The sequence below is a fragment of the Ferruginibacter albus genome (assembly GCF_020042285.1).
In the GTDB taxonomy this organism is placed as follows: Bacteria; Bacteroidota; Bacteroidia; order Chitinophagales; family Chitinophagaceae; genus Ferruginibacter; species Ferruginibacter albus.
Window position 1 is genome coordinate 3,595,904 of the sequence record NZ_CP083388.1, and the last position, 57,671, is coordinate 3,653,574.

The 57,671-nt window shown below is 37.0% G+C and carries 48 protein-coding genes (2 of these 48 running past the window's edge); 29 read left to right on the forward strand and 19 right to left on the reverse strand.

What is annotated here, in order from left to right:
* From K9M53_RS15370 to K9M53_RS15385, 4 genes are all read right to left on the reverse strand, one after another.
* Positions 1–127, reverse strand: the 5' portion of a protein-coding gene (locus tag K9M53_RS15370; protein ID WP_224016569.1) for a murein L,D-transpeptidase catalytic domain family protein. Its footprint begins 605 nt before the window's first position; only the first 127 of its 732 coding nucleotides appear in the window; its start codon is at positions 125–127; its stop codon lies beyond the left edge, outside the window.
* Positions 128–698: 571 nt separating this feature from the next.
* Positions 699–1,232: an exosortase/archaeosortase family protein gene (locus tag K9M53_RS15375; RefSeq protein WP_224016571.1), complete on the reverse strand. Its 534-nt coding sequence runs from the start codon at positions 1,230–1,232 to the stop codon at positions 699–701.
* Positions 1,233–1,368: 136 nt separating this feature from the next.
* Complete coding sequence (locus K9M53_RS15380; protein ID WP_224016573.1) at positions 1,369–1,611, reverse strand: hypothetical protein; 243 nt, start codon at positions 1,609–1,611, stop codon at positions 1,369–1,371.
* A gap of 41 nt (positions 1,612–1,652) precedes the next feature.
* Complete coding sequence (locus tag K9M53_RS15385) at positions 1,653–7,946, reverse strand: beta strand repeat-containing protein (protein WP_224016576.1); 6,294 nt, start codon at positions 7,944–7,946, stop codon at positions 1,653–1,655.
* A 415-nt stretch (positions 7,947–8,361) separates the two neighbouring features.
* Between K9M53_RS15385 and K9M53_RS15390 the strand changes: the two genes are divergently transcribed.
* Positions 8,362–8,928, forward strand: coding sequence for a hypothetical protein (locus K9M53_RS15390; protein WP_224016578.1), 567 nt, complete (start codon positions 8,362–8,364; stop codon positions 8,926–8,928).
* A gap of 50 nt (positions 8,929–8,978) precedes the next feature.
* Here K9M53_RS15390 and thrC read toward each other — a convergent pair whose 3' ends face one another.
* From thrC to K9M53_RS15405, 3 genes are all read right to left on the reverse strand, one after another.
* Positions 8,979–10,277 (reverse strand): threonine synthase, encoded by a 1,299-nt coding sequence (thrC, locus tag K9M53_RS15395; RefSeq protein WP_224016580.1) that lies wholly within the window; start codon positions 10,275–10,277, stop codon positions 8,979–8,981.
* 370 nt (positions 10,278–10,647) lie between these two features.
* On the reverse strand, positions 10,648–14,310 hold the full coding sequence (locus tag K9M53_RS15400; RefSeq protein WP_224016583.1) for a tail fiber domain-containing protein: 3,663 nt from the start codon (positions 14,308–14,310) through the stop codon (positions 10,648–10,650).
* A gap of 63 nt (positions 14,311–14,373) precedes the next feature.
* Entirely contained in the window at positions 14,374–16,581 is a 2,208-nt protein-coding gene (locus tag K9M53_RS15405) for a T9SS type A sorting domain-containing protein (protein ID WP_224016585.1), read from the reverse strand.
* A 355-nt stretch (positions 16,582–16,936) separates the two neighbouring features.
* Between K9M53_RS15405 and K9M53_RS15410 the strand changes: the two genes are divergently transcribed.
* Positions 16,937–17,995, forward strand: a complete 1,059-nt coding sequence (locus K9M53_RS15410) for a YjgN family protein (protein ID WP_224016588.1) — start codon at positions 16,937–16,939, stop codon at positions 17,993–17,995.
* A 4-nt stretch (positions 17,996–17,999) separates the two neighbouring features.
* Positions 18,000–19,106 (forward strand): M48 family metallopeptidase, encoded by a 1,107-nt coding sequence (locus K9M53_RS15415; RefSeq protein WP_224016589.1) that lies wholly within the window; start codon positions 18,000–18,002, stop codon positions 19,104–19,106.
* A gap of 25 nt (positions 19,107–19,131) precedes the next feature.
* On the opposite strand, the gene K9M53_RS15420 is transcribed toward K9M53_RS15415, so the two are convergent.
* On the reverse strand, positions 19,132–20,562 hold the full coding sequence (locus tag K9M53_RS15420; RefSeq protein WP_224016591.1) for a sigma-54-dependent transcriptional regulator: 1,431 nt from the start codon (positions 20,560–20,562) through the stop codon (positions 19,132–19,134).
* A 454-nt stretch (positions 20,563–21,016) separates the two neighbouring features.
* On the opposite strand from K9M53_RS15420, the gene K9M53_RS15425 reads away from it, so the two are divergent.
* Positions 21,017–21,373 carry a response regulator gene (locus K9M53_RS15425; RefSeq protein WP_224016593.1) on the forward strand — a complete coding sequence of 119 codons (357 nt, stop codon included), beginning with the start codon at positions 21,017–21,019 and terminating at the stop codon, positions 21,371–21,373.
* Between the two features lie 164 nt (positions 21,374–21,537).
* Positions 21,538–21,690, forward strand: coding sequence for a lmo0937 family membrane protein (locus K9M53_RS15430; protein ID WP_224016596.1), 153 nt, complete (start codon positions 21,538–21,540; stop codon positions 21,688–21,690).
* Between the two features lie 90 nt (positions 21,691–21,780).
* Here the strand turns inward: K9M53_RS15430 and K9M53_RS15435 are convergent, their stop codons facing one another.
* The 3 genes from K9M53_RS15435 to K9M53_RS15445 form a co-directional block, all read right to left on the reverse strand.
* The gene (locus tag K9M53_RS15435; RefSeq protein ID WP_224016598.1) at positions 21,781–23,172 is read right to left on the reverse strand and encodes a sensor histidine kinase; all 1,392 of its coding nucleotides are present in this window, start codon (positions 23,170–23,172) and stop codon (positions 21,781–21,783) included.
* Positions 23,173–23,333: 161 nt separating this feature from the next.
* Positions 23,334–23,705, reverse strand: a complete 372-nt coding sequence (locus tag K9M53_RS15440; RefSeq protein WP_224016599.1) for a cupredoxin domain-containing protein — start codon at positions 23,703–23,705, stop codon at positions 23,334–23,336.
* A 421-nt stretch (positions 23,706–24,126) separates the two neighbouring features.
* The gene (locus K9M53_RS15445; RefSeq protein WP_224016601.1) at positions 24,127–24,708 is read right to left on the reverse strand and encodes an RNA polymerase sigma factor; all 582 of its coding nucleotides are present in this window, start codon (positions 24,706–24,708) and stop codon (positions 24,127–24,129) included.
* Positions 24,709–24,955: 247 nt separating this feature from the next.
* Between K9M53_RS15445 and K9M53_RS15450 the strand changes: the two genes are divergently transcribed.
* On the forward strand, positions 24,956–27,286 hold the full coding sequence (locus tag K9M53_RS15450; protein ID WP_224016603.1) for an ATP-dependent helicase: 2,331 nt from the start codon (positions 24,956–24,958) through the stop codon (positions 27,284–27,286).
* A gap of 41 nt (positions 27,287–27,327) precedes the next feature.
* Here the strand turns inward: K9M53_RS15450 and K9M53_RS15455 are convergent, their stop codons facing one another.
* A complete protein-coding gene (locus K9M53_RS15455) occupies positions 27,328–28,125 on the reverse strand; it encodes a hypothetical protein (protein ID WP_224016605.1) in 798 nt (265 codons plus the stop codon).
* A 124-nt stretch (positions 28,126–28,249) separates the two neighbouring features.
* Here K9M53_RS15455 and K9M53_RS16145 point away from each other — a divergent pair, with 124 nt between their 5' ends.
* From K9M53_RS16145 to K9M53_RS15505, 10 genes are all read left to right on the forward strand, one after another.
* Positions 28,250–28,849 (forward strand): NifU family protein, encoded by a 600-nt coding sequence (locus K9M53_RS16145; RefSeq protein ID WP_224016607.1) that lies wholly within the window; start codon positions 28,250–28,252, stop codon positions 28,847–28,849.
* A gap of 107 nt (positions 28,850–28,956) precedes the next feature.
* A complete protein-coding gene (pnuC, locus tag K9M53_RS15465; RefSeq protein ID WP_224016609.1) occupies positions 28,957–29,592 on the forward strand; it encodes a nicotinamide riboside transporter PnuC in 636 nt (211 codons plus the stop codon).
* The gene (locus K9M53_RS15470) at positions 29,579–30,115 is read left to right on the forward strand and encodes an AAA family ATPase (RefSeq protein ID WP_224016611.1); all 537 of its coding nucleotides are present in this window, start codon (positions 29,579–29,581) and stop codon (positions 30,113–30,115) included. The genes pnuC and K9M53_RS15470 overlap by 14 nt, the downstream gene beginning before the upstream one ends.
* A gap of 50 nt (positions 30,116–30,165) precedes the next feature.
* Entirely contained in the window at positions 30,166–31,767 is a 1,602-nt protein-coding gene (locus K9M53_RS15475) for a S8 family serine peptidase (RefSeq protein ID WP_224016613.1), read from the forward strand.
* A gap of 153 nt (positions 31,768–31,920) precedes the next feature.
* Positions 31,921–32,193, forward strand: a complete 273-nt coding sequence (locus K9M53_RS15480) for a hypothetical protein (protein WP_224016615.1) — start codon at positions 31,921–31,923, stop codon at positions 32,191–32,193.
* A gap of 84 nt (positions 32,194–32,277) precedes the next feature.
* The gene (locus tag K9M53_RS15485; protein WP_224016617.1) at positions 32,278–33,249 is read left to right on the forward strand and encodes a YitT family protein; all 972 of its coding nucleotides are present in this window, start codon (positions 32,278–32,280) and stop codon (positions 33,247–33,249) included.
* A gap of 8 nt (positions 33,250–33,257) precedes the next feature.
* Entirely contained in the window at positions 33,258–33,614 is a 357-nt protein-coding gene (locus tag K9M53_RS15490; protein WP_224016619.1) for a DoxX-like family protein, read from the forward strand.
* 6 nt (positions 33,615–33,620) lie between these two features.
* Positions 33,621–34,361 (forward strand): DUF2071 domain-containing protein, encoded by a 741-nt coding sequence (locus tag K9M53_RS15495; RefSeq protein ID WP_224016621.1) that lies wholly within the window; start codon positions 33,621–33,623, stop codon positions 34,359–34,361.
* Positions 34,349–35,113, forward strand: a complete 765-nt coding sequence (locus tag K9M53_RS15500) for a class I SAM-dependent methyltransferase (protein WP_224016622.1) — start codon at positions 34,349–34,351, stop codon at positions 35,111–35,113. The genes K9M53_RS15495 and K9M53_RS15500 overlap by 13 nt, the downstream gene beginning before the upstream one ends.
* The gene (locus tag K9M53_RS15505; protein ID WP_224016624.1) at positions 35,097–35,492 is read left to right on the forward strand and encodes a hypothetical protein; all 396 of its coding nucleotides are present in this window, start codon (positions 35,097–35,099) and stop codon (positions 35,490–35,492) included. Before K9M53_RS15500 ends, K9M53_RS15505 begins: the two co-directional genes overlap by 17 nt.
* On the opposite strand, the gene K9M53_RS15510 is transcribed toward K9M53_RS15505, so the two are convergent.
* From K9M53_RS15510 to K9M53_RS15520, 3 genes are all read right to left on the reverse strand, one after another.
* Positions 35,489–36,154, reverse strand: a complete 666-nt coding sequence (locus tag K9M53_RS15510) for a hypothetical protein (RefSeq protein ID WP_224016626.1) — start codon at positions 36,152–36,154, stop codon at positions 35,489–35,491. The genes K9M53_RS15505 and K9M53_RS15510 overlap by 4 nt on opposite strands.
* 72 nt (positions 36,155–36,226) lie before the next feature.
* A complete protein-coding gene (locus K9M53_RS15515; RefSeq protein WP_224016628.1) occupies positions 36,227–38,167 on the reverse strand; it encodes a foldase protein PrsA in 1,941 nt (646 codons plus the stop codon).
* On the reverse strand, positions 38,167–39,597 hold the full coding sequence (locus K9M53_RS15520) for a redoxin domain-containing protein (protein ID WP_224016630.1): 1,431 nt from the start codon (positions 39,595–39,597) through the stop codon (positions 38,167–38,169). Before K9M53_RS15520 ends, K9M53_RS15515 begins: the two co-directional genes overlap by 1 nt.
* A 224-nt stretch (positions 39,598–39,821) precedes the next feature.
* Between K9M53_RS15520 and rlmD the strand changes: the two genes are divergently transcribed.
* From rlmD to K9M53_RS15550, 6 genes are all read left to right on the forward strand, one after another.
* Positions 39,822–41,228 carry a 23S rRNA (uracil(1939)-C(5))-methyltransferase RlmD gene (gene rlmD, locus K9M53_RS15525; RefSeq protein WP_224016631.1) on the forward strand — a complete coding sequence of 469 codons (1,407 nt, stop codon included), beginning with the start codon at positions 39,822–39,824 and terminating at the stop codon, positions 41,226–41,228.
* Between the two features lie 7 nt (positions 41,229–41,235).
* Positions 41,236–41,940 (forward strand): rhomboid family intramembrane serine protease, encoded by a 705-nt coding sequence (locus K9M53_RS15530; protein ID WP_224016633.1) that lies wholly within the window; start codon positions 41,236–41,238, stop codon positions 41,938–41,940.
* A 151-nt stretch (positions 41,941–42,091) separates the two neighbouring features.
* Positions 42,092–43,030 (forward strand): rhomboid family intramembrane serine protease, encoded by a 939-nt coding sequence (locus tag K9M53_RS15535; protein WP_224016634.1) that lies wholly within the window; start codon positions 42,092–42,094, stop codon positions 43,028–43,030.
* Positions 43,031–43,084: 54 nt separating this feature from the next.
* A complete protein-coding gene (locus tag K9M53_RS15540; protein ID WP_224016636.1) occupies positions 43,085–44,212 on the forward strand; it encodes an endonuclease/exonuclease/phosphatase family protein in 1,128 nt (375 codons plus the stop codon).
* 76 nt (positions 44,213–44,288) lie between these two features.
* Complete coding sequence (cysS, locus tag K9M53_RS15545) at positions 44,289–45,773, forward strand: cysteine--tRNA ligase (protein WP_224016637.1); 1,485 nt, start codon at positions 44,289–44,291, stop codon at positions 45,771–45,773.
* Positions 45,774–45,827: 54 nt separating this feature from the next.
* Entirely contained in the window at positions 45,828–46,433 is a 606-nt protein-coding gene (locus tag K9M53_RS15550) for a DNA-3-methyladenine glycosylase family protein (RefSeq protein ID WP_224016639.1), read from the forward strand.
* Here K9M53_RS15550 and K9M53_RS15555 read toward each other — a convergent pair.
* A complete protein-coding gene (locus K9M53_RS15555) occupies positions 46,423–46,896 on the reverse strand; it encodes a GAF domain-containing protein (protein ID WP_224016641.1) in 474 nt (157 codons plus the stop codon). The genes K9M53_RS15550 and K9M53_RS15555 overlap by 11 nt on opposite strands.
* 258 nt (positions 46,897–47,154) lie before the next feature.
* Here K9M53_RS15555 and K9M53_RS15560 point away from each other — a divergent pair, with 258 nt between their 5' ends.
* The 5 genes from K9M53_RS15560 to K9M53_RS15580 all read left to right on the forward strand — a co-directional run bounded on the left by K9M53_RS15560 (position 47,155) and on the right by K9M53_RS15580 (position 53,198).
* Entirely contained in the window at positions 47,155–47,793 is a 639-nt protein-coding gene (locus K9M53_RS15560) for a Crp/Fnr family transcriptional regulator (protein WP_224016642.1), read from the forward strand.
* 116 nt (positions 47,794–47,909) lie between these two features.
* Positions 47,910–49,445 (forward strand): GH3 family domain-containing protein, encoded by a 1,536-nt coding sequence (locus K9M53_RS15565; protein ID WP_224016643.1) that lies wholly within the window; start codon positions 47,910–47,912, stop codon positions 49,443–49,445.
* A gap of 175 nt (positions 49,446–49,620) precedes the next feature.
* Positions 49,621–51,087, forward strand: a complete 1,467-nt coding sequence (locus K9M53_RS15570) for a circularly permuted type 2 ATP-grasp protein (RefSeq protein WP_224016644.1) — start codon at positions 49,621–49,623, stop codon at positions 51,085–51,087.
* Positions 51,088–51,196: 109 nt separating this feature from the next.
* Entirely contained in the window at positions 51,197–52,132 is a 936-nt protein-coding gene (locus tag K9M53_RS15575) for an alpha-E domain-containing protein (protein ID WP_224016645.1), read from the forward strand.
* A 100-nt stretch (positions 52,133–52,232) separates the two neighbouring features.
* Positions 52,233–53,198 (forward strand): transglutaminase family protein, encoded by a 966-nt coding sequence (locus K9M53_RS15580; protein ID WP_224016646.1) that lies wholly within the window; start codon positions 52,233–52,235, stop codon positions 53,196–53,198.
* On the opposite strand, the gene K9M53_RS15585 is transcribed toward K9M53_RS15580, so the two are convergent.
* Together K9M53_RS15585 and dnaN are read right to left on the reverse strand one after the other, a co-directional pair.
* Positions 53,199–53,618 (reverse strand): putative signal transducing protein, encoded by a 420-nt coding sequence (locus K9M53_RS15585; RefSeq protein WP_224016647.1) that lies wholly within the window; start codon positions 53,616–53,618, stop codon positions 53,199–53,201.
* 80 nt (positions 53,619–53,698) lie between these two features.
* A complete protein-coding gene (gene dnaN / locus K9M53_RS15590; RefSeq protein ID WP_224016648.1) occupies positions 53,699–54,814 on the reverse strand; it encodes a DNA polymerase III subunit beta in 1,116 nt (371 codons plus the stop codon).
* Between the two features lie 192 nt (positions 54,815–55,006).
* Here dnaN and K9M53_RS15595 point away from each other — a divergent pair, with 192 nt between their 5' ends.
* Positions 55,007–55,462, forward strand: a complete 456-nt coding sequence (locus K9M53_RS15595; RefSeq protein WP_224016649.1) for a regulatory protein RecX — start codon at positions 55,007–55,009, stop codon at positions 55,460–55,462.
* On the opposite strand, the gene K9M53_RS15600 is transcribed toward K9M53_RS15595, so the two are convergent.
* On the reverse strand, positions 55,459–56,787 hold the full coding sequence (locus K9M53_RS15600) for an APC family permease (protein ID WP_224016650.1): 1,329 nt from the start codon (positions 56,785–56,787) through the stop codon (positions 55,459–55,461). The genes K9M53_RS15595 and K9M53_RS15600 overlap by 4 nt on opposite strands.
* A 158-nt stretch (positions 56,788–56,945) precedes the next feature.
* Between K9M53_RS15600 and K9M53_RS15605 the strand changes: the two genes are divergently transcribed.
* On the forward strand, positions 56,946–57,671 hold the 5' portion of the coding sequence (locus K9M53_RS15605; RefSeq protein WP_224016652.1) for an amidohydrolase. Its footprint extends 60 nt past the window's final position; only the first 726 of its 786 coding nucleotides appear in the window; the start codon lies at positions 56,946–56,948; the stop codon falls past the right edge of the window.

The window sequence follows — 57,671 nt, forward strand, 5'->3', positions numbered from 1 at the left end:
TTACAACAGAAGGATTTGCTATTCCTTTTTCCTGCTGAAAAGCTCCTGCTTTAAAATCAGGGTTTGCAACAGAAAGCGCAAACATGAGATGTATTGCTGCAAAAGGGTAACAAATAAATTTCAACATTTCACAAGGTTTTTCAGATATCAGCCATTGGCTGCGGATACTATATAAATCGGAAAAAACGAAAGATTATTGTGAGTGAATAGAATAAGACACTTGTCCATACGGAAAATGAGTACTTTCACTACAAAGCAATCAACTTTAATAAGTAGAAATACTAAAAACAGAAAATGAGATTAGAATGATTTCTACAAGAAGTTAAGATCGATCTTCTTCCTGCGAAACAAAAACCCTATCCACTATCCAAAAAAGTATAAATGGAAATGGTGTTAGCAACAATAACAGTATCTGATCTTCAAAAAACAAATAAGCATCTTTTATTATAACAATTGATTTAAAATGCTTTTGGGAAAATGCTAACCCGTAATAAATGGCCCACAATCCTATATAAATAAAAAGATAGAATTTAAATATTTCTTTCGTTAAAAATTTGCGCATAAGCCAGGTGCCGGACACTATTACAAAAATAGCTTTTACTTTAATTAGCCAGGTGGTCTCAGTTATATATAAGTTTCTGATCAAGCTAAACGCAAACAAGCAAATGGTAAGCAAAATCATATATATAAAAAAAGATCTAGCCGATTGCATAAGTTTTTCCTTTACGTATAAATAAGAGCCAGCCTAAAAAAATATACAAGTACATTAAAATAGAAAAAACATAATGATGGCTTATATAAAACCAGGAGGGATGTTTAAGAGATATCCAATACAAGCACAAACACCTGACAACATTCGCCAGCATAATTGCGATGATCCCTGCAAAGCTAAAGATCAATTTACGTTTTAATTGAAAAGGCAAAACAATAATAAATCCAAGATATATAACCAATAGATCGAGTGCATTGCATTGATCTGCAATTATAAAAACTGCTTTTCCACCTTTCATAATGTATGCCGAAGAGAGCGAAGCATAATCTGTCCATGTATAGTGAGCAGTATTATTGTGGAGATTCATGCAAAATGTAACGATAGATGTAATAATATCTGTAAGTATTTTGTCGGGAATCCTAGTAGGCTTAAGTACATAATGATAACCTACCAGCCAAATAATGGTTAAAGCTATCAGCTTAATAAAAAAAAACAGTACAGTATGATTTTTATTCTTCATCAAAGCCATGATCAATGCAAATCAGTTACAAATTAATGCACTAAATGCCAATTACGGGTCATATTTATAATACTTAATAAAAAAACAAAGTGTGCCTTTAAATCAATAAAGGCACACTTCAACTTATTATTACAAATTATGCTTTAGATAAGCGTTTTTTCTGAATTTTTTTAAATACAATAAAGGCTAAAACTACACCTGCGGCAAGAAATATTAAATTCATTCCACTACTAAACGGAACCGCTAACGTATGGTTATCAGGGTTTTGCCCGTTGTTTGGCGGTGGTGGTGTTTGTGCCAAACTTAAAAAAGGCATAAGCAAACCACTAAGAGCCACAGTTGCATTAACTAAAAACTTCTTGCTTTTTACTTGATTCATCGCTGTAAGGTTTAATGACAAAATTAATAATTTTTAAAATATTATCTGATTGATATTTTTTGTGAATATATCTTTCCAGGTGCAGCAACTTCCAATTGATAAACACCTTTTGCTAAGCTTGGTACATTGATGCTTTGTGTAACAGTGCCTCCCGCATGACTTAAAGTTGTTTTAAACAATTCCTGTCCTGTTATAGTCATCAGTTTAAAGCCATATTTACCAGCAGGCTGGTTGATCATTTTCAATCCAATTTGACCTCCGGTGGCATAATAAGCCTGGATATCCGGAGTAATGCCACTTACATCTACTTTAACAATATCAGAGTATTTAACTTCTCCCGAAAGCTCTACGCTTTTTATACGATAGAAATTATTACCTGATTGAGGTGCAACATCTGTCCAGTTATAGCTAATTGTTCCGTTACTGTTTGTTTTTGCAGTTACAACGGCAGCTTGTGTAAAGTCAACCCCGTTTACAGAAGTTTCAACTACATATTGTTTTACTCCTGTTTGTGCAGCAACATTCCACATAACCTGTACTGCAGCGTCTTTTTTAGCAGCGCTTACATTTACGAATGTAACAGGAACCGGAGAAGATACATTATCAAATACAATTCTTAAGCGATTGCTTGCAGCTGAAGCAGGATTATTGGTTACAATAAATGACACTGTGCTTTTAGCTGATACACTTATTGCTGTACTTGTTCCCAAATAGATATCCTGCAAAGAAGCTGTTAGCCCTGCCATATTAAATCCGGTTGGATTAAATTCTAACTGATACGTTTGCTGTTTTAAATTGCTTAGTGCAAAGAAGATCGTATCTGTTTGCTCAATTGGCTGACGTCCTTCTATCCACAATTGTTTTCCATTGCTTGTTACACTTAAATTTTCACCATCATTAGGAAATTTAATAACATCATTAACATCTACACTATTTGAGTATGAGCTGTTGAATGTAACCACATTCACATCAGACAGATTAGCTGGAGCTACTGTTTTTGCATATAGGCTTGTTACTAATTGTCCCGTTGCATCTTGACCGGTTGGTCTGAACACAGCATTTACCTGAGCTCCTACTTTACTGCTTTCTTTTAAAGTAACATTTCCTGTTGAACCTGCAGAATGAACAAAGAATGCCTGACCCGATTCAATATAAGTATTGGTAAATGGAGTAATCCCATCTCCATAACTACCGCCACCCGGTACAGCCATCCATGAAGGAGATGTAGTAGAACTAAAGGTTTGATAGTGACCTAATGAACCACCTAACAACAATTTAGGATCCCAGATAATAAATGAATTATCAATAGATGCATCTTTCACAATACCTGAAAAATCGATACTGGATGCATATTTATTCCCCAATAAAGAATATTTGCCCGCCGGAACTATTGTTGTTTGATCGCCTTCAAACAGGTCTCCGGTAGTACGCAACGTAGTTGAACTTACAGTAGATGTACTTGATGAAGGACCAATCGTTCTGTCACCACGAACATATAAGAAATAAGCTTGCTGATCCGAAATTTGACCTAAAGTAGAAGTTAACTGATCCCAGGTATTATTAGCTTGATTATAGCTAACCATTGAGCTATACGTTTGTACTGCATCAAAGCCCTGGGCAGCCCAATCTACACTATTAGCAGGGCCGGCAGTTATAATAGTTCCATAGTTGGCAATAGGGGCTTGCCCTTCCTGCCATGATTCTTTTATGGTTTGTGTTGTTTGCGTAGGTATTGATAACATTCTCCACGCTCTTGTTCCACTACTTGGTATAAACCTTTCAACTGTTACAGCACCGGATACATAAGTATTTCCTGAACTGTTTGCTTTTACAAAAGCAGTTCCGTTATCATCGGATTTTAACGTTAACAAGCCGGCGGTAGTTAATACACCGGTTGTAGTTCCGGTATTTTTAACTTCTACACTTCCGGTAGAAGCAATATCCAATGCTGTACCCAAAGTAGCCGTAGCACTTGTATTCAGCACCAGATTTTGTAATACAGCAGCACCGCTTGTAAAGCTTAGGGTTGGATTAGTGCCGCTATTCGCTAATGTTAAATTAGAGATAGATGAGCCGCTTAAAGTGCCGGAACCAGAAATTGTTCCATTTATTGTTAATGTTTTAGAACCTATTCCGAATGTAGTTCCTGATTGTAAATTTAATGCTCCTACAGTTACGTCAACCGTAAGTACGGGATAGTGTGAAGAGCCTGATGCAATAACAACATCACTTCCGCTTGATGGAGTTGTACCATCAGCCCAGTTACTGCCCGTATTCCAATCTGAGCTGGTATTACCAGTCCATGTTTCCAATGCAATAGTAAATGGAGTAGCTGAAGATGAGGCTGAATTAAAGTTTGCATCCGCAGCTACAGTAGCTGTAACGCTATAAGTTCCCACATTTGTAGGTTTGGTAGCGCTAGGCCCGTAGGTAGTACTGCCCGTTCCTGAATAGCTATAAGTAACGGCACCTGCTGATCCTGTTACGGATGATGTAGATGGTCCTTGCTGAGATCCATTGTAGGTAAAGCTTGTTGTACCTGTAACAGAGATTGTTGAATTTGCTTTAGCTAAAGTAATAACCAGTGTTTTTGATCTGGTACCCCCTGCGTTCGTAGCACTGATGGTTACATTAAAAGTACCTCCCACACTTGGAGTACCAGTAATTTGTCCGTTAGAAGTATTAATACTTAAACCGGTTGGTAATCCTGTTGCATTGTAGCTAGTAGGAAAATTGGTAGCTGTAATAGTATAGGTAGAAAATGCTACCCCATTTGTACCGCTTGCAGTTAAAACACTGTTTGTTACTACAGGAGCAGGAGTTACAGTAACGGTGTAATTATCAAAATCACCTGTACGACCGCTGGTGCTGCTATAATTTAATGCAAATCCGAATGTTGTCATTGCAGAACTTGCATAGGTGCTGTCAAGTGCAGAAGAAACCTGTTGAGTAGTTGCTGCAGTAGGGTCACCAAATGCACTTCCATTATCTGTATCGTATACATTCCATAAACCAGATCCGGGATCATAAGTAACTTTAAAATCCATCCAGTCGGTACCACCGCTTGAGCCAAATGAACTACCAATCGTTGTAACATTGGCAAGTCCACCTGTATAGTGAACCAATTGCCATGTTTTGTTGCTTATACTTATTAAGGCATATCCGTTACCGCTAGCCGTGGCAGGACTAATAGTGAGAGGTGTTGATGTTGTTCCACACAAAACAGTTCCAATAGCAGAGCTCGAGGAGCTAAAGCTTCCTCCTGAAGAACTGCTTGTTCTCATATTAAATGTCCAGGTTATTAATCCCGGGTTAGCAGACAAGGCTGTATTAAATGGTGATCCATATGTTGATAAAGTACCCGAAACCAGGCTTCTTCCCGAAGCTCCTCCACTACCGTTAGTAATTTGAAGATCTCTCACAGAACCGGTTCCTGCCGCAGTAGCAGAGGCTCCCGATGAAAAGCTGCCGGTATATGTCATTGTTGGAGTTCCTCCAGGGCTGTAAGTAGTATTCGCCCTGTTAAAATTATCTGTAAATACGGCTATTGGGCCAAAATTAGTAGTTACTCCCGCACTTACGTTTGATGCATCAGAACTACCGGTTGTATTTACTGCAAACACTCTGAAATAATAGGTGGTAGCTCCTGCTAACCCAGTAATTGCCTGTGATGTATTAGAAGATGAAATACTTGTTATTGATGAAACTCCTGTTTGGAAAGTATTATCTGTGCTGTATTGAACGGTATAAGTAAAACTTGCGGAACCACCTGATGGAGCACTCCAATGTGCTGTAAAGCCGGTAGTGGTTATACCATCCCCTACACCTGCTGTTGGCGCATTCGGTAATGTTGTAAACGTCAGATCACTACCATAAGCGGTTCCTGCCGTATTTGTAGCATATGCTCTTACATGATATGCTGTATTTGCCGTTAAAGAGCTTATAGCGCTTGTAAATGGAGAAGATGTTCCATCACTTGTTTTAGTGCTCAATGCTGTAGTAGGATTTGCACTTGCATCCCATACTACGCCCTCAGCACTAACAGCAGCACCTCCTGTTGCAGTAACAGTTCCACCACTTGATGCTCCTGTTATTGTAATTGAAGAGAGAGCAGTTGTAGTTACAGTGGGTGTTGTTGCTAATGTAAGAACTCCTGCGCTTGTAGACGATGCAGCAGAAGTTCCTGTTGCATTTACAGCAAACACTCTGAAATAATAAGTTGTTGCAGGATTAAGCCCTGATATGCTTTGTGATGTATTAGAAGATGAAATGTTTGTAATGGATGTAACTCCTGTTTGGAAGGTATTATCTGTGCTGTAATCTACGGTATAAGTAAAGCTTACAGAACCGCCGGATGGAGCACTCCAATGTGCCACAAAGCTGTTAAAAGTTTGTCCATCGCCAACACCTATGCCAGGGGCATTAGGTAAAGTTGAAAAGGTTACTTCATTTCCAAAAGTTGTTCCATCTCCATTGCTGCCATAGGTTTCTGCATAATAAAGAGTATTGGCGGTTAGTCCGCTGATGCTGCTTGTAAATGCTCCTGTAGTACTACCTGTCGGTCCATCGGTTGTAAAATTGGTGCCTGAACTTATTGTTTCAGTGCCTGTAGAAGTGCTCCATGCAATACCGGAGGCGGTTATGCTGGAAGAGCCGGTAGAAACAATAGTTCCATTACCTGTTGCGGATGTTGTTTGTACCGATGACGCAGCCTGAGTGCTTACCGCCGGAGGCGAAGAAGAGGGAATGAGTACTCCTGCACTTGTTCCTGAAGCTCCAGAAGTGCCGGTTGTATTCACTGCGAACACTCTTGCATAATATGTGCTGCCAGGGGTTAATCCAGAAATAGCTTGAGATAAATTAGACGATGAAATATTTGTGATAGATGAAACTCCTGATTGGAAGGTATTATCTGTACTATAATCAACAGAATAAGTAAAACTTGCTGACCCACCCGATGGAGCTGTCCAATGTACTGTAAATCCACCATTGGTTACATTATCCGTCGTACCAATTCCAGGTGCATTCGGTAAAGTGGTAAATGATGCATCGGCAGCTAATGCCACACCTGCGCCATTTACTGCAAATGCAGATGAATGATAAAGGGTATTAGCTGTTAAGGAAGAAAGAGATGATGTATAAGATCCTGTTCCACCGGCACCATCAATTATTTTACCTCCTCCTGTAGTATTGCTGGTATCTGTAATTGTGCCTGTACTATATATTAATCCTCTTCGGGTAACGGTCCCACCTCCTGCAGAACTTATATTACCGCCGCTGCTTGCACTTGTTGTGTTTATACTGCTTGCATTTGTCGTAGTTATGGAAGGAAGTACAATTATTGTTTGTGTACCGGTAGCAGATGTTGAACCTGTGGCCGTAGGTGAGCCAGCAGACCAACTTAGATTAGCATTGGGAATAATGCCGGCTGTAATCGTTCTTCCTGAAGTTGGAGTGGCTGCAGCTGTTGCAGTAATATAAAAATAAACAGTTGTACTATTAATAGCTTGTGATAAGCTTCCAAAAGTTTCATTTGCACCGGTTCCGGTTGCTGCAGGAGTAATAGACTTAATTGAAGTTGCACCGCCAAAGTTACTGCCGGTAGTATTTGCCCAAAGCTGTAAGCTGCTTATATCACTTGAAGTATAATCGCCGGTAGTAGGTAATATAACCTGTGATAAAGTAGTGCTGCCGGTAGTAGTAATTTTAAAGCTATCGATCACCTTCGTAAGTCCTGCTCCTATTTGTCCTGCTGCAATGGCAGAACCATTGGTAGCCAATGTTGCACCGGGGGTAGGCGCATTAATTGTAACAGCAATTACTGCTTCGCTGGAACCACCGCTTGCACCTGCAAAAGTGATCGTGATGGGACCGCCGCTACCATCATAAGCGAAATCAACCTGATCATTTGTACAGGCATTTGCAGTTCCTGTTGTGGCCTTTGTTGTACTGTTCTTATTATTACTAACTGTAACTGTTCTGGCAGTTGACGGCTGCTTAATCGTCCAGGAAATAACGCCACACTTAGTAGCTATAAGTGTCCACGATTTTCCGGATGAGGTATAGGAAACACCTCCTGTTGTAACTGAACTACAGTTTGTAAGTGTTGTACTGTAGCTGGTTCCGGAAGGAGTTGTGATATAACTTGGTTGCGCTGCTGTGAAATTTATAGCAGTAGGAAAGGTATTTAATTGCGCACGTACATTTCCTATACTAAATAAAAAAGCCATCATCAACAATCCAATCCCTTTAGCAACATAAATACAAAACCGGTTGCCGGCATTTTGTTGAATAGCATTTTTAAATAACAAGCATTGTGGTACTAATTTTTTCATACACCAAATTTATTTTTTGAACAGTTTATATATAATTAATAGAAAGATTAGTTTATAACTGCACAAGCGGCATAAGCCACACGGCATTACATTAATCAGGCATTAACATGGCTGTTTTGCAAGCAGGATATTACAATGTAGATTTTGATTTTTGGGATAGTATTTATAAATCTTGTGGCGAAGAAATTTTACTTAGAATCGTAATCAAGCACAAAGTCCTACACCAAGCAATCGTTAATTCGATGTGAAAATTATATAAAGCAGACTTAATATCCAATGAAACACAGTTGCTTTTTTACGCAATCGTTCCCGATTGGGCGTGAAAACTTGACTAAAGTCAAATTTAGCAGCCGGGTACTTAATAAGCAATAAAAAACAACCCTAAACGTTTTTCTTTTATCCAGATCATCCCTAGATGTCAAACCGTAATACCATAGACAAAAGAATAAGCATTTTCCTTACTGTAGATCAGTATACCATCTATAATTACTTTAACTCCCACGACCCTGCACCTGTTTATAAAAGACAGCTGGCGCACGAGTTTCAGCAATACCTTACCAATGCGATAGAAAATGCAAGCCGGTATTCAACCATTCGATATAAGATCATTTATTCTACTGAAGCAGATAAACGCTTTGCAGAGCCGCTGGTTAATGCTATCCGGAGGCACTATATCTCAAAAAAATCATTAAAGCAGCACGAGTTCAATAAATTCAAAAGAAAGAATTTTATTTTATTGGGCATCAGCTTAAGTATTGTAATGTTTTGCCAGGGGCTTTTACCTTTCGTATTAAACTATGAGCATCGCTTACACACAGCTTTTAGTAATGCGCTGGACGTATTTAGCTGGGTAATTTTATGGAAACCGATCGATAAGCTCATTTTCCAGTGGAACCCTTATTTGAAGGAAATAAATCTTTTAGATAAGATGATCAATGCGGAAGCGCTTATCATTGACAAGCATAAGGAAAAAGTGGCCTAATAATTAATTATGTTGATCATGGCAACAGCCATCAAACTATTGATTATCGGTTACAAACTAAAAATAAACTCCTTTAGCACATTCGCATCAACATTCATTTTCCTGTATATTTTCTTTTTCTCTAATTCCAATTCAACGCTGGAAGGCATTGGACCGGGTTCGTCTATCACAGGTTCTACTACTTCGAAAAATTTAACAGGATGTGCTGTCTTTAAAACAACTCCTTTTTGATCAGGATTTTCGTGCAGGTATTTTTGCATGGCTACATATGCCACTGCTCCGTGAGGATCTAACAGGTAACCGTTTCTTTCATACACCAGTCGTATTGCCTTTTTTGTTTCAGCATCTGTTATACTATACCCGGTTATTACCTTTTTTATTTCATTGATATCCGCATTAAAGATCTCTATTACCCTTGGCAGATTAATAGGCTCACCAATATCCAACGCATTTGAAATAGTTGGAATTATTTTTTTAGGCTGATAATTGCCGGTTCGCAAAAATTCGGGGAAAACATCATTCACATTACAAGCTGCTATAAAATGAGAAATAGGCAAGCCGGACTTGTACGCCAATAAACCAGCACTCAAGTTGCCCAGGTTACCGCATGGAACAGCAATTGCCGGCGGTTCTACTTTATCTATCCATTGTTTATAGGCAAAGAAATAATAAAACTGCAACGGTATCCAGCGGGCAACATTAGACGAAGATGCAGAAGTGAAATTAAATTTCTCTTGTAAAGCAGCATCCTCAAATATTTGTTTGGCAATTGCCTTACAATCTTCAATGGTTCCTTCTACTTCTATTGCATGAATATTATTGCCGAGCGAAGTGATCTGTTTTTCCTGCACCATATTTATTTTACCGGCAGGATATAAGATCACCACTTCCACACCATCCATATCGTAAAACGCTTTGGCAATAGCAGCGCCACCATCTCCACTGGTTACTTCCAACACAATCGTTCTTTTATCCTGCTGCTGTAAAAAGTATTCCAGGCAAAGCCGCATGAACGTGGCGCCCATATCTTTAAACGTTAAAGACGGACCATGATATAATTCCAGCGCAGAAATGGTTTTGCTTACCTGGGTAACAGGTATCTTAAAATTTACTACATCTACTAATATCCGTGCAAGGTCCGGTGCCGGTATGGCACCCTTTACATATGGAGCAATTATTTCATACGCTATCTCTTCTTCTGAAAGATCAATAATGTTTTCAATAAAATCTTCTGCTAATACAGGTATCTTATCCGGAAAATATAAACCCTTATCATCGGGTTGCCCTTTAAGCGTAGCTTCTCTAAAATTTACTAATGGAGATTGATGGTTAGTACTGCGATATAACATTGATGAGATAGTAATAGTTTTTTATACCGATGCGATTTGTTTAATAGGATGAGTAAAAGTATAAAAAATTACCCAACGATGTACTGCTGTAAAACAATAGAAATAAGAGGCAATGCTCACTAATATTTTAAGGATGTCAAATTATCATTATTACGGAATATGAATCGGACGTTTTTCATCGATTATAAGTAGCATTCAAATACCTAATACCATAGTATAAATGGATGGGGCGAATAGCCTTTCTCGCTATCAGTAAATTTTATTCTTTTTATCCAAGATCTGATTTACTAAAAATAAAAAAAGAGAGTGGAACCTTTTCCAACTCTCTTTCTTACCAAAAAACTACTATATTATTGAACGGTTAAGCGACTTATAATCTCGATTTAATTTTTTCAATTTCGTTCTTCAATTCATCAATTTCTGTCTGTTGTTTATCGAGTCTTTTATTTAATTCAGTGTTTTCTTCTTTTAATGCCTTAATAGATGCCAATGCAATACCTGCAGGATCGATGGTGCTGATGTGCTTATCATCTGTTCCTAATCCAAATGATTTATAAAAATCCTGCGCCATTGGACCGATGTGGTACTCCTGAGTTCCTTTATATTTCCATTTAGTGATATCCAACTGAGAAATTTTATTCAACAATTCTTCTCCATCAACTGTAGAAAAATCATCTTTTAAGTTTCTGTCAGAAGCGTTTGTCCATGTACCGCCTGTTGTAAGGTAAGCGCCGTTACCGTTCGTATTTCCGCTACCAACAATAAACGCTCTGCCCGAACTTGCACTTGCACCATTTAATAAGAACGATGTTACACTTGAGTTACCAATGGCAACTGTATTAGCACTACCATTATATATATTGGTACCAATTACAGTACAGTTTTGTCCTTGTGCCTGTGCATGGTCCCCGATAGCAATGGCATCCTGGGCACTGCTATATGCATAGTATCCTAATGAAATAGAATAAGTGCCTTGTGCCTGTGTTTTATACGTAGTGCTTGCGCCACCGATAGCAATAGAGCTTGTTCCGTTTGCATAGGCATTTTGACCTATTGCAATAGCAGATGTTCCTTGTCCTTGCGCAACAGATCCCATCGCGATACTATATTGAGAGGATACGTAAGCTCCTTGTCCTACAGCTACGGCATCGGATGTTTGTGCCTGTGCGCTGCTACCAATTGCTACGTTATTGCTGCCGGATATATAACTTGATACTCCTAAAGATGTATTGTTTGTTGTTAATGCTCCTGCCAAAGTTGCTTTTCTTTTAAAAGTTACATCCACGTCATCAGATGTACCAATATAGTTTGTACCCGCTGTTGTTCCTGAGTTACCACTCAATCCCCAACCGCTGCCTGAACCGCCACTGGCAGTTGCCCAGCTTAAAGTACCACTACCGTTAGTGCTTAATACTTGCCCATTGCTACCATCTGCGCTTGGTAAAGTATAAGTAGTAGAGCCTGCTGCTGCTGCCGGTGCAAAACCTACATAGCCCGATGTTGAACCACTCATTCTGATAGTGCCTTTTACATCTAATGAACTACCCGGGCTTGTTGTTCCGATACCAACTCTACCTGTAGAAGATGGATTGAATATTAAATTACCGGTTGTTGAATTAAAATTAAGATCGTTAGCATTAAGAGTAACTGTTCTATCTGTTCTTAATGTTCCGTCTGTTTTATAAATACTTGAATCAACACCAGCCAAACTTACGGCTGTTGCTGCTACACCATTTACTGTTGATGTTAAGCTTTGTCCTGATAAGCTCAATGCATTTGAATTGATAATACTTACGCCTGTTGCTGCTATACCATTTACGGTTGATGTTAATGTATTGGTGCTTGAGCTTAGTGCATTTGAATTGATAATACTTACACCCGTTGCTGCTACACCATTTACGGTTGATGTTAATGTATTGGTGCTTGAGCTTAGTGCATTTGAATTGATAATATTTACACCCGTTGCTGCTACACTATTTACGGTTGTAGTTAGGGTGTTGGCGCTGCTGCTGTTTGAAACAGTTGTTGCTGATGAGCTTCCTGCTGCCGCCCAGCTTAATGTGCCAGAACCGTTAGTGGTTAATTGCTGACCATTAGTACCGTCTGCCGAAGGCAAGGTATATACTGTAGAACCAGCTGCTGTTGCAGGAGCAAAACCAACATAGCCGGATGTTGCACCGCTCATACGGATTGTTCCTTTTACATCTAATGCGCTGCCCGGAGATGTTGTTCCGATACCAACATTACCAGCGCCTGTGATACGCATTTTTTCTACAGGAGAGTTATCGCTATTGCCGGCTCCGTTAGTTGGAGTAGTTTTAAAGATCATATCTGCAGTTCCGCTACCGGTTGAAATACCTGAAGATAAAACCAGGTTACCACCCGATCTGTTACCTGTACCCGGTGCACCACCCGCTTGTATCGTTAATGCACTACCGTTACCTGATGAAGATGTATTTCTTTCTACACCGATGGTTTGATCTGCAGTACCAACAAATGATAACGTAGAACTTGGACTTGTTGTCCCAATACCAAATCTACCTGTAGATGATGGATTGAAGATCAAATTACCTGTTGTAGAATTTAAGTTTAGATCATTGGCACCCATTGTTACCGTTCTGTCAGCTCTTAATGTTCCATCCATTTTATAGATGCTTGAATCCATGCCCGATAAGCTTACGGCTGTACTTGCCACACCATTTACGGTTGATGTCAAGTTTTGGCCTGATAAGCTAAGCGCATTTGTATTGATTATGTTTACGCCTGTTGCAGCCACACCATTAACTGTTGATGTTAATGTATTGGTGCTTGAGCTTAATGCGTTTGAATTAATAATAGTTACACTTGAACCTGCTACACCGTTTACTGTTGTAGTTAACGCATTCGCACTACTTGTATTTGCCACAGTGTTTACAGCTTTTGTTGTATCTGTAGTTCCATTAACGTTACTTGTTATTACGTTTCCGCTCGAACTGATCGCATTGGTAATGGTTGGGCTACCTGCACTTACTGTACTCCAGCTTAGTGTACCCGTACCGTTAGTACTCAACACCTGTCCGCTTGTACCATCTGCATTGGGTAAAGTATAAGTAGTAGAACCCGCTGCTGCTGCCGGCGCAAAACCAACATAACCCGATGTTGAACCGCTTAAACGCAAAGTTCCTTTTACATCCAGTTTACTTCCGGGAGCTGTAGTACCAACACCTACGTTACCTGTTCCGTCAATACGCATTCTTTCGTTAGATGATTGCAGCGTACCTCCTGTCATAAATACCAATGATTTAGAAGAAGTACCGGTACCGATCAACATATTATTTCCGATATTAAATAAATAACCATCGTTTGCATTACCCATTACACCACCTGTATAAGCACTACCATTAATACCCATATCAATATAGTTGCTTGTTTCACTACCGTTATCTGCTGTTGCCACCACATCGGAAGATGCGCTGGTTCCGTTTGACAGGTTCTGCACATTCAACTGCAAATAATTATTTACAGTACCCTTTGCCGTTATGATGTTGTATGAATTGGTTGCTCCTGCATCTACCAAAAATTTATCCATATATGGACCTGCTGTAAAAGATGGCGCACTACCAATACCTACGTTACCCAAACTATCCATTACCATACGTTGAGTATTATTAGTTCTGAAACGCATACTAACGCTATCGGTAGTACCTAAAAATTTAGACCCTGAGTTAGTACCGCTATTACCGCCGGTCAACCAGTTGCCTACAGTTGTTCCCAATGTTTGCCAGCTGGGACTTGTAGGTGTACCTGAGTTTACCTGGAAGGCGCTGATAGTAGTATTATACACTATCAAACCTGTTGCAGGCAATGGTATTGCGTTTACCTGTGTAGTCGTCATTCTTGGCATAAGAAACCCTTTGTTAGAGCTGCTTACATCCAACATGGCGCTCGTATCAGGCAAGCTGCCGGTTGCATTCAAGGCAATGTTTTGTGAGAAGGTTTTGGTTACAGTTACCAATTGAAATACTACCAGTAACTTGATCAGATGCTTTTGCATAATATGGATTCTTTAAGGTTAATCAGAAGGTGTTTTTCTTAGGTTCTTCTTTTTATTATTTAATTATTGAATGATTATTTTTTGAACGCTTTCAGTATCTGCCCCGCTTACTTTTAATTCATATGTTCCTTTAGGTAAAGAAGACGGCAACGAGAATGACTGTGCCATATTGCTGCTGTTTACTGTTACCTGGTTGGCATATACTGCTTGTCCGTCGGTAGTTAATAAGCGTAATCTGAAATCTCCTTTAGCTACATTCGTGAATTGAACGTTCATTACATTACCTACAACAGGATTTGGATATACTGTTATAGCGCCGTTCTTTGCAGCTCCGTTATCAGAACCGGAAACAACGCGGATGATCTGGCTGTATCTAACTGTACCATCTTTGTCAATACTCTTAATGCGATAGTAATTAGCGCCGTCAAAAGGTTTGCTGTCTAACCAGCTATAACTTACCGATGAATTATTATTGCCGGTTGGAAGAGTACTATTTGTTTTAGAGAATGTTTTACCATCAGCAGATTTCTCTACTTCATATTGCATGATGTTCACTTCATTTTCAACATTCCAATCTACCTGTATTCCTGTACTTTTTTGATTTGCTTTAACGCTTGTAAACGTTACAGGTAATACTCCCGCTGCTCTGAATACGATCATAAAACGGGTAGCTACTGCCGACGCTGCGTCGCTGGTAATACTAAAGTTTAATGTCGTACCATCTGTTGAATATAGATCCAGTGGAGTGTTTGTTCCCTTATACGTATCAATTAAAAAAGCAGTTAATCCCGGTTGTTGCATGTTATCACCAACTATTTGTAATTGATAACTTCTTGCAGTGGTACCTGCTAATTTAAAATAGAGCGTATCGTTCGATGTAATCAATGGTCTTCTTTCAATAGAAAGACTTTTGCTGTTTCTTAGCAAGCTTATTCCTTCGTTCACATTCGCAAACTTGCTGGCATCTAACCAGTCAACATCAGCACTGAACGCTTCATTGAACTGTGCTACAGCAGCATCTGCAAATGAGGTTGTATTATCACCGTTTAATAAATTAAGATTGGTAGTAATGGTTTCCGTTACGGCTGCCGGACGGAACATCAATAAATTATTGGTAGTTGATTTGCTGCTTTCCTGTATAAGAACTGATGCCGGCGCGGTGGCGGTTGTTTGAACAAAGAAAGCCTGGCCAGATTGAATATCTTTTGTTTGTTTACTTCTTGCAACAGACTTAATATATACACCTGAATTGATCGCATCATCCAAAACCACATAGCCACCTACCTGGTTCAACGATGGATCCCATACATAAAAACGTTTGGTAACATTATTCAATGTTACATTATCAAAATCAATAGGAGAAGCGTAAGGATTTCCTATCAATGTGTATTTGCCGGCAGTAGCTGCGGCAGTAAATAATTGATCGCCCTGCTGTAACACACCGGAGCTGCGCAATGTAGTATTATCAACAGGAACATTCCCATTGTTAGGATTACCTGTAGTAGCAGGATCTCTATCTCCTCTTACGAAAATGAAATAACCAACATTGTCTGCACTACCGTTATTGGTAGGAGTAATATTGGTTGTTTTAGTATTTGTGATTGTTGTAAGCGCCTGTGTGGAATAATTAAATCCTTTCATAGAGGCTGTATTCTGAGGGCTTGCATCTATACCGTTACTTGAACTGGGAGATGCACCGGAAATTAATGTCCCTGATCCCGGTGTATATACACCATTATTTTGCCATGAGCTATATATGCTTCCTGAATTGGTTACAGGAGCCGTTAGTAATCTCCATGCACGTCTTCCCGGTATGTAACGTTCCACAATTGCTTTACCATAAATTCTGCTGTTAGCAGGTATAGCAGCTACTCTTGCCGTATTGTTAGAGTCGGATATAATTGTCAACATACTATCTGCATAAAGGTTTCCCTTTGTCATTGTAAGCACATTGGTAACACCAACTTTGCCCTTTAATGCAACAGCGTTAGCCGATTTGCTGATAGTAAGGTTGGTAATCTTTGTAGCGCTGTCTCCCGAGATGTTGGAAACAGTTGTATCGCTATATCCTGTAAAATAAACAGTACCATTACCACGGGTAAATGTTCCGTTATTCTTAAGAGAAGCATCATTTAATATAACAGAAGGGTTACCATTTACTACAAAATGACTACCTGGCGTTAAATTCAATACCTGCGCATTGACAGTTATGGAATGTAGTAATAATAAAGCGAAGCAAAATAAGCCGCTTTTGGATAACTCCTTTTTCATTAGAATATTTTAGATAAGTGGAAATGTAGAAGTTTTTCTATAGCACTTTCCAAATTGTATTAACGGAAGGTTTTAGGAAATATTTTGTAGAGATAAGGCTAATTGCTTATCAATTGTCAAATAATTGCAATAGTTGCGTTATAAACAACCTTTTTAGATTTACAATCAGCGCATTATCGGTTCTGAAGCCAGGTATAGGAAAGTTTCAAAATAGTTCGTCTTTAACAAGTTCTGGCTTACAGCTTTTAGATATCCGGGGAGGCGGGTTATCATTTATAATATTATAAGGCTTTAAAGCGGCCGATATTCCAAATTATATTATCTTGACATGTAATCGACGAAAACATTTTCTCTTATGGAACAACGGTTTTATTCTTTATCCTTTCACGGCAAAGGGGTTGAATTATTTAAAATTCAAATTGTAAACCTTATTTTATGCATTGTAACGCTTGGCTTTTATTATCCCTGGGCAAGAGCTAAAACATTACACTATTTATATAGCCAATCTATGTTTGAAGACCAGCCCTTTATTTTTACCGGCACCGGTAAGGAGATGTTCAAAGGTTTTATCCGGGCAATTATTATTGTAGCACTTCTTTACGGAATAGTCTTCTCTACTATTTATTTTCAACCGTATGCCAGAATTGTTTTGGTGTTGATCGCCTACGCCGGATTTTTTTGTGTTATTCCTTTGGCTTTACACGGCACTTATAAATACAGGATGTCTAAAACCTTATGGCAGGGCATACGCTTTGGTTATTTAGGAGATTTTAAAAAGTTATTCGGGATCTTTATTGGTGGATTCTTTTTAACCTTTTTAACCTGTGGCATTTATTGGCCCTGGTTTTCTATGCGCATAAGAAAATATATTGTTGAAAATATAAGAATGGGAAATGCTGCATTTAAATACGATGGAACAGGCAACGGCTATTTTATTATTGTTTTAAAAATGGGGGTTGTTGTTTTTATATCCTATTTTATTTTTATTTCCTTACTTATTCCGATCATCATGCATAGTATGCGTGGCGGTGATCTAAGAGGTTTAAAAAACTTAGGCTGGTTTTATCTTTGCTTTTTACCTGTAGCTATTTATTATCCTTTTTATAAAAAACAACAGTTTGATTATTTTGTTAATCATCTTTCTTTAGTTAGCAACGATACATCTGTACAGTTTCGGTCAACCGCAACCAATATTGGTTATATTAAATTGCTGATCGGAAATCTTTTAATAGTTATTTTCTCACTGGGGTTGGGATACCCATGGACAATAACAAGAATGTTGAATTTTGGTGCATCCAACATAGAAATAGCAGGCAATATTTCATTCGATAGTTTGTACCAGGAACATGATGAATTTAATGACGCTACCGGCAGCGATCTTTTTGATATGCTAAACTTTGGCTTTTCAATTTAATGCTATGGAAACATCTTCATTAGTAAAATACTTTGATGGAAAGAGCTCCCGATTCAGGATCACGCGTATAAAGCTATATACAGAATCGCTTCATTTATTTGATGGCGCTACAGGAACCTATTTAACTGCTATTGAGTTAAAAGATTGTCATGCTACCTATGTAAACAATGCCATGTATCTATACCTGAACAAGCAATCGACCAGTTATGTAGTGGTTGACGATGACAATGCATTGTATTATCCCTTGAAAGATGTTTTGGAAAAGGCACCACGCGGCTTTTTCGAAAAATTAATGCAGCATAAATTGCCGGCGTTGTTAGGCTTGTTTTTATTATTAGTAGGCGGCGCCTATTTTATTTTTGTACAACTGGTTCCTTATGTTGGATTAAAATTGATATCTACACAACAGGAAATTGACCTGGGCGATAATTTTTATGCGTCCTTTATGTCAAACGAAAAAATAGACAGAAATGCTACTGCTATCGTTCAAAAATTTGCTGACAATTTAGAGTTAAGTGATACCTATCCTATTACGGTAACTGTAGTAAAAGAAAACCAGGTAAATGCCTTTGCTTTACCCGGTGGGCATATTGTTGTGTATTCCGGAATTCTTAAGCACATGAACAGCTACCAGGAATTAGCTGCATTGTTAGGGCACGAAGCCACACACGTAAACAAGCGTCATACTTTAAAAGGAATGTTGAGAAGCATCTCTTCTTCTGTTTTAATATCATGGGTAATAGGCGATGGCGGCGGGTTATCTTCAGTATTGGTAAGAAATGCCAATAATTTACACAACCTTAGCTTTTCAAGATCGCTGGAGGAAGAAGCAGATGAGCAGGGAATGAATATAATGGTGAAAGACAATGTTGACCCTAAAGGAATGCAGGACCTGATGGTGCATTTACAAGAAGCAAGTGGAGATATTCCTTCCGAACTTTCTTTTTTAAGCTCACATCCGCTTACAAAAGACAGGATAGAAAAAGCAAAAGCTTTTGCAGCGAGTCATCCTATCCATGGTAATTTTCATCCCGCCTGGGCAGACTTATGGGATTGCCTGAAAGAAAATAAAACCGATTGCCTGGATAATGACAATAATGAAGAGAAGTAATTGAATTTACGATCGGCACATTACATTAATCAACCTTGTTTTCATTATTAAGCTCTTCAAAACTTTTGATCTTATTATAAAGTGTTTTACGATCTATGTTCAACACTTCGGCTGCTTTGGTTTTATTAAAGTTTACTTTTTTTAATACCGCCATAATTGCATCATATTCTGCACGGCTGGCTGCATCTTTTAAGCCTATATCTTTTTTTATAAGCGATTCTGTTATGGGTGCGGTCTCTGCAATTTCTGCAACAAGCGGAGTAGAGTTAATTATTTCCCATGGCAAGGTAGAAGCTTGTATTTTGCCGGTAGGGGTTAACAATACCGCTCGCCTTACCACGTTTCTAAACTCCCGCAAATTACCCGGCCACGAATAATCAATGAACATTTTTATAATATCCTCTTCAAATGCCTCTACTTCATCTTTATTTAACTCATCTTTTGTTTTATTTAAAAAGAATTCAGCAAACAACGGAATATCTTCTTTTCTTTTTCTTAGTGGAGGAAGGTTAATAGAAAATTCATTAAAACGATGATACAGATCTTCACGGAATTTTCCTTTGCGATATGCTTCCTGTAAATTTTCATTGGAGGCGACAATGATACGCACATCCACATCCATTTCCTTTAAACCGCCAATACGTTTGAATTTTCTTTCCTGTATCACTCTTAATAAAGATGCCTGTATCTCTGCACTAAGATTTCCGACCTCGTCTAAAAAAAGGGTGCCGCCATTCGCCAACTCAAAATGTCCTTCCTTATCTGCTAAAGCGCCGGTAAATGCACCTTTCATATGCCCGAATAATTCGCTTCCCGCCAATTCTTTAGAAAGTGTTCCGCAATCCATTGCCACAAAAGGATTGTTTTTTCGATTGCTTTTTTCATGAATGGTTTTTGCTATTACTTCTTTGCCTGTTCCGCTTTCTCCATAAAGGATCACGCTAAAATTGGTAGGAGCAACTATTTCAATTTGTCTATACAATTCCGTGGTTACAGTAGCTACCCCTACCATATGTTCTTCGCTACCGGTATTTTTTGTTTTCCTGGCTTTTACACCCGTAAACTCATTCATACCCGTATCGCCGTTTTCTAATTTTTCTACCGCTTTAGTAAGAACATTTAAAACTTCATCGGGAACAAGCGGTTTGGCTATATAATCAAATGCACCTAGTTTAATTACCTCTACTGCTATTTTTATATCAGAATATCCTGTAATGATGAGTACAATGGTTTGAGGTTCTATTTTCTTAATTTCGATCAACACTTCACGTCCATCTTTTTTATCCCCTAATCTAAAATCACATAGAACAATATCGAATTTATTTTCTTTAAATTTCTCAATGCCTTTAATACCTGAGTTGGCAGTTTCTACTTCATATCCGTTTTTTGTTAAAAACCTTTCCAAAAGCATGCACATATCCATATCATCATCTATAATCAAAACTCTTTTTTTCATGTTTATCTCTCTTTTATTTTAAAGGTACACCAGTTTTGTTGTTTCGTGTGACGTTATTGACATGAAAAATAGGCTTACGATCTAAGAATTAATTCCTACACCGCAAACCTATTATTGTCCTTAACCGAAAACCCAAATCGTACCTTTTTACTGCAGCAACTGCAAAAAGTTATAATTAGTAAATGATTTCATGTGTGATAACCTAAAATGAGAAAATATCCTGCCAAAATATTTAATCAATTTTCTTTTAAATGATCGGGGAATTTTTTCTTCAACCTGGGGAAAATGAAACACATTGCTATAATAAGTATTTGATACTTAATAATATGATGATAAAGAGTATGTAGTTAACTTATGTCAAAATATTAGGCCAATGAATAAACTTTTTACTCATTGGCAATAAACTTGTGACTATTAGAGTTATTTTAGAGAAAATTATTTTTGTTTCTGCCAAATGTCTAACGTACTTATTATAGATGATGAAATAGATATTTGTTTTTTATTAAGCAGCATCTTGCGTAATAAGAACATGAATACTGTTCATGTAAATACATTAACTGACGCTACGGAAGTTTTACAAAAAGAACGTCCTTCTATTATTTTTCTCGACAATCACCTACCCGATGGAATGGGGATGGATTTTATCAGTTATATAAAAAGAGCTTCTCCTTTAACCAAAATTGTGATGATAACTGCTTATGATAATTCTACCGACAGGAATAAAGCCTTGCAGTTAGGCGCAGATTTTTTTATTGGTAAACCTTTTTCAAGAGATTCTATTTACCACACCATTGAACAATTGGCTTATTAGTATTTATTTTCTCCTTTTGTAGATATTATTGCACAGTTGAATTTATTCCATCGTTTTGTTTTATCATTAAACCCTTTACAGTTACTGCTTTTTAAGCCAGGTATACTTTGGCAAAGTTTTTTTATTAATGATGGGAAACAAATCGTTCACTTTAAAATTATTTTATGGGTAACTTATTATATTTAATAGCAGTAATACTTGTTATAGCCTGGGCAATTGGTTTTTTAGGCTATCATGCATCAGGTTTAATTCATTTATTATTGGTTATTGCGCTTATTGCCGTATTACTGAGAGTAATACGTGGAGCGGCAAGTTAATGCACACATGGGATGTTAGCTAAATGCCTTTTTCAATTTTTTGAAGAGGCATTTTTTATTTAGGCAGCATGATTTATTGCAGCTTAGGTTCTATTTAATAACATCAAACTTAATTATGAACTTAGTGCCCTTACCGGGGGTACTTTCTGCATTAATAGTACCATGATGGTTCAAGATGATATTTTGGGTATTGGTAAGTCCTAATCCATTGCCTTTGGATTTAGTAGTAAAATAAGGTTCAAATAATTTAGCAAGGGCTGTTGCATCCATACCAATTCCATTATCGCTTATTTCAATTATACATTTATTATCTTTTTCTAACGTAGCGATCCTTAAGATCTTTTCATCTGCATTCATTGCTTCAATTGCATTTACGATAACATTTAAAAAAGCTATTTTTATTTTGCCCGGATCAACAGAAATGTCTTTTGTAGTTTTGTATTGCTTTTGAACAATTACATGATTCAATTCAATTCTGTCTTTTGCCAGTTCTAAAGCCTCATCCAGTAAAGTATTTACAGCCACTCTTTCATAAGCAAGATCAACAAACCGGGTTGCATTTAAAAGATCGGTTATTAGCTGATTGATGCGTTTGCTGTTTCTGCCAACCATATCAAACAACATGTTGATATTATCATCTCCTTGTATCTCCGTTCTTATCTGGCTGGTGGCAAGGTCTATATTGGTTAGCGGATTACGAACTTCATGTGCAATAGTACGGGCAATTCTTCCTGTTGCAGCAAATTGCTCTGCCCCCTTCATTTCAATCAATTGTTTATTCACTTCATCCAATTCTCTTATTCTGTTGCGTAACTGTGCTTCTGCTTTTTTACGGGCAATATTTTCGCGGGTATAGGTAATAAAACCAAATGCCGCAAATAAGAAAGCAAGTAATAATGAAATAAAAATAATAACATTCATAGCGGAGTAATGCCCTTTTAATTCCGCATTCCTGTCTTGCAAAATTTTTTGCTCACTTATTTTTATCAAGCCAATAGTAAACCGCAGGTCATCCATTATTTTTTTGCCCGTATACAAAAGCTTAATAGCAGAATCTTTTCCAATAGACAAATCGGTGGGATCGTATTTTACATAAATACCATTTAGCCTGTCTTTTTCTGCTATAAGCTGTTTTACAGTTGTAAATCTTCTTTGCTGAATTGCATTGTCCTGTATTTCAGATGGCAGTTTTTTACAAAGCGTATCTATGCCACGCATGCTTGAATAATAAGGCTCTAAAAAATTCTGATCTTTAGTAATAACATAGCCCCTTATGCCTGTTTCGGCATCTTTTAATTCAGACAAAAGATTATCAAGGTCGCTGATGGTAATATTAGTATTCATTACCCATTTTGACTGGGCAACCAATTGTTTATTTGCATACCAGGTAAGTAAATATGAAAGCAGGAGCAACACAAAGGCAGCTCCGTACCCTAATCTTATCCGGTAGTCGATTTTTAATTGCTGTATGAGGCTTCGCATAAATTAAATCCCAATAAATAAAAAATCAGACCAATTTTTATTGTAAGCTGATAGCAATCGTTTATACTGTTAAGTTACTTTAAAAAACTACTATCTCCTATTATAAATAAAATAAGCCCGGAAAATTTCCGGGCTTACACGATCAAACAATTATTTTATTTTTACGGTGCTGTTACTATTAAAGTTGCCTTCATCCCCGGATGAATGGAACAATGATATGGAAAGGTACCAACAGTATTTGCCGTATAGGTAGCTGTTCCGCCGCCTTTTGATATAGGGCCTGTATCAAATGTGCTTCCATCATCCGAAGTAGCCGTATGATCTACAGTAGGATCAACATTTTTCCAGGTAACAACTGTACCTTGTTTTACGGTAAGTGTAGCCGGAGCAAATGTCATGTCCTCGCGTATTTCTACTGTGTTTGCTGGTGGTGGAGTACCGCCGGATGAGTCACTTTTGCTGCAGGATAAGACGAGGGCTGCTGTTACAACCGTAACTATGCACATTGCCATTAAAATTCTTCTTGTGTTCATAAATATTTTTTTAGAAATGATAAATAACAAGATCGTAACGGCAGGTATTTAAAAAAGGATGCCTGTTAAAAAACAATAACTTTTATTTATCCGTTTCAGCAATAAAACATAGAAAGTAAGGCTAATATTAAGATAACAAAAAGGAAACAAAATTTTATTTATTATCATTATTACTATTACGTCAATCTTCCTACCTTTACGGCATAACAGCCTTTTAATAATTTTAATTATATAGAGGGGTTATGATAATCAAAAGGCCATTTCTTTCAAGATTGGCCTTTTTTATTTTAGATTATACGTACCTATACAACGGTCATGCATAACTGCAACATATAGTTTTATAAAAATAAAACCCGCCTTAGAAAAGACGGGTTTTTCTTAACCATTTAAAACCATATTGAAAGTAAAACAAAACTCAATTTTATATAGCCACCTGCTTTTCTTCCATGATCCTGCGCAGGTTGTTCAATGCATATCGCATACGCCCTAATGCAGTATTGATATTGCATTTCATTATTTCTGCAATTTCTTTAAAGCTCAGATCTGCGTAGTGGCGAAGCACTATTACCTCTCTTTGTTCTTCGGGCAACATATCTATTAAACGACGCAATTGGTCGTGGCTTTCGTGCGACATTATTTGATGGCTGCTATCCGGCTCAGAATATTTTATTATTTCTGTAAAATCGGCGGTGCTGTTTAGCACAGGGGTCATCTTTGCTTTTCTAAAATGATCGATACACATATTGTGCGCAATACGCATTGCCCATGGCAAAAACTTTCCTTCCTCCACATATTTTCCCGACATCAATGTGTTGATGATCCGTATGAACACATCCTGCAAAATATCATCTGCTACATGCTTATCATGCACCATCGCCAAAATGGAATTGTAGATCTTGTCTTTGTTAAGATAAACGAGCGTTTCTAATGCATCAGAATCGCTGGTAAGATAATACTGGATCAATTGATCATCGGCTAAAGCCGGAGTAGATTGATATTCCATAAGGGTTTACGTTTTAGTTTTAAACGGATATTTGGATTATAACGACACAAAGGTAAAATTAGTATATAATTAATGTGTAGTCATTTGCGTAGTTATGCTGTAGTAGTGTTTCGATACACTAAAACATGGCATAAAGATCGGTTTTCCAATAACTTATAAATTCAACCAGCTCGAATTTTTTTTGCCTTTTCTACCAAATATTTTTTCACAAATCCCATCCTCCGGCATCACATCCGTAAATTTGCTTATGACCAATTACTTAGATGAGCTGAATGAACAGCAAAGAGAGGCTGTGCTATATATCAACGGACCCTTAATGATCGTTGCAGGCGCCGGAAGCGGAAAAACCAAGGTTTTAACTACCCGTATTGTACATCTAATTAATAGCGGTGTCGATTCTTTTAATATCCTGGCTTTGACCTTTACCAACAAAGCTGCGGCCGAAATGAAAGAACGTATTGAAAGAATCCTGGGCAATACGGAGGCAAGGAATTTATATATCGGAACTTTTCACAGCGTGTTTGCAAGAGTATTGCGGGCAGAAGCCAATAAGCTTGGGTATCCCAACAACTTTACTATATACGATTCGGATGATGCAAAAAGTGTGATCAAAACTGTGATCAACGAAATGGATCTAGACGATAAACAGTACAAACCTAACGTAGTTTATAATCGTATTTCATCGGCCAAAAACGGGCTGGTTGGTCCGGCTGAATACATCAATGATTGGGCTATTCAACAGGAAGATGCAAGAGCCAATCGACCCATGTTGGGGCAGATCTATGATGCCTATGCCAAACGTTGCTTTAAAAACGGCGCTATGGATTTTGATGATCTATTGTTTAAGATGTATATCTTATTAAAAAACTTTCCTGAGGTTTTAAGCAAGTATCAACGCAAGTTTAAATACATTTTAATTGATGAGTACCAGGATACCAACGAAACGCAATATCAAATCATAAAACTATTAGGCGCCATGCACGAAAATGTTTGCGTGGTAGGTGATGATGCGCAAAGTATCTATAGTTTTAGAGGAGCTACCATTGAAAACATTCTGCAATTTCAAAAAGATTATGATGATGCAAAAGTGATCAAGCTGGAACAAAATTATCGCAGCACTAAAACCATCTTAAATGTAGCTAATGAGGTGATTGCGAATAATAAGAATCAATTACCTAAAACTTTGTGGACAAGCAACGCAGAAGGTGATAAAATAAAGCTTGTTCGCACAGCAACCGATAATGAAGAAGGAAAATTTGTTGCAGATACCATCCAGGAACAAAAGCTGCGCAATCATTTTTTAAATAATGAGTTTGCTATTTTATATCGTACCAATGCCCAAAGCCGTGCGTTTGAAGAAAGCCTTCGCCGCATGAATATTGCTTATCGTATTTATGGTGGCTTGTCATTTTATCAACGTAAAGAAATAAAAGATTTTATTGCTTACCTGCGGATAGTTGTAAATCCAAAAGATGAAGAAGCGTTGAAACGCATTATTAATTATCCAGTAAGAGGTATTGGTAAAACAACTATAGATAAAGCTGTTCTGTTTGCAAATGAACGAGATATCAGCATGTGGCAGGTGTTGGAAAGCGCCGCTATGTATGGCTTTAAAGCAGGCACCTTAGAAGCGATCGACAATTTTGTAACAATGATCAAAATGTTTCAAAGTGAATTGCAGAAAAAAAATGCATACGATCTGGCAATAATAGTTGGTAAAAGTACCGGCATTGTTAAAGAATTATTCAACGATAAAACAACAGAAGGGTTAGCCCGTTATGAAAATATACAGGAATTATTAAACTCTATTAAAGAGTTTACCGAAACGCCGATGAATGAAGAGGATGGCGAGGTAGGTGATAAAGGACTTGGAACTTACCTGCAACAAATTACTTTATTGACGGATGCAGATGATGATAAAGGAAATGCTGCTGATGCAGTTAAACTAATGACCATTCACGCAGCTAAAGGGCTGGAGTTTAGTTGCGTATTTGTAGCAGGGTTAGAAGAAACACTTTTCCCCAGCGGCATGAGCATTAATACAAGGGAAGAACTGGAAGAAGAAAGACGTTTGTTTTACGTTGCCATTACCCGCTCCAAGAAAAAACTATGGTTAACCTATTCCAATGCACGTTACCGTTTTGGTCAGTTACAACAAAATGACCCAAGTCGCTTCTTAGAAGAATTGCCCGATGAGCATTTAGATAAAAGCTTTGCCGGCGGCGGAATAAAAAATCAATCCGGAAGAACAGGCTGGGGAGCCACAGCGCAACAATGGGGAAGAACAGCTGCTGCACAAAAAACAGATATACGATACCCGGCTAAACCCACTGCTACACCAACTTATGTAGCGCCCGCCCGCCCGCAGGTGAAAGAGCACGTCCCTTCAGCCGATTTTATTGCGAGTGATACCAGCAATTTACAAGCAGGGCAAAAAGTGGAACATCAGAAATTTGGCTTTGGCGAAGTGTTAAAAATGGAAGGCGCTGCACACAATCCAATTGCTACGGTTAAGTTTGAACAGAATGGAGAAAAAAAGATAATGTTGAATTATGCAAAACTTCGAATAATAGAATAAAAAAATCCCGCCTAAAGCGGGATTCAATTTTTTTATTAATTCTATTTCTCTGCTTTTGCAAAATACATCAGCGCTGCATTCCCAAAGATCATGCTTTTGTTAGCCGCCTGGAAAACGGATAAACTCCAGGTATTTTGTCCTGCAGTAATTTTAATATCCCCTCCATTTAAGTTAATAGTGCAATCTAATTGCTGTGAAGATTGTGTGCTATAAAATGTAATATTTCCTTTTGCAGAATTGTCGCCTGTTTTTTCAGTTATATTCAGGTATTTTATGATCAGCATATCATCGCTTACAGCGCCGGGTTTGGCAATGCGCTTATACACACTCCATTTGCCCAAAAGACTGTCCAGTGCTACGTTTACAGGAGCATTGTATTCATCCTGTTTTACCGGGTTTTTCCCCAGGCTTTCGTACCAAAACTCATCTACTTTTTTTAAGCGATGAATGTATTTATCATTATCATCCAATACCAAAATATTTTTTGCCATTGATTTAATAGTGTACACATCTGCAGCCACCATTAAATTATTATCATCGTCAATATCGGCATCCCCGCTTAATGTCATAGTGTTGCTGATGCTGGTACGGGTTTGTACCTTATTGGTATCTGTAAAGTATAATTGAATGCTATCTGTGAAAGAAACAGGGGCATCACTGCGATCAACACGTTCAAACTCCTGCCATTTTCCTAAAAACTGTTGCAGAGAAAAATCCGCAGACTTACCCTTCACCACTCTCCTTTGAGCTGGCTTCATCCCTTTCCGGGTTACCTGGGCGTCACTATTTAAGCAAAATAATAAGGTGCCGAAAAAGAGATATAAGCTTTTTGTTAGCATTGTAAACGATTTAGTTGTAAAGTAATATATTCTGTGTAATTATTGAGTTTCTGAAAGAGAAAAAAATTTTCAACCTATTTGGCTTCAATCTTGTTAATTTTGTAGAGTTATAAATTAATGAAGTATGATTAAAACAGGCAACCCCGTTATCAGCATATATACCGAAATGACTCCTAATCCAGAGACAATGAAGTTTGTTGCCAATAAATTATTGTATCCGGGGAAAAGCATCGATTTTCCTGATGAGGCAAGCGCAACACCTTCGCCATTGGCATTACAATTATTTGCATTCCCTTTTATAAAATCAGTTTTTATTGCCAGTAATTTTATTACGCTTACTAAAACAAGCGAAACAGAAGATTGGCAGGATGTAATTCCGGCAATCAAACAATTTTTAAAAGAATACCTGGAAGAAGGTAAGCCTGTTGTAAACGAAGAAGAGCTGGCTGCCCGCAAAGTAGAGAGCACCAACGAAGTAGCAGCGGATGATGATGATGTGGTAAAGCGTATTAAGGAGCTTTTGGAAAATTATGTAAAACCTGCTGTTGAAATGGATGGTGGTGCTATACAATTTAAAAGTTACGAAGATGGCAAGGTTAATTTAATGTTACAGGGAAGTTGCAGCGGTTGCCCTTCATCTATGATAACATTAAAAGCCGGTATTGAAGGAATGATGAAACGCATGATACCGGAAGTAAAAGAAGTGGTAGCAGAAGCAGAATAAAATTGACAAAAAACTTATTTAAAGTATAATTTTATTAAAGCATCTTTTTTAAAAAAGATGCTTTTTGTTTTTATGGATTTGCTGACAATAGTTAATTTGTATTTTTAATGAGCATACAGGAAATATATACGCAGTTTATTACCGACCTAAAGAATACAACCTGGCTGGAATACATTGCAGTGATCTCAGGAATTGTTAGCGTATGGTTTTCTCGTATTGAAAACATCTGGGTTTACCCGAGCGGATTAGCAAGCACAGTCATTTACATTTATATAAGTTTAAAAGGAAGTCTGATCGGAGAAGCAAGCGTAAGTGTTTATTATACTATTATGAGCATCTATGGTTGGATATTATGGGCAAGAAAAGATAAACAAGAGCAATACATTTTACACATTTCATCTGCCAGTAAAAAAGAATGGATACAACATTTATTATTCTTTGCCGCTTTTTATATTGTATTTTTTGTTTCGCTTACTTATTTAAAAACAACCTTTGCTCCGGGCGCTATTCCATGGGCAGATTCATTTGCAAGCGCCACTGCATTTACAGGCATGTGGCTAATGGCAAAAAAGAAGATTGAGAGCTGGTATTGGTGGATCGCAACCAACTGCGCTTCTATTCCATTATACTTTGTAAAACATTATGCCTTCACAAGCGTACTTTACCTCGTGTTATTAATAATGGCAGTATTTGGTTTGGTTGAATGGATTAAAAGAGAAAAACAACAGTATGCAATTGCCTAAAAAAATAGTAGCCATCGGACCTGAATCGACAGGCAAAAGCTCTTTATGTGAACAACTGGCTACTTATTATAAAACTGTTTGGGTTAAGGAATATGCAAGAGAGTATTTGTTAAAGCATGGAACCGAGTATACTTATGAAAATTTACTGGACATTGCCAAAGGCCAACTGAATTTAGAAGAAACTGCTACACAATTTGCAATTTCCAATTTACAATCTGTAATTTTTATTGATACAGATTTGTATGTAATGAAGGTTTGGAATGAGTTTGTGTTCAATAAATGCCACCGCTGGATATTGGACGGAATTGCAGAAAGAAAATATGATCTGTATTTATTGTGCAATGTTGATCTTCCCTGGGTTAAAGATGAACTGAGAGAATACCCCGACCTGGAGTCACGTAAAAAACTGTATCACATTTATAAAGACATTATGATCAATCAATCTGTTCCATGGGTTGATATCAGCGGTAATTATGAAGAACGTTTACAGAAAGCGATCAACTCTATAGATAGTAAACTTTAACGATATTAACCCTGCAAAAAATCTATCTTCACTCTTGTAAATATCTAACCGTGAAAAAAATAATTTTTCTTCTTTGTATTACAGTTTTTGCTACAAAAATTTTTGCTCAAAAAACAGCCATTAATGGCTGGCAGTTATTGGATCTTAAAAAAGATAGTTTTTATGGAATAAGTTTAGATCAAGCGTATCAATTCTTAAAAGAAAAAAATATTACAGGCACTACTATTGTTGTTGGCGTATTGGATAGTGGCGTTGACACTACACATGAAGACCTAAAGTCTGTTTTATGGCATAACCCAAAAGAAATTCCAGGAAATAAAAAGGATGATGACGGTAACGGCTATGCAGATGATTATTATGGCTGGAATTTTTTAGGTAGCGCCAATGGAAGAAATGTAATGTCGAACAGCAGCGAATGGATAAGAGTGTATTGGCGTTATAGATCAAAGTTTGAAAACAAACAGATCAATGTAGCAAAACTTTCACCACAGGAAAGATATGAGTATGAAAATTGGCAAAAAGCAAAAGCCGGGGTGTTTGCAAGTGCGCCATCTGATGGAAGGCTGGATACGCTTCATAATTATTTGAAATCGGTTTTGTTTTGCGATAGCATTGCAAAAAGCCGCCTGAACAAAGAAGAGTATTCTTTACAGGATCTAAATAAATGGCAGCCTGCAAGCAGTATAGAAAAAACCATTAAAGATATTTTACAGGAAGTGTTTTCAAACGATGATCTAACAGATGTAAAAAATACTTTTGTAACAAGCAGCATAAAAGATTATATAGTCAGCGAAGAGCGTAAAGCAGATGGAATCAAAAACCCTCCTGCAACCGACAGACAGGATATTACAGGCGATGATCCTTTGAATCCTAATACAAAGTTCTATGGTAACGGAGATGTATATGCGAACGATGGATTGCATGGCACTCACGTATCGGGTATTATAGCAGCTGTGCGTAATAACGGCATCGGCATGGATGGCATTGCTGATAATGTAAAAATAATGATGGTAAGGACAGTGCCCGAAGGGGATGAAGTGGACAAAGACATTGCAATGGCTATTCGCTATGCGGTTGATAATGGTGCAAGAGTTATTAATATGAGTTTTGGCAAAAGCCTAAGTCCTGATAAAAAAATAATAGATGATGCGGTAAGATATGCAGCAAGCAAAGATGTACTATTGGTGCAAGGTGCCGGTAACAGCAAACGAAACATCAATGCTTTTGACAATTTCCCTAATCCACAATATTTATTTACCGATTCAATAGCACCTAATTATATTACGGTAGGAGCAAGCGATTGCAACGGACACGCTGCTGATTTTAGCAATTACGGAGATAAGGTTGTAAATGTATTTGCGCCTGGTGTCGCTATTTATTCTACTATCCCGCAAAGCAAATACATGTTGCTGGATGGTACTAGTATGGCAACCCCAATGGTAGTTGGATTAGCAGCGTTATTGCGAAGCTATTTCCCTCAATTATCAGCTGTTGATATCAAAAATATTATTGAGCAATCTGCTGTTAAACCCAATGTTGAAACAACCATTCCTGGCACTACCGATAAAGCATATATGAATAAGCTATGCATAAGCGGCGGCATTATAAATGCCTATGAAGCTGTGAAATTGGCTTATCATTGGAAAAAATAATTTAAAATGCGCATTGGGTCTCTTCATCTAAAATATTCAGATACTAAAGGACTAGTTGCCTTGTGGAGAGAAACATTATTGGCAAAACATATGTACTGGAAGGTAAAACAAAAGGCTATACAAATCATCCGCAATTGAACCGTTTCAAAGCGTTTGAACGCCCGTCCCTTACATGCTATAAATCATTATCTCGCAGAAGTGTTTATGGAAGCCGTGGCAAGAAATTATACTTTCAATAAAGAAAAGATCGTCTGGAATTTTACACCATGCAAACTTACTGTAACAAAAGGTCAGCTTGAATATGAAGCCGCTCATCTTCTTCGTAAACTGAATGAACGCGACAAAAAAAAGCTCAAACTAACCTTAACGCACATCCTATTTTCAAGATCGTTAAAGGGAAATATTGAAGATTGGGAAATTGTATAAACACTGCTTATTCCGATAAAAAATTCATAACTTCAATACAACCTAAGCTATCCCATCTTTATAACCATTTAAAGTTCGGTTAGTATGAAATCATTTTGGACAAGAACATTTCTTCAAAAAGCTTTTTTAAATAAAAATGCTGAAGAAGAAAAGGAATACTCACAGTATGAGAAAGCCAAGCGCTACCGGGAGTCTGTAATTACCATCAAGAGGCATATAAAGGATTTTTTTCTTGTCTTGATAGGTATTTTTTCTGCAGCGTTTGGGTTTAAAGGTTTTTTATTAACCAATCATTTTATTGATGGCGGCGCTACCGGTATTTCATTATTATTATCTGCATTAACTTCTATTCCTTTATCTGTATTAATCATTTGTGTTAATATCCCGTTTATAATACTCGCTTATATCACAATGGGAAAACAATTTGCCATTAAAACGGCGTTGTCCATAACCGGTTTAGCACTTTGTTTGGCAACAATTCATTTTCCAAATGTTACTGACGATAAATTATTGGTAGCTGTTTTTGGTGGTTTCTTTTTGGGCGCAGGCATTGGCTTTGCAGTACGAGGCGGCGCTGTAATAGACGGAACAGAAGTGTTTGCCATTTATATAAGTAGAAAATATGGCACAACGATCGGCGATGTGATCATTTTTATTAATGTAGTTATTTTTTCAATGGCTGCTTATTTTTTAAGTGTTGAAATTGCCATGTATTCTATGATTACTTATCTCACTGCATCCAAGACACTAGACTTTTTAATAGAAGGCATTGAAGAATATATGGGGGTAACAATTATTTCAACGCACAACGAAGAAGTAAGAGAGATGATAATAAATAAAATCGGCAGAGGCGTGACTGTATACAGTGGCAAACGTGGCTATGGCAAAAGCGGTGAGACCAGGGAAATCGATATCATTTATACAGTTATTACACGCCTTGAATTAAACAAGCTGAATGTTGAAATGAAAAAGATAGACCCGAATGCTTTTGTTGTAATGAACAGTGTAAAAGACACGAAAGGAGGCATGATCAAGAAACGACCGTTAGCACATTGATCAATTATATGAGCCATAAAATAATAACTATTTTTATTGCATTGGTTTGGTTTATAAATGGCGCTATTTGTAAGCTCTTGAATTATGTTCCCCGTCATCAAAAGATCGTTGCAAGAATATTAGGAGAGCAACATGCCGGGCTATTTACAATATTTATAGGAGCAGCAGAAATAATAATGGCTTTCTGGATTATAAGCGGTCGTTATATACAGTTGAATTGTTGGACACAAATAATCATCATCGCCATAATGAATATTCTTGAATTCTTCATGGCTTCTGATCTGTTGCTTTGGAAAAGATTCAATCTTGTTTTTGCATTTTTGTTTATCCTGTTAATTTATTTCAACGGAATATATAAAGCTTAGTCTGCAATGTTTTCATTTTTAAAAAATCATCCCTTTGCTGTAGAAGCTTTTTTTAACTCTTCGTTGGTGTTAACGTTTGCTGTTCCAAAAAATGAAATACAAACGCTTATTCCCGATTATTTAACTCCCGATACTTTTAATGATGAATATGCTTTTATAGCCGTTGCAATGGTTGATACAAAACAACTGCGTCCGAAAGGATTTCCTAAATTATTAGGCAATGATTTCTTTCTTATCGGTTACCGTGTATTTACAAGATTTATTACCAAAGAAGGGAAAAGCTTACGCGGCTTATACATTCTTAAGTCAGAAACCAATAAAAAACAGATGGAGTTTTTAGGAAATATTTTTACGCATTACAATTATACAACTACAGATATTTTTCAATCAGCTTTTGAGAATAAAATTACTATAGTATCTAAAAAATCAGATTTTAAAGTAACAGTTGAAAATACAAAAGATAACATTGCATTGCCTACTCATTCTCCCTTTTTAAATTGGAAAGAAGCCAGGCGATTTGCAGGGCCTTTGCCTTTTACTTTTACTTGCAATACGACAAAAAAAGAAGTATTGATAATTGAAGGCGTAAGACAAAATTGGATTCCTCAACCTGTTGCTGTAACAGAATATAATTTTTCATTTATAAATGATTTGGGATTGAAGGATGTAAAACTGGCGAGCGCTTTTATTATTAATAACATACCTTACTATTGGAAAAAAGGCAGAATAGAACAATGGATACAGTAAGAAAACCTTTCCAGGGCGTAATTAATATTATTCGCTTTAACTGGCATTTTTATCTCATTTCTGTTTTGCTGTTGACGATCGGTTTTGTAATCGCCAATAATCTTGTTGATCCTTTCAAGCATTTACTTTTTATTGCATTGTTTCTTGTGTTGTTATGGACAATCGTTTCCCTGCTCGTTTCCTTTTATATATATGATCTATCCGGACTTTATAAATTGAATTGGTTAAACAACCTTCCGTTAAACAGCAACGATATCATCTTAAACATACATGCAGGATTTGATGAAACAAGTCTTTTATTAAAACATAAATTCTCAAATTCCGATTTGATCGTTTTAGATTTTTACAACCCTGAGCTACACACCGAAATATCTATTAAACGGGCAAGAAAAGCATATCCATCTTATCCCGGCACAAAAAAAACAACTACACAAACTTTAAATTTTCCTGATAACTATGCAGATAAGATCTTTCTTATTTTCTCCGCTCATGAGATCAGGAATGAGGAAGAGAGAATTGATTTTTTTAAAGAATTAAACCGCATCGTAAAACCTTCAGGGAGTATTGTTGTAACAGAACATTTGCGAAACATAGAAAATTTTTTAGCGTATAATATTGGCTTTTTTCATTTTTACTCAAAAGCATCCTGGCTTAAACTATTTTGTAAAGCTGACCTTAAAAAAGCACGTGAAATAAAATTGAACCCTTTTATCATTACATTCATACTGCAAAAAAATGGAATTACATCTTAAAATAATCGGGTGGTTGTTATTGGTGCTCTCAGGCATTCATGTTTTTTTCCCTAAATACTTTAATTGGAAGCAGGAATTAAGCTTAGTAAGCGCTATCAACAGGCAAATGATGAACGTTCATACTTTTTTTATTGCACTGATACTATTACTGATGTCGCTCTTATGTATCAGTTCTGCCAATGAGCTTGCTACTACAATGTTGGGAAGAAGAATTTGTTTCGGCTTAGGAATATTTTGGTTGATACGATTATTGATACAATTTTTTGGGTACTCTTCTAAACTTTGGAAAGGAAAAGCTTTTGAAACCTCCATCCATACCGTATTTTCAATACTGTGGTTGTACTTTAGCGGAGTGTTTTTCTATGTGTGCCTGCGCTAATTATCTTCCTCTTTTTTTATTAGCGCAGAGAGCAGTTCTTTAAACTCTTCTTTTATTGTTTTCTGCTCTTCCAATAAATATTCAGCTGCAAAAGGAGCGCCACAATCCTGGCTGCTTATTTGATGGATTAATTTGCCATTTTTAAAATAACTTCTGGTTTCGGTTATTTCAGATTTACCAAGATCCCAAACTTCGTTATCACCATTTTCTTTCATTACTAAAGAATCGTAATAAAGCGGGCGATTATATTTATAGTTCTTTTCAAAAACAAACGACAGTTTATTATTGAGCAAATAATATTCAGACAGATTTTGATAAGTTTCGCCATAATAGCGGGCAATAATTTTTCTCAATTTCTTTTTTGAGTAATAATATTTTGCCTCACCGCCTTCAATCGACAACCAAATATCTTTTACAATAACAGAATCCCATTTAGCAATAGAATTCAATCGTTTGAAGTTCTTCCTGATCGGCTCCAGGTCCTTGATAAGATATTCGTTCTCTACAAAGTCTTCTTCATTTTCAGATTCTTTTACCCGAAATGTATCTTCAGGAGAAAAGCTCTCATTACTGTCTTTTGCTACTAAATAAATATTTTGCTGCGCTTTACAATTGCAGTTAGTTATAATAAAAGCAAACGTTATAAAATAAACCAGTTTCATAGCGTATTAAAGTTAACTAAAAGCCCCGTAAGTAAAACTCACAGGGCTTATTATTTACATTCAATGAGCTGTTTATTTAAGCAGCGATTGAAAAACAGTTTCGTTCACTTTAATCGGGTATTTCTTTTTTAATTCATTTACCCATTGCTCTTCTAAATAATTTTGATAATCATTTATTACCAATCCTCTTGCTTCTTCAAAACTGCGTTGCTGGTTAGCAGGATAAACTTTTAATATTTTTAAAAAACCGGCAGTGTTATCTGATTCATTCAAAACCGGCTTGGTTATTATTCCTTCTTTGATAACAGTGCCTGCAGGTATTTGAATTTGCGACAATTCGTATCTCGAAGAATCTGCCTGAACAGCGCCATCGCTTTCATCGGAAATTTTTCTCCATTCTTTTCCGCTGGTCAACGCTACGGAAGCATCATTAGCGGCCTTCATATTAGCACAATTGAAGAGTAATACAACAGCACTTGAATCCCAAAGATATTTCGCCTTATATTGATTATAATATTTTACCAGTCCTACGCTATCATTCGCAGCCTTACTCCAAACATTGCGTTCCATTATTTCAAACAACATATTACCTTCCCTGAATTCTTTCATCTGGTATTTGAAGTCGGCATTATATTCTTCCAGGTGATTACGGTAATATTCCAATGCAACTGCAGCCACATATTTATCAAACAATTCTTTGTCTGTTGCGATCTCATTGCTGTTGACAACAGGGCTTAAGCGATAATCATTGGCAAATTTCAACCAGTCGCTTCCTTTATAATTTTGTTTAGCAAATGAAAAGATCATTTTATTGCTAACAGGATAAACTGATAGTTTTTTATTAGCCGCAACGCTATCTGCAAATCGGTACAAATCTTCGTCTTTTACTGTATTGTTTCTTTTATAATTAATACGAACCAAAACATCTTCCAAAAATTTTTGTTTGGCAGCATTGATACGGGAATCCTGCAATACCTGTTGACGAATAGTGTAGTAATACCCTTCGTCCGCTTTTTGATCGACAGGAGTAGGAATTTGTTGTAAACGTTTTACAATATGATAACCGTAAGGTGTTAAAAAAGGTTTTGTGAAATCGCCGTCCTTTTTTAATGCAAAAACGTTTTTTTCAAAAGTTGCATTGTATTTGCCTGTGCTGAACTCACTCATTTCCCCATTGTTCTGGTATGTGAGTTTATCTTCGCTGTATTTTTTTGCCAATGCGCCAAAATCTCCGCCTGCCAATAAAAGATTATAAATAGAATCTGCTTTCTTTTCTACCTGGCTGATTTTTTCGGGAGTTGCATTGGGAGGAAACGTTAATAATATTTGTGCTGTTTTCCATCTGCCTGCACTTTGTCTTTCATCTAAATTTAAAAAAACATGCCAGCCGCTTTTTGAATGAAATGGTTCACTTGCTTGTCCGGGGTTCAATCCATAAATAATATTTTCGAATGGATAAGAAATGCTTAATGCAGTTATATAACCAATATCTTTTTTAGTTACCGGTAGATATGCATGAGCAATGTTTTGAAGTAAATTATCATAATCTTTATTTCCTTTTGATAATTGATTGTATAACTCTTTGATTGCACCAATGGCTCTTAAAGAATCGTCTGAAGACATCTGATCTGGTGTAGGAATATAAAAATGCAACACATGAATATCTTTTTGCTTACGCTGAAAAGCTTCGTCTATCAGCTTGTTCAAGCCTTTGTCATCATTCATGTAGCTATCTTCTACCTGGTTACGAAAGTTCTGAAGGTCTGCCTGCAGCTGTGGCAATGTATCCAAATGCAGCTCTTCCGCAACTTTTACTTTTAGTTTAAATTTAGAGTATAGGTCTAAATACTCTCGCAACGATTGTTCTTTATTTTCAACAGCCGTTTTGTTTTTATTGTATGCCCTTAAAAACTCTTCTTTGCTAACAGTGCCATTGCCGTAAGTAAAGAGCGTTTGAGAAAAAGCTGCAGTTGTAATAAGGGTGAAAGAAAAAAGTCCCAATAATTTTTTCATCAGTTGGTTGGTTTGATACTCCATTTAACTTTAAGCAGATCGTCCATTTGTTCAAGACTTAATTTTTTTGCTATGATGCGTTTGTCTTTATCCAATAAAAACAGTGTAGGCGTCATCGTTACATCATATAGCTGTCTAAAGCTTGCTTTCTGAGATTCGATATCTGCTTTCTCTAATTCTTTAGGTTGATATACATTTATCCAATCACTTAAATTATGTTCATGGATATAAGTAAGCCATTCTTTTTTTGCGTCTTCCGACAGAACGGCAAATATTTTTACGCCATGTTGTTTCCAGCTTGCACGATAAGCGGAATCGATCCTCGGAATAGTTTCTTTACAATGTCCGCAATTGGGATCCCAAAAACAAACAAACGTATACTCAGCTTTTACATCATATAAGCTGGTTTTGTTTTCTGCTGTATCCAGCATATCTAAGTTTGCTGCCTGTGCACCAATCTGGTTAGACATTACCATATAGGCTTGCCTGCTGATAGCATCATGCTGCTTATCAGTTAACCAGGTGCTTAAACCCTGGCTATGGTATTTTTCAAATAAGTGAACAAATATCGCATCCTGTCCCATGTACTTAGGATTATAATACTCATCTGTCAGCCAGTTCAATAAGAATTTATACATTTCAGGGCAGGTTCTTGCCAGTAATAATTGATAGTCCGATTCTTTAATAATGCTGTCCGGGTTTTGAACAATTATATCCCGGTAGTAGCGCTCCAATTTGGGCAAGAAAAATGGTGTACGAATTACGCGTTCATCCATAAACGTTATGCCGTCCCAGTAATGATTTTTGTAATAATAGTAGTTCTGCAAAGAGTCTTCATGCGTAACAGATTTTTTGCTAGGTAGTTCCGGCTCTTTCATTGCTTGCAGTAAAACAGCCATCATAGAGGTAGGCTGCGTTGCAATAATATTTTGGCGATACTTATTTAAGTCTTGGTTATATTTTGCATAATTAGCTTCGTGCAAGGCAGAGTCTGCCTTGGTTTTAGATTCGTTGTATGCTTTACGCTCCTTTTCCAGTAAGTCTCCTTTAGAAGCAATGTATTTTTGGTATTGAAAAAATAAAGCATTCTCTTTTGAGCCAACAACAGTTACTTTGTTTACCAGGTCGGTAGTATCAGCGGTAATAGAAATAACCTGTTCTTTATCTATGAAAAAGTCAAAGGTTTTGCTTTTCCCCGGAAAAACAATAGCATAAATACCGCCCGGCAAATTACGTTTACCGGTAAATACAGCAACGCCTTTACTATTTATTACGGCAGAGTCTTCGGCGTTTAGATTTTTACCCATATGGTAGGTTAAATATGCCAGCCCGCTTTTGTAATCAGGAGTTTTTAATGTTATCTGAAAGCTTTGAGCTTTACCGACTATACTAACCAGTACAGCCAAAATAATTATTGTAGATTTTTTCATATGTTAATAAGAAGATTGCAAAAGTATTTAAAAATGTACGTTTTAAGCGCATCTAAGACTTTTCATCTATTTAAAGATTACATTTCGTTAACAATATTTTTTAGCCGTCTGCCCTAAGCTGCAAGAGCAAGCCTATTAAATTCATTTTTTTCATCTATTTATGAATAACCTGTTCCTTGTTACTTGTAGCTTGTAGCTGCCGTTTATAACTTATTTTTGCTGCCGTGAGAAGAAAAAAAGTTTTAGTAGAAAATGTAAAGGTGAGCGGCTACGCTGCGGAAGGAAGATCGCTGGTAAAGCTGGATGGTAAAGTGATCTTTGTAGAAAATGCGGTGCCCGGCGATGTGGTGGACCTGTATCTTACCAAAAATAAAGAAACCTGGGCCGAAGGAAAGCCATTTAATTTTAGGGTTTATTCCAAAGAACGTGTACAGCCCTTTTGCAAACATTTTGGAATATGCGGTGGTTGCAAGTGGCAAATGCTGCCTTACGAAAAGCAACTGGAATACAAACAACAGGAAGCAATTGAAAATATAAAACGCATTGGCAAAGCCAATATTGAAGAAATACTTCCCATAACCGGTAGCGATGCCATTATCCATTATCGCAATAAAATGGAATTTACTTTTAGCAGCAAGCGTTTTCTTACTGCCGAAGAAATGAATGCCGTAACACCGGAGAATAATATACAGCATCCTGCTGTGGGATTACATGTACCTAAGATTTTTGATAAGGTAATTGACATTGAGGAATGTTTTTTAATGGATGATGTAAACAATCAGATCCGAAATCATCTTCGCAGCTTTGCATTGGAAAATGGATTTACCTTTTATGATATCAAGCAACATACCGGCTGGTTAAGAAATGTTATCATTCGTTTTTGCAGCACCGGTGAATTAATGGTAAATATTGTTTTAGGGTATGAGGATGAGGAGCAAAGAAATAAGCTCTGCGACTATTTATTACAACAGGTTCCTTCCATCACTACATTGCTATACACTATTAATACAAAGTGGAACGATAGTATTTTCGATCTGTCGCCTCAAACTTACTATGGTAAAGGATTTGTAATAGAACAGCTAGGAGCGTATAAATTCAAGATCGGGCCAAAATCATTCTTTCAAACCAATACAAAACAGGCAGAAAAACTATACAACATTGTAAATGATTTTGCGGCACTTACGGGTAATGAAACAGTGTATGATCTGTATTGCGGAACGGGAAGCATTGGCATCTATGTAAGCAAAAACGCTAAAAAGATCATTGGTGTAGAAACTATTGCCGAAGCTATTGAAGATGCAAAAGAGAATGCATTGCTAAACAATATTACGCACGCCGATTTTTTTGCAGGGGATGTTATTAATATTTGCAATGATGAGTTTTTTGCAATGCACGGAAAGCCTGATGTTGTTATCACCGATCCACCAAGAGCAGGCATGCACGAAAAACTGGTGCATAAGCTTTTACAAATTGCAGCGCCAACAATTGTGTATGTTAGTTGTAATACTGCTACACAGGCAAGGGACATTGCTTTGTTAAGCGAAAAATACAGTGTAGAAAAAATTCAACCCGCAGATCTTTTTCCGCACACACATCACATTGAATGCGTGGCGTTATTAAAACTAAAGTAATTTAAGCATGGCATATTCTAACAACGGAAATTCTATTCAACGTACCACACCTATTGTGTTTAATCTTATCCTTATTAATGTGCTGGTTTACCTGGCGCAAAAGATTGTAACGGGTATAGACATAACTGGTTTAGGAGCCTTGCATTATTATAAATCTCCTTTATTTAAGCCGTACCAGCTTGTTACAAATATGTTTTTGCATGCACCCAATCAAATTTTTCATATCCTTTTCAACATGTTCTCACTCTGGATGTTTGGAAGCATATTAGAGCGCTTCTGGGGCTCAAAAAGATTTCTTATTTTTTATCTTATATGCGGACTTGGTGCCAGCTTAATTATAGAATTATCTGTTCCGTTCAGCGCCCAGCAATTTGCAAAAACACTGGACGCTATTCCCGCCGGGGTTTCGCAAGCAGATATAATAGAAGCTTATAAAACACAATATTCATCCATTGGTGCATCCGGGGCTATAATGGGATTGTTGGCGGCATTTGCTTATTTATTTCCCAATACTGAACTTTTTATATGGTTTATTCCTATCCCCGTTAAAGCTAAATTCTTTGTTCCTATATATATGGTCATTGAATTATTCCAGGGTGTGCATCAATTCAAAGGCGATGATGTGGGCCATTTTGCACATTTAGGCGGTGCATTAGTGGGCTTTTTATTGGTATTATATTGGAACAAAGCCAATAGAAAAACGTTTTATTAAATATTTCTAAAATCCGGTTTCATTTAGATGTGCAAAGCAGCTATTTTATAATGTAGCAGGTCAATATAATAGCCACAGAAAAATCTTGGTACAGAATCTGTTAAGTATATTTTAGGTTTCTGTTTTGTAAATTTGTTTCAACAGTAGTAATATGGGAGAGTCTGACAGATATAGTGATTACAGGAGTTCTAAGAGAAGAATATTATTTGGCGACGACAATAATGCCATCGTAGCACTGTTTGCGCTTAACATTATTTTCTTCATTTTAATTTGTACTATAAAAGTTGTTTATCTTTTTTTTCAAAAAGATGCCGCAGCCTTTAACTTAGAAGTTTTACGTCTTTTTGAAATGCCTGCCCAACTAAGCCAATTAGGAAAACATCCCTGGACTGTCTTGGTCCATATGTTTTTTCATGTGAACGTCTGGGATATTCTAAGTAACATGCTTTGGTTATGGGCATTCGGCTATATTCTTCAAGACCTTGCAGGTAATCAAAGACTTATTCCCATTTACATTTACGGCGGTTTGGTGGGAGCGCTTAGTTTTATTTTAGCTAATTATTTGTTGCCTCAATTAAAGGCAGAAATACCGGATACATATTTATGGGGAGCCAATGCAGCTACGATGGCAATTGCAACTGCTACCACCACCTTAGCTCCTGATTATCGGTTTTTCAGAAATTTAAATGGAGGTATTCCTATTTGGGTGCTTACCTTAATTTATGTACTGATCGATTATTCCGCAATTGCAGGTTTAAGTGCAGCATATTCCATCTCGCATTTAGGTGGCGCCTTTACAGGGTTTTTATTTATTATTTTATTAAAGAAAGGAGTTGATGGCAGTACATGGATGAACAATTGCTATCATTGGTTTATGAACTTATTTACTCCGGCTGCCAACAGCACCCCTTCTTCCGTAAGAGAAAAGGTTTTTTACAACGTTGGCGGTAAACAACCGTATAAAAAAACAACGCATGTTACACAACAACGGGTAGATGAGATCCTGGATAAAATAAACCAACACGGTTATCGCTTTCTTTCCGATGAAGAAAAAAATATTTTAAAAAGAGCCGCCGAAGAAGATCTTTAGTTAACACTTGTTTAAGTTGTTGCAACACTCAAACCTTTATCTTTACTGCGTATTATGGCCACTGGCTTTTTCAAAAAAACAATTAAGCTATTTTTTGTTGTTGCAAATATTCTTGTAGCAATCTGTTTTTGCCTGGGCTGTTACGCCAACATCTTTTTTTCTGAAAGCTTTTGGCTTGTTGGTTTCTTTACGCTCGCCTCTTTTTATTTACTGCTGGTATTATTTATTTTTTTTGTTGGATGGCTATTTGCCCGATCAAGATGGGCGTTTCTTTTTATCGGCATTCTATTAATAACCTATAAGCCTATACTCAATATTATTCCGCTGCAATTGCCAACATCATTCACGCTGCAAAAACCGGCAGCTGCTTTACGTATTATGAGCTGGAATGTAGAGTCGTTTCAAATATTAAACTATAAAACACAGCCGCAATTGCGTCAGCAAATGATCGAACTGATAAAGCGCTATGACCCTGATGTTGCGTGTTTCCAGGAAATGACCACGGCAGATTCCGATAAAACAGCCATGTACCAGTTAAAAGACTTTGTGAAGGACCTTGGGTTTCCTTATTATTTTTATGCCTACAATATTTTGGACGATTATTATCCCGGCACACATACACATTATGGAAGGATCATTTTTTCCAAAAAGCCGATCATCAACAAACAAATGATCGAACCCGATCCGCTTGATTATAATCGTACATTTCAATATATAGACATTGTAAACAATACGGATACATTCCGTGTTTTTAATTGTCATCTTCAAACAATGCGATTTACACAGGATAATTATAAATATATTGACAGCATTTCATCTCCCGATATTAAAAGATCAGAAGGTATTATAAGCAAGCTGAAAGCAAGTTTTCCTAAACGAAAAATACAGGCAGACAGAATTAAAGAAGAGATGAAAAAAAGCCCTTACCCTGTGATACTTTGCGGCGATTTTAATGATGTACCCAATTCCTACGCATATACAACTATCGGCGATGGATTACAAAATGCTTTTGAAAAAAAAGGATATGGTATTGGGCGCACCTTTAGTGATATATTACCAACGCTTCGTATCGATAATATTTTTTTAGACAATAATTTTGAAGTAGCGCAATATACTCGTGTAAAGAAAATGTTGAGCGACCATTACCCGATCATTGCTGATGTTATTTATAAAAGCAGGTAATGAAATACCTTCGGCATTCACTATTCACTTTCTTATATAATCTGTAATTTGCAATATATAATCTGCAATTAAAAGTATGTCTCTTAAAGTTTACAATTCTTATTCCCGTCAAAAAGAAGATTTTGAAAGTATAACTCCCGGGCACGTAGGCATGTACGTATGCGGTCCAACTGTAAGCGGAGAGAGTCACCTGGGCCATGCTCGTCCTTATATTACGTTTGATATTGTATACAGATATTTAACGCACAAAGGCTATAAAGTCCGTTATGTACGGAACATAACCGACGCCGGACATTTTGAAGAAGAAGGGAGAGAAGCGGAAGATAAGGTAGGCAAAAAAGCAATCCTCGAAAAACTGGAACCGATGGAACTGGTGCAGAAATACACTAATCTTTTTCATTGGGCAATGTTACAGTTCAATTGTGTTGAGCCTAGCATAGAACCAACGGCAACAGGCCATATTGTTGAACAAATAAGCATGATCGAAGATATCATTGAACAAGGTTTTGCATATGTAGTGAATGGTTCTGTTTATTTTGATCTGAAAAAATATGCCGCAGGTCACGATTACGGAAAACTAAGCGGCAGAATATTGGATGACCTGTTGGAAACAACGAGAGAACTGGAAGGACAGGATGAAAAAAGAGATAAAGCTGATTTTGCATTATGGAAATCGGCAGCGCCGGAACATATAATGCGCTGGAAAAGCCCATGGGGAGAAGGTTTTCCCGGATGGCACATTGAATGTTCAGCAATGGCAACCAAATATCTCGGCTCACATTTTGACATTCACGGCGGCGGTATGGACCTGCAATTTCCTCATCATGAAAGTGAAATTGCACAAAGCACTATATGCAACCATCAAAGCCCCGCAAAATATTGGATGCACAATAACATGATCACGATAAATGGTCGTAAAATGGGAAAAAGCTACAACAATGTTATTAAGTTAACAGAGTTATTTAGCGGTAACCATCCTTTATTGTCGCAGGCTTTTCATCCAATGACAGTACGCTTTTTTATTTTACAAAGTCATTATAGAAGCACATTAGACTTTAGCAGCGCCGCTTTGGAAGCATCTGAAAAAGCATTAAAACGTTTATGGGAAGCATACGAGATATTAAATAAGCTGGATGTAAAAAATGAAACAGCTTCGGATATTGAGTTGGATGAAAAGATCAAAAAGCTGGTAAGCCAGTTTGAAGAATTTATGGATGATGATCTTAACACAGCAAAAGTGCTGGCAAATATGTTTGAATTGGCTCCTATCATCAATTCCATAAAAGATAAGCATATTGCTGCCGATGCTATTTCTTTGCAAACAGTAGCATTATTACAATCCTCTTTTAAAACTTACCTGGAAGGTATTTTTGGCTTACAAAAAACAGCTGTCGGAAATAATAAGCTAGATGCAATAATTACAATGCTGATAGATATTCGAAAAGAAGCAAAAACAAAAAAGGACTATGCAACCTCCGATAAAATAAGAAATCAATTAACAGCTATCGGCATAGAATTAAAAGACGAAAAAGACGGAAGCGTGAGCTGGACAGTATTGTAGTTCGCAGCATATCTGCTTACATTATAAAAATCATATTTAATCTACGTTCCATTAATGCAACACATTCTTCATTTAAGTAAAGATAAAAAGCTTAAAAAATTAATGGATGTGCAATCGCCACATCTTTTAACTAAACGGAAAAATGTTTACCTGCATTTGTGCAGTAGCATTATGAGCCAGCAATTAAGTACAAAAGTTGCTGACATAATTTATAAGAGGTTTCTCAATCTTTATAATAAAACACCTACACCACAACAGATATTAGAAACTCCGTTCGAAACACTTCGTTCTATCGGGCTAAGCAATGCCAAAGCAAATTATGTTCACAATGTTTGCCGGTTTTTTATTGAGCAAAAAATTACAGATGCCGGCTTATATAAAATGGAAGATGAAGAATTAATAATTTATCTATCTAAAATTAAAGGTGTTGGCAGGTGGACGGTTGAAATGATATTAATGTTCACGCTCGGCAGAGAAGATGTATTTGCTTTAGATGATCTTGGCATACAGCAAAGCATTACTAAGCTTTACAAGCTTGATGCAAGCGATAAAAAATTGCTGAAAGAACAGATGGCTAAAATATCTTCTAAATGGAAACCTTACAGAACATATGCCTGCCGTTATTTATGGGGTTGGAAAGACAATGAACCTAAAACTTGATCTCACTAATGATTTCTTCCAAATACGTTTTATCCGTTTCATCAAAATAATTGTATTGCTCGCTGTCAACATCCAATACAGCCATTACTTCATTATTACGAATAAGAGGCACCACTATTTCAGATCTTGATAAACTGCTACAGGCAATATGTCCCGGAAATTTTTCTACGTCGGGTACAATGATCGTTTGTTTAGTTGCCCAGCTTGTTCCGCAAACACCTTTGCCTTTCTTGATACGGGTGCATGCAACCGGACCTTGAAACGGACCTAACACCAGCTCCTTGTTCTTAACAATATAAAAACCAACCCAAAGCCAATTAAATTGTTGCATTAAAGCGCCGGTAATGTTAGCAAGATTAGCAATCAGATCAGGCTCATCTTTTATTAATGCACCTATCTGTTGCGTAATAGATATATAATTGTCTTTCTTATTACCCGATATGATCTTTAAGTCGTCTGTCATAACAAAAATTAAAAAAATAAATTTTCTTGGGAACTATGAAGCAGCTTTCAACGTCATCTTCTAATCTAAAATAGTAAACATTTATCAATATATAAATTTGATAAAAATCAATGACTTATAAGCCTTTTTATAGACATTTAGCTTACTAACAACAAATAAAGTATTATAAAAAACAATACTTCATAGTAATTTTACTATTTTTTTGCGTATTTTTACGTTAGTTCGTTCCGATTTTGCTTGATTAAAAACTAAAACTCAATGAATACTGTAGCTCTGAACACAAATTCTCCGTTTATCACTAAATGGAATACCAGTGATGGGCATTCTCCATTAGTTGCTTATATCAATAAACTTTATGCAATTAATGAAGAGGCTATCGCATACATTGATAAATGCTCCTTCCGATACGAAATTAAGAAAGGCAGGCATTTAATAAAAGAAGGAGAGTTCTGTAATCATGTTTATTTTGTTAAAAAAGGCGTTTTACGGGGATATGTAAAAGAGGGAGCAAAAGAAATTACCACCTGGATAATGGGCGAAAACAACCTGGTTACTTCCGTAAGAGGATTCTATCTTGAATCTGCATCAGTAAAGAATATTCAGGCTTTGGAAGATTGCGAATTGATCGCCGCTCATTATGATGATCTGCAATATTTATATGATCATTATATTGAAATGAATATTGCCGGCAGAAAAATATTAGAGCAATATTATAGTGATGCTGAAGAAAGAGCATTTATAAGCCGTCTTCCAAAAGCAGCATCAAAATACAGTCGCTTTTTAGCAACAAGCGGAGAACTCGCTAACCGCATTCAATTAAAATATATTGCCTCTTATTTGGGAATAACCATTGAGACATTAAGTCGTATTAGAAGTAAATTAATTACCGGTAAGTAAACCAGGCACTGTTCTACTTCTTTGTTTTAACAATTTTATTCCTGCATCTGAATAAATTATTCCCTCAAAAGGTTTGTAAATGCTAACTTTGTTGCATACTAAACCTTTAATGTTGCATGGCATTAATAGAAATTAAGTTTCCCAAATCTATAGCCAAGGCACTTAATCTTCCGGTAAGCGATGTTCGCCGTCAGCAATTGAAAGTTCTGAAAAAACTGCTGCGAAAAGCTCGGTTTACGGAATTTGGTCAGCATTATTTATTTGATGAAATATTGTTGAGTCGCCACCCCGGCAAAAAATTCCAACAAATAGTTCCTACCTGTAATTACAGCAAAATATACAAAGACTGGTGGCATAAAACCCTGGAGGGAAAGCCGGATGTATGCTGGCCCGGCGTAATAAAATATTTTGCATTAAGCAGCGGCACCAGCGAAGCATCCAGCAAATACATTCCTGTAACAAAAGACCTGATCCGCAGCAATACACTTACCAGCATTCGCCAATTACTTAGCCTTTCCAAATATGAAGATGTGCCGCGAAGAGCTATTGGAAAAGGATGGCTGATGTTGGGTGGCAGCACTCAATTGCAAAAAGGACCTACCTATTATGCAGGTGATTTAAGCGGTATACAGCAAAAGAAAATCCCATTTTGGTTTCAAGGATTAGGTTTATACAAACCCGGCAAAAAAATAGCAAGAGAAAAAGATTGGTCTAGGAAATTAGAAGAGATCGTAAACAATGCGCCCAATTGGGATATTGGTTTTATTGTGGGCGTTCCTGCATGGTTACAATTGTGCATGGAAAAGATCATTGAAAAGTATCAGCTTAAAAACATCCATGAAATTTGGCCCAACCTTTCTTTTTATGTGCATGGCGGCGTAGCCATGGAGCCTTATAAAAAAGGATTTGAAAAATTATTAGGCAAGCCAATTACTTATATCGAAACCTATTTGGCAAGTGAGGGTTTTTTAGCATATCAAAATCGCCAGGATACCAATGGAATGCATTTAGCTATTAATAATAATATCTTCTTTGAATTTGTTCCTTTTGATGATAATAATTTCGACAGCGAAGGAAATATGGTAGAGACCCCGGAAGTGTTTATGCTGCACGAAATAGAAGAAAATAAAGATTACTCCATATTAATAAGTACCAATGCCGGCGCATGGCGCTATGCCATTGGTGATACGGTTAGGTTGATCAATAAAGAAAAAAGCGAGATCATAATAACCGGACGCACCAAACATTTCCTGAGTTTGGTAGGCGAGCATTTGAGTGTAGACAATATGAACAAAGCAATTGAAACCGCCAGCGAAGAGCTGAATATTTCCATTCCTGAGTTTACTGTTGCCGGCGAGCCTTATGGTAACTTCTTTGCCCATCATTGGTACATAGCCACTAACGATGTGGTGAACAACGAAACATTGCGTAGCCGCATAGATCAAAAACTAAGAGACATAAATGATGATTATGAAGTTGAACGTAATCATGCACTGAAAGATGTATTGGTAACGGTTTTGCCGGAACATACGTTCATGGATTTCATGAAATCGAAAGGGAAAGAAGGCGGCCAGCATAAGTTTCCAAGAGTTTTGAAAGGAAAGATGCTGGAAGAATGGAAGGCTTTTTTAAGTTATGAATTAGTGAGCTGATCTGCTATTATATTTACTAAACATATCTTTCTCCACTTGACATAAATCGTAAAATATTTTTTATCATTCTTAATTTGAATGATAAAAAATGGTTTTGTTTTCGTTATATTTGTTTTAACAGGTTTTCTCCACGATTCGTCTTGCCAATTAATATATTTTCCTAAAACTGTTCAATATGCAAACTAGTGAACTGCTGCAATCGTATCTGGTTGATACTAACACGTGGGATGAAATGTACAAGGATGCTTCGGTAAGAGAGCAATATAAAAAAGTGCTCAACTTTTTGCAGCAACTGTCTATTGAAGAGTTAAATAAAAAAGAAGAGTTAGCAAAAAAGCTTTTCATGAGCCAAGGCATTACGTTCACTGTATATAGCAGCGGTGAAGGCATTGAAAAAATATTTCCCTTTGATATTATTCCCCGTATTATCACCGCATCAGAATGGAACTATATTGAGAAAGGAATTAAGCAACGCTTAAGAGCGTTAAATCTTTTCCTGAAAGATATTTACAGCAATCAGTTTATCATCAATGACGGAATTATTCCTGCGGAGATGATCTACAGTTGTCCGCATTTTTTGCGTGAGATGTATAATTTTCCGGTACCGTACGATCTGTACGTTCATATTTCCGGTATTGATTTGATACGTAACAACGATGGTTCTTTTTATATACTGGAAGATAATTTGCGTACACCCAGTGGCGTTAGTTATATGTTAGAGAACAGGGAGATCACCAAGCGTATCTTTCCAAACTTATTACCCCAAAATAATGTACGCAGTGTAACAGAATACACGAATATTTTACATAGAAACTTAGTTTCGCTTTCACCCCGACAAACAGCTAACCCTACAATTGTTTTATTAACTCCGGGCATTTATAACTCTGCTTATTTTGAACATACCACCTTAGCAAGATTGATGGGTGTTGAATTGGTAGAAGGAAGTGATTTGGTTGTTGATAATCATAAAGTGTATATGAAAACCACACTGGGCTTGCAACAGGTGGATGTTATTTATAGAAGAGTGGATGATGATTTCTTAGACCCGCTGGTATTTAATCCTAACAGTATTTTAGGAGTTGCCGGTTTAATGAGCGCTTACCGAAAAGGTAATGTAGCTATTGTAAATGCTACAGGCAATGGTGTTGCAGATGATAAGGCGATTTACACATTTGTTCCTGCAATGATTCAATATTATTTGAATGAAGAACCGATATTGAAAAATGTTCCCACTTATCAATTAGGCAAACAGGAAGAAAGAGAACATGTGTTTGCCAACATAGACAAAATGGTTATTAAAAAAACAAATGAGAGTGGTGGTTATGGCATGTTGATGGGCAATGCAGCTACCGACAAAGAAATTGCTGAGTACAAAGAACAGGTTCTAAAAGATCCAAGGCAATTTATCGGGCAACCGATTGTCAGTCTTTCTTCTTCGCCTTGTTATTTAAATGGAAAATTGCAACCACGCAGAGTTGATCTACGACCTTATGCATTATGTGGTCCGGATGGAATTGAAATTGTTCCGGGCGGTTTAACAAGAGTTGCATTGAGAGAAGGATCAATGGTAGTGAATTCATCGCAGGGGGGCGGCAGTAAAGATACATGGGTGTTAAGTCCGTTGACACATGAAGGTGAATAATGGCATTCTGTACAAGAGAGTGACACAACGATGACGAGTAGACATAGAATGTTTAGACAAAAAATAAACAACTAAAGAATCATTTCATCACACAAACCTGTTTGAATTAATGCTTAGTAGAGTTGCTGATAGTTTATACTGGATGAGCCGTTACATGGAAAGATCGGATGGTCTTTTGCGTATGCTCAAAATTAATTATGCTTCCTCGCAGGATGATATACAGGAGTTTTCATGGAAGCCTGTGCTGAAGATTTTTTCTCATTTGGAAGAGGAAGAGATTAATGAAATTGCCAACAGTACAAAAGATGTATTGCAGTTTATGGTGCTCGAAAAAGAAAACCCTAATTCTGTTTACAGTATTGTTACCTTGGCAAGAGAAAATGCAAGAAGCGTACAAGACCATATCACTAAAGAAATGTGGCAATGCATCAACGACTTCTATCATTTAATGCGTGAGCCACGATTAAAATCTTCCTTAGCCGAAGAAGACCCAATAACGGTATTGGATAGTTTGATCCGTCAAGGCATGCTTTACTTTGGCACTACAGAAGTTACTATGGCACGTAACGATGGCAAATCTTTTATCAATATCGGTAAGTATTTAGAAAGAGGAATTCAATCGACAGATATTTTAGATGTTAAGTTCAGTGATATTAATTATGATTTTGAAAAAACAGCTGATACTACTTACTGGAAATATTTATTGATGTCTATATCTGGTTATGAGCTTTATTTAAAAACGTATCGCAGTGGCTTTGATCCGAAAAATGTGGTTGGGCAAATTGTGCTGAGCGAACAGTTTCCTCGTTCGGTAGTGTATTGCATTAACCAATTGCATCGCTATTTTGAACGTTTAAAAAGCGAGCGTAATGCACCCGGCTATAATCAAATAGATTTTATGTTGGGCAAATTTAAAAGTCGTATAAAATTTTCAACCACAGACTCAATCATCCAGGAAGGATTACACGGCTTTTTGCATCAAACAAAATCAGGGTTATTAGAGATCGGAAGTACATTGAATCATGTATATTTTGCATACTCTTAGGAAATGCACATGAGGCGATAAAACAGATCAATGCAGCTATTGATTTATACAATTGATATAACTCCTGCAATCAATAAACCAAACAACCTAAAACCAAAATATGCCAAGGCTTATTATACATCATGTAACCAAATACAGCTATGAAGCTCCGGTAAGAGACAGCGCCAACCAAATAATGTTGTTTCCTATTAAGGATGAAAACCAGGAGTTGTTGAACCAGCAATTAGTAATAACAGGCTTACCTTCTGTAGAATTGTATCGTGATTATTATGGGAATTCTGTTGGCAGCTTTATGACAGTGGCGCCACACAAAGAATTATTGATCGATTCTAAAATAGAAGTTATAACCCGTGACAGGCCGTTGCCTAGCCAGGAAATACCTATTGATGCACAATGGAGTTATCTGAATGAAATACATAACTCCATTATGTTCATCGATTTTTTAAAAGAAGAAAATTTTAAAGCAGTTAACGAGGTTAAAGCGATAGCAGAAAAAATAGTAGCAAAAGGTTCGTCTGTTTTTGCTGTAGTGAATGAGCTGAATGAATATGTTTATGAAAATTTTAAATACATAAAAGGTGTTACCAATATTGAAACTACCTTAGAAGAAATATGGACATTGAAAGCAGGTGTATGCCAGGATTTTGCGCATATATTATTAGAAATGCTTCGGCTGATAAATATTCCTGCACGTTATGTAAGCGGATATGTTTGTCCGCGTAACCGGCATTTACGTGGCGAAGGCGCTACACATGCGTGGATAGAGGCATATATCCCTTTTTATGGCTGGCTTGGTTTTGACCCCACCAACAATTGCGTAGTAAACGATCTGCATGTACGCCTTGCCGTTGGTAAAAATTTTACGGATTGTTCCCCGGTAAAAGGAACTTATCGTGGTACTGCAGGCCATACATTGGAAGTAGGAGTCTCTGTTTCTTATGAAGATGGTGTTGCGTCAGGAGATATTAGCGCAACATTAAAAGCGCAGGCACCAATTGCAACCAATCCAACCACCACAAATTCTTACAGAAGATTTATTGAACAACAGCAACAACAGCAGCAATAATTATTCTTCATGGTTATTTGGAGATTCAGGTAAAGTGTTTGTTTCATATCCACACTTACCGCATTTGTATACATAATCAGGAGCAACTGTATAACTTGAAAATATCCACGTAAGAATTGCTGTAAAATAATTTGCTACTCCCGGCTTAGCAATATATGCAAACTCATGAGCACCACATTGGGGACATCGTGCAGCTTTAATATAATCTTCATCAAATTGTTTAATAAGCGTCGATGCTTCTTCCAGATCTTCGCTTTTAACTACCAGCTTAATACCTCCGATCGCATTGCTTAAAATAGGATCGATCGTTACAGTATACTCGTCTTTTAGATAGCATTCAACACCAGCATCCTGCAGTTTGGTTAAGTAGATATTTGCCGTAAAATAATTATCGAAAGATTTTAAAACAATCAATTCCATTTATAAAAGATACTATTATTTGTATAAAATAAAAAGTCTTCTGAACAGAAGACTTAAGAATGAATTTATCGCTTTTAAAATTAGTTATTCAACATCAACGGCATTACCAGCATCAGCACATCTTCATTTTCATCTTGTTCAGATGGTTTGATAATACCTGCTTTGGTAGGAGTGCTTAATTCTACCACAATCTCATCCGTAGTAGCAGCGCCTAGCATTTCAATTAAAAACTTTGCATTAAATGCTATTTGCAGATCCTCACCGTCGTATTGACAAGCCATGCGTTCATTACCTTCAAAGCTAAAATCAACATCCTGCGCAGCTAGTTGCAATTCGCTTCCGCTGATGCTTAGCGCCACCTGGTTAGTGCTTTTATTACTAAAGATGCTTACACGACGCAACGCACTTTGAAAATCGCTTTTATTTACATTTAATTTATAAGGATTATCTGCAGGGATTACTACTTTATAGTCAGGAAAACGGGCATCAATCAAACGACAAACCAATTCAGTGCCGCCATGCTTTACAAAAAAGTGATTGCTGTTATACGATACCGTTAGCTCATCCTCATTATCCGGCAAAGCTGCCTTTAATAAGTTCAATGGTTTTTTAGGAACAATAAATGTGTCGCTTTTAGGAGCGCTTACATCTGTTCTTTTATAACGTACCAAACGGTGAGCATCCGTAGCTACCGTTGTCATTCCTTTTTTATCCAGTTCAAAGAAAACACCTGTCATTGCAGGACGCAGATCATCATTGCTAACAGCAAACAAGGTTTTATTGATAGCCGTAACCAATGCCGAAGAACTTATGGTAAAGGAACTTGCATCATCCGCTAAAGGTTCTTTTGGAAAGTTATCCGGATTTTCGCCCATTACTTTATACTTGCCATTATCGCTGGTAATTTCAACCGCAAAGCTTTTATCAATCGTAAATGTCAATGGTTGATCAGCAATATTTTTTAATGAATCCATCAAGATCTTTGCAGGAATACAAACCTTACCGCTGTCTTTCGCTTCAATATCCATGTGAATTTTCATCACTGTTTCCAAATCGGTAGCCACCACCGTTAGCTTGTTCTTTTCAATTTCAAATAAAAAATCTTCCAGAATAGGCAACACCGTGTTGGCATTAATAACCCCGCTGATCTGTTGTAGTTGCTTAAGCAATGCCGAAGAAGAAACAATAAACTTCATATTCAAATAGTATTAAAAATCAAAGATAAAATTTTGAGTTAAACGAACCCAAGATAGCGAATTAATTTGGCGCTGTGTTGATAACTTTCTTTTTGTGTTAGTATTGTTTGGAGCCCAACAGTTACGCCTCGGTTAAACATCGTTGTGTTACTCACTTCAGCGTTTTTGACACTATTAATCATAGTTTTGCAAATGCTTACACCCGAACAATCCCTTCAAAAAATTAAGCAATACTGCGCCTACCAGGAACGCTGCCAAAGCGAAGTAAGAGAAAAGCTATATAGCCTTGGCTTATATAAAAATAAAGTAGAAGAAACCATCGCTATTTTGATTGGAGAAAACTATTTAAACGAAGAGCGTTTTGCTATTCAATTTGCGGGTGGACATTTTAGAATAAAACAATGGGGCAAGATAAAGATCAAACATGCATTAAAGCAAAAACAGATAAGTGAATACTGCATTAAAAAAGCATTACGGTCAATTGATGAAGATGATTATTTAAAAACTGTAAAAAAACTCTATTCCGAAAAATTAAAAACACTGAAAAGCGAGAAAAACATCTTTATTAAAAAAAGAAAGCTACAGAATTATTTATTGCAGAAAGGTTTTGAAACAGACATTATTGTTGATCTTATAAAGAACATTTAACTATTGGCTGTTGCAACCTGCGGATTACGCCATACAATAATTTGCCACACTATTTCGGCAGTAAATAAAATGGCAATGGCAAAAAGTGCAGGATGTGTGCCTAGCTTTTTTAAGGCAGCTGTAAGTGCAATAGCGTAAACGCATAAAGGAAGCAGTATCATTAGACAAAGCCCGGTAACATTCAGTGGTATTTTAAATGGCCGATGCTCATTCGGTGCTTTTACCCGCAGAACGATCAGTGATACAAACTCTAATGAAAGTGCAGCACCATAGAGGGTTACATCTATCACTACCAACTCTTCAAAAGACCAGAATATCATAATGCTTACCACCACAGCGCAAACAATAATAGAAATATAAGGTGTGTTGAATCTCGGATGTAATGCACTTAATTTTTCTGTAAGAAGTTTATCATCTGCCATCACTTTTGGAACACGGGATACAGACAATAATACGGCAGAAAACAAACCTAATGTACTAGCCATGCCGCCAATTGCAAGGATAACTCCCAACCATTTACCCCCTATCAATCTTCCCAAAGCGGGGAAACCTTCTTCTTTCAATGTTGCGTAGTCTATTCCGGAAGCTTGTGCAGCTACAATTGTTACAAAGTAAATTAGAAATACTAATCCAAAGGCAATCCCAACAGAAGTAAGATAAGACTTAACCGGCTTATCAACCTCTTCTGCATACGTGGTAGTATTATCCCACCCTAAAAAATTCCACATTACTGTATATAGCCCCATCCCGATAGATGAAAAGCCGACGCCATGCAATGAAAGGTGAGGAATAGAAAAATCATGATGTTGCGAAAACGCTAACACAAAAAATATTAAAAACGGAATCAATACTATAGCAGTTAGTACAATAGAGATTTTCCCCACGGGCATAATACCCAATATATTAATAGCAGCACAAAGCCAGATAATAACTAAACAAACCGGAATTTTATACGCTGCTAATTGAGGAAAGAAAAATGCAGCATACTCAACAAACAATACAGGGTAAATAGCCAGATCAACAAACGTGTAGAGCCATGTCCACCAACCTTCATATAATGCAAAACGCTTTCCCATTGCCCGTTTTACCCATTGATAATAACCGCCATTCACCGGCATCATACTGTTTAATTCCAGCACGGTAAAAATGGTGGGAATATCCCATAATAAAGGAACAAGTATCAACAACAATAAAGCAGCATGGTTGCCTGCAAAATATAATAAAGGCTCAATGCCATAAGGCCCTCCGGATACCGTTAGAAAAATTATTGCAGCAAGATGTATTGGCTTTAATTTTTTGGATATTGAAGTAGGAACTGGGCGCATAGGAATTAGCTGCGAAGCTTACTTACAACAATATCGCTTGGGCAAATTGTTATGAGTATATTGGTTAGGTTTTAATTATGTTTGTAAATTAAATTTAATCTAAATATTGCAAATTCTCTAATATTTACGTATTACTTTCTCAGTATAAACGAAAAAAGGTGCCGCTTATTATAACTACCATACAAACAAATTTACATTGGGAAAACAAGGCTGCTAATCTTGCTATGCTGGAAGAAAAGATCAATGCTATTGAAGAAAAAACAGAGATAGTGATATTACCGGAGATGTTTAGCACGGGCTTTAGCATGCAGCCGGAACGCTTAGCAGAAGACCTGGAAGGAGAAACGGTGCAATGGATGAAAAGAATTGCTGCTCAAAATAAAATAATACTCACCGGAAGTGTCATTATAAAAGAAAATGACAGGTTTTTTAATCGTTTGATCTGGATGTTACCCAACGGTGAATATGGATTTTATGATAAGCGGCATTTGTTTGCTTACGGTAATGAACACACGCATTATACTGCCGGTACTAAGCGATTGATTGCTTCTGTAAAAGGATGGAAAGTGAACTTACAGGTTTGTTATGATCTACGCTTCCCTGTTTGGGCTCGCCAGCAAATAAAAGATGAACCGGAATACGATGTATTGATATATGTAGCTAATTGGCCGGATAAAAGAATTCATGCCTGGAAAACATTATTATGCGCAAGGGCAATAGAAAATCAGTGTTATGTTATTGGTGTTAACCGGGTAGGCAATGATGGGAATACTATTTATCATAGCGGTAATTCATTGATCGTTGACCCGCTTGGGCAAGTGCTGTATCACATGGCTGATGAGGAGGACGTTTTCACTATCGCTTTAGAAAAAGAAAAATTAGAA

What these genes read in the sequence shown, in the direction of transcription:
- K9M53_RS15410 (WP_224016588.1), top strand. Translation starts at nt 16,937, where the DNA reads ATGGAACAACGGTTTTATTCTTTATCCTTTCACGGCAAAGGGGTTGAA.
- K9M53_RS15495 (WP_224016621.1), top strand. Translation starts at nt 33,621, where the DNA reads ATGTTTTCATTTTTAAAAAATCATCCCTTTGCTGTAGAAGCTTTTTTT.
- K9M53_RS15385 (WP_224016576.1), bottom strand. Translation starts at nt 7,946, where the DNA reads ATGAAAAAATTAGTACCACAATGCTTGTTATTTAAAAATGCTATTCAA.
- K9M53_RS15585 (WP_224016647.1), bottom strand. Translation starts at nt 53,618, where the DNA reads ATGGAATTGATTGTTTTAAAATCTTTCGATAATTATTTTACGGCAAAT.
- K9M53_RS15425 (WP_224016593.1), top strand. Translation starts at nt 21,017, where the DNA reads ATGTCTAACGTACTTATTATAGATGATGAAATAGATATTTGTTTTTTA.
- K9M53_RS15505 (WP_224016624.1), top strand. Translation starts at nt 35,097, where the DNA reads ATGGAATTACATCTTAAAATAATCGGGTGGTTGTTATTGGTGCTCTCA.
- K9M53_RS15575 (WP_224016645.1), top strand. Translation starts at nt 51,197, where the DNA reads ATGCTTAGTAGAGTTGCTGATAGTTTATACTGGATGAGCCGTTACATG.
- K9M53_RS15555 (WP_224016641.1), bottom strand. Translation starts at nt 46,896, where the DNA reads ATGACAGACGACTTAAAGATCATATCGGGTAATAAGAAAGACAATTAT.
- K9M53_RS15595 (WP_224016649.1), top strand. Translation starts at nt 55,007, where the DNA reads ATGCTTACACCCGAACAATCCCTTCAAAAAATTAAGCAATACTGCGCC.
- K9M53_RS15440 (WP_224016599.1), bottom strand. Translation starts at nt 23,705, where the DNA reads ATGAACACAAGAAGAATTTTAATGGCAATGTGCATAGTTACGGTTGTA.
- K9M53_RS15450 (WP_224016603.1), top strand. Translation starts at nt 24,956, where the DNA reads ATGACCAATTACTTAGATGAGCTGAATGAACAGCAAAGAGAGGCTGTG.
- K9M53_RS15500 (WP_224016622.1), top strand. Translation starts at nt 34,349, where the DNA reads ATGGATACAGTAAGAAAACCTTTCCAGGGCGTAATTAATATTATTCGC.
- K9M53_RS15390 (WP_224016578.1), top strand. Translation starts at nt 8,362, where the DNA reads ATGTCAAACCGTAATACCATAGACAAAAGAATAAGCATTTTCCTTACT.
- K9M53_RS16145 (WP_224016607.1), top strand. Translation starts at nt 28,250, where the DNA reads ATGATTAAAACAGGCAACCCCGTTATCAGCATATATACCGAAATGACT.
- K9M53_RS15550 (WP_224016639.1), top strand. Translation starts at nt 45,828, where the DNA reads ATGCAACACATTCTTCATTTAAGTAAAGATAAAAAGCTTAAAAAATTA.
- K9M53_RS15380 (WP_224016573.1), bottom strand. Translation starts at nt 1,611, where the DNA reads ATGAATCAAGTAAAAAGCAAGAAGTTTTTAGTTAATGCAACTGTGGCT.
- K9M53_RS15420 (WP_224016591.1), bottom strand. Translation starts at nt 20,562, where the DNA reads ATGAAAAAAAGAGTTTTGATTATAGATGATGATATGGATATGTGCATG.
- K9M53_RS15570 (WP_224016644.1), top strand. Translation starts at nt 49,621, where the DNA reads ATGCAAACTAGTGAACTGCTGCAATCGTATCTGGTTGATACTAACACG.
- K9M53_RS15375 (WP_224016571.1), bottom strand. Translation starts at nt 1,232, where the DNA reads ATGAAGAATAAAAATCATACTGTACTGTTTTTTTTTATTAAGCTGATA.
- K9M53_RS15430 (WP_224016596.1), top strand. Translation starts at nt 21,538, where the DNA reads ATGGGTAACTTATTATATTTAATAGCAGTAATACTTGTTATAGCCTGG.
- K9M53_RS15510 (WP_224016626.1), bottom strand. Translation starts at nt 36,154, where the DNA reads ATGAAACTGGTTTATTTTATAACGTTTGCTTTTATTATAACTAACTGC.
- K9M53_RS15535 (WP_224016634.1), top strand. Translation starts at nt 42,092, where the DNA reads ATGGGAGAGTCTGACAGATATAGTGATTACAGGAGTTCTAAGAGAAGA.
- K9M53_RS15600 (WP_224016650.1), bottom strand. Translation starts at nt 56,787, where the DNA reads ATGCGCCCAGTTCCTACTTCAATATCCAAAAAATTAAAGCCAATACAT.
- K9M53_RS15540 (WP_224016636.1), top strand. Translation starts at nt 43,085, where the DNA reads ATGGCCACTGGCTTTTTCAAAAAAACAATTAAGCTATTTTTTGTTGTT.
- K9M53_RS15530 (WP_224016633.1), top strand. Translation starts at nt 41,236, where the DNA reads ATGGCATATTCTAACAACGGAAATTCTATTCAACGTACCACACCTATT.
- K9M53_RS15405 (WP_224016585.1), bottom strand. Translation starts at nt 16,581, where the DNA reads ATGAAAAAGGAGTTATCCAAAAGCGGCTTATTTTGCTTCGCTTTATTA.
- dnaN (WP_224016648.1), bottom strand. Translation starts at nt 54,814, where the DNA reads ATGAAGTTTATTGTTTCTTCTTCGGCATTGCTTAAGCAACTACAACAG.
- K9M53_RS15580 (WP_224016646.1), top strand. Translation starts at nt 52,233, where the DNA reads ATGCCAAGGCTTATTATACATCATGTAACCAAATACAGCTATGAAGCT.
- thrC (WP_224016580.1), bottom strand. Translation starts at nt 10,277, where the DNA reads ATGTTATATCGCAGTACTAACCATCAATCTCCATTAGTAAATTTTAGA.
- K9M53_RS15560 (WP_224016642.1), top strand. Translation starts at nt 47,155, where the DNA reads ATGAATACTGTAGCTCTGAACACAAATTCTCCGTTTATCACTAAATGG.
- K9M53_RS15515 (WP_224016628.1), bottom strand. Translation starts at nt 38,167, where the DNA reads ATGAAAAAATTATTGGGACTTTTTTCTTTCACCCTTATTACAACTGCA.
- K9M53_RS15400 (WP_224016583.1), bottom strand. Translation starts at nt 14,310, where the DNA reads ATGCAAAAGCATCTGATCAAGTTACTGGTAGTATTTCAATTGGTAACT.
- K9M53_RS15565 (WP_224016643.1), top strand. Translation starts at nt 47,910, where the DNA reads ATGGCATTAATAGAAATTAAGTTTCCCAAATCTATAGCCAAGGCACTT.
- K9M53_RS15445 (WP_224016601.1), bottom strand. Translation starts at nt 24,708, where the DNA reads ATGGAATATCAATCTACTCCGGCTTTAGCCGATGATCAATTGATCCAG.
- K9M53_RS15520 (WP_224016630.1), bottom strand. Translation starts at nt 39,597, where the DNA reads ATGAAAAAATCTACAATAATTATTTTGGCTGTACTGGTTAGTATAGTC.
- K9M53_RS15435 (WP_224016598.1), bottom strand. Translation starts at nt 23,172, where the DNA reads ATGCGAAGCCTCATACAGCAATTAAAAATCGACTACCGGATAAGATTA.
- K9M53_RS15455 (WP_224016605.1), bottom strand. Translation starts at nt 28,125, where the DNA reads ATGCTAACAAAAAGCTTATATCTCTTTTTCGGCACCTTATTATTTTGC.
- K9M53_RS15415 (WP_224016589.1), top strand. Translation starts at nt 18,000, where the DNA reads ATGGAAACATCTTCATTAGTAAAATACTTTGATGGAAAGAGCTCCCGA.
- K9M53_RS15470 (WP_224016611.1), top strand. Translation starts at nt 29,579, where the DNA reads ATGCAATTGCCTAAAAAAATAGTAGCCATCGGACCTGAATCGACAGGC.
- K9M53_RS15485 (WP_224016617.1), top strand. Translation starts at nt 32,278, where the DNA reads ATGAAATCATTTTGGACAAGAACATTTCTTCAAAAAGCTTTTTTAAAT.
- cysS (WP_224016637.1), top strand. Translation starts at nt 44,289, where the DNA reads ATGTCTCTTAAAGTTTACAATTCTTATTCCCGTCAAAAAGAAGATTTT.
- K9M53_RS15490 (WP_224016619.1), top strand. Translation starts at nt 33,258, where the DNA reads ATGAGCCATAAAATAATAACTATTTTTATTGCATTGGTTTGGTTTATA.
- pnuC (WP_224016609.1), top strand. Translation starts at nt 28,957, where the DNA reads ATGAGCATACAGGAAATATATACGCAGTTTATTACCGACCTAAAGAAT.